Origin of the sequence: Sphingomonas sp. (assembly GCF_017745215.1) — a bacterium.
Classification (GTDB): domain Bacteria; phylum Pseudomonadota; class Alphaproteobacteria; order Sphingomonadales; family Sphingomonadaceae; genus Sphingomonas.
The window spans coordinates 448,012-505,512 of the sequence record NZ_JAGHZV010000001.1 but is presented as its reverse complement, the minus strand read 5'-3'; the positions used below and the strand labels follow the sequence as shown (position 1 = coordinate 505,512).

At 68.0% G+C, this 57,501-nt stretch carries 47 protein-coding genes (2 of these 47 cut by a window edge); 28 read left to right on the top strand and 19 right to left on the bottom strand.

Annotation, left to right across the window (positions count from 1 at the left end; genetic code table 11):
* From J7495_RS02385 to J7495_RS02370, 4 genes are all read left to right on the top strand, one after another.
* Window positions 1-525, top strand: the end of a protein-coding gene (locus tag J7495_RS02385) for a glycosidase (RefSeq protein ID WP_294054463.1). It extends 600 nt beyond the left edge of the window; only the last 525 of its 1,125 coding nucleotides appear in the window; its start codon lies off the left edge, out of view; the stop codon is at window positions 523-525.
* 36 nt (window positions 526-561) lie between these two features.
* The gene (locus tag J7495_RS02380) at window positions 562-1,053 is read left to right on the top strand and encodes a YetF domain-containing protein (protein WP_294054462.1); all 492 of its coding nucleotides are present in this window, start codon (window positions 562-564) and stop codon (window positions 1,051-1,053) included.
* Window positions 1,054-1,178: 125 nt separating this feature from the next.
* Window positions 1,179-3,572, top strand: a complete 2,394-nt coding sequence (locus J7495_RS02375; protein ID WP_294054461.1) for a membrane-bound PQQ-dependent dehydrogenase, glucose/quinate/shikimate family — start codon at window positions 1,179-1,181, stop codon at window positions 3,570-3,572.
* A gap of 14 nt (window positions 3,573-3,586) precedes the next feature.
* Window positions 3,587-3,868, top strand: coding sequence for a DUF3175 domain-containing protein (locus J7495_RS02370; protein ID WP_294054460.1), 282 nt, complete (start codon window positions 3,587-3,589; stop codon window positions 3,866-3,868).
* Between the two features lie 121 nt (window positions 3,869-3,989).
* Here the strand turns inward: J7495_RS02370 and J7495_RS02365 are convergent, their stop codons facing one another.
* Window positions 3,990-4,214, bottom strand: a complete 225-nt coding sequence (locus tag J7495_RS02365; protein ID WP_294054459.1) for a hypothetical protein — start codon at window positions 4,212-4,214, stop codon at window positions 3,990-3,992.
* Between the two features lie 468 nt (window positions 4,215-4,682).
* Between J7495_RS02365 and J7495_RS02360 the strand changes: the two genes are divergently transcribed.
* The 4 genes from J7495_RS02360 to J7495_RS02345 all read left to right on the top strand — a co-directional run bounded on the left by J7495_RS02360 (window position 4,683) and on the right by J7495_RS02345 (window position 9,278).
* Complete coding sequence (locus J7495_RS02360; RefSeq protein ID WP_294054458.1) at window positions 4,683-5,957, top strand: MFS transporter; 1,275 nt, start codon at window positions 4,683-4,685, stop codon at window positions 5,955-5,957.
* Between the two features lie 52 nt (window positions 5,958-6,009).
* The gene (locus J7495_RS02355; RefSeq protein ID WP_294054457.1) at window positions 6,010-7,026 is read left to right on the top strand and encodes a LacI family DNA-binding transcriptional regulator; all 1,017 of its coding nucleotides are present in this window, start codon (window positions 6,010-6,012) and stop codon (window positions 7,024-7,026) included.
* A 186-nt stretch (window positions 7,027-7,212) separates the two neighbouring features.
* On the top strand, window positions 7,213-8,385 hold the full coding sequence (locus J7495_RS02350; protein WP_294054456.1) for a glycoside hydrolase family 68 protein: 1,173 nt from the start codon (window positions 7,213-7,215) through the stop codon (window positions 8,383-8,385).
* Window positions 8,382-9,278 carry an ROK family protein gene (locus J7495_RS02345; protein ID WP_294054455.1) on the top strand — a complete coding sequence of 299 codons (897 nt, stop codon included), beginning with the start codon at window positions 8,382-8,384 and terminating at the stop codon, window positions 9,276-9,278. The genes J7495_RS02350 and J7495_RS02345 overlap by 4 nt, the downstream gene beginning before the upstream one ends.
* Window positions 9,279-9,287: 9 nt before the next feature.
* On the opposite strand, the gene J7495_RS02340 is transcribed toward J7495_RS02345, so the two are convergent.
* Window positions 9,288-10,307 carry an alpha/beta hydrolase gene (locus tag J7495_RS02340; RefSeq protein WP_294054454.1) on the bottom strand — a complete coding sequence of 340 codons (1,020 nt, stop codon included), beginning with the start codon at window positions 10,305-10,307 and terminating at the stop codon, window positions 9,288-9,290.
* A 174-nt stretch (window positions 10,308-10,481) separates the two neighbouring features.
* Here J7495_RS02340 and J7495_RS02335 point away from each other — a divergent pair, with 174 nt between their 5' ends.
* Window positions 10,482-11,453 carry a Gfo/Idh/MocA family oxidoreductase gene (locus tag J7495_RS02335; RefSeq protein ID WP_294054453.1) on the top strand — a complete coding sequence of 324 codons (972 nt, stop codon included), beginning with the start codon at window positions 10,482-10,484 and terminating at the stop codon, window positions 11,451-11,453.
* Here the strand turns inward: J7495_RS02335 and J7495_RS02330 are convergent.
* Together J7495_RS02330 and J7495_RS02325 are read right to left on the bottom strand one after the other, a co-directional pair.
* Window positions 11,416-12,498 carry an alpha/beta hydrolase fold domain-containing protein gene (locus tag J7495_RS02330; protein ID WP_294054452.1) on the bottom strand — a complete coding sequence of 361 codons (1,083 nt, stop codon included), beginning with the start codon at window positions 12,496-12,498 and terminating at the stop codon, window positions 11,416-11,418. The genes J7495_RS02335 and J7495_RS02330 overlap by 38 nt on opposite strands.
* A 70-nt stretch (window positions 12,499-12,568) precedes the next feature.
* A complete protein-coding gene (locus tag J7495_RS02325) occupies window positions 12,569-13,924 on the bottom strand; it encodes a neutral/alkaline non-lysosomal ceramidase N-terminal domain-containing protein (RefSeq protein WP_294054451.1) in 1,356 nt (451 codons plus the stop codon).
* A 647-nt stretch (window positions 13,925-14,571) separates the two neighbouring features.
* On the opposite strand from J7495_RS02325, the gene J7495_RS02320 reads away from it, so the two are divergent.
* Window positions 14,572-16,557, top strand: coding sequence for a TonB-dependent receptor (locus J7495_RS02320; RefSeq protein ID WP_294054450.1), 1,986 nt, complete (start codon window positions 14,572-14,574; stop codon window positions 16,555-16,557).
* Window positions 16,558-16,616: 59 nt separating this feature from the next.
* Here the strand turns inward: J7495_RS02320 and J7495_RS02315 are convergent, their stop codons facing one another.
* A complete protein-coding gene (locus tag J7495_RS02315) occupies window positions 16,617-17,540 on the bottom strand; it encodes a GDSL-type esterase/lipase family protein (protein ID WP_294054449.1) in 924 nt (307 codons plus the stop codon).
* A gap of 344 nt (window positions 17,541-17,884) precedes the next feature.
* On the opposite strand from J7495_RS02315, the gene J7495_RS02310 reads away from it, so the two are divergent.
* A complete protein-coding gene (locus J7495_RS02310) occupies window positions 17,885-18,976 on the top strand; it encodes an SGNH/GDSL hydrolase family protein (protein ID WP_294054448.1) in 1,092 nt (363 codons plus the stop codon).
* Between the two features lie 24 nt (window positions 18,977-19,000).
* On the opposite strand, the gene J7495_RS02305 is transcribed toward J7495_RS02310, so the two are convergent.
* Window positions 19,001-19,981, bottom strand: a complete 981-nt coding sequence (locus tag J7495_RS02305; protein ID WP_294054447.1) for an alpha/beta hydrolase — start codon at window positions 19,979-19,981, stop codon at window positions 19,001-19,003.
* Between the two features lie 103 nt (window positions 19,982-20,084).
* Between J7495_RS02305 and J7495_RS02300 the strand changes: the two genes are divergently transcribed.
* On the top strand, window positions 20,085-22,436 hold the full coding sequence (locus J7495_RS02300) for a glycoside hydrolase family 95 protein (RefSeq protein WP_294054446.1): 2,352 nt from the start codon (window positions 20,085-20,087) through the stop codon (window positions 22,434-22,436).
* 49 nt (window positions 22,437-22,485) lie between these two features.
* On the opposite strand, the gene J7495_RS02295 is transcribed toward J7495_RS02300, so the two are convergent.
* The 3 genes from J7495_RS02295 to J7495_RS02285 all read right to left on the bottom strand — a co-directional run bounded on the left by J7495_RS02295 (window position 22,486) and on the right by J7495_RS02285 (window position 29,731).
* Entirely contained in the window at window positions 22,486-25,140 is a 2,655-nt protein-coding gene (locus J7495_RS02295; RefSeq protein ID WP_294054445.1) for a glycoside hydrolase family 3 C-terminal domain-containing protein, read from the bottom strand.
* Window positions 25,141-25,188: 48 nt separating this feature from the next.
* Complete coding sequence (locus J7495_RS02290) at window positions 25,189-26,733, bottom strand: tryptophan halogenase family protein (protein WP_294054444.1); 1,545 nt, start codon at window positions 26,731-26,733, stop codon at window positions 25,189-25,191.
* A gap of 64 nt (window positions 26,734-26,797) precedes the next feature.
* Window positions 26,798-29,731 carry a TonB-dependent receptor gene (locus J7495_RS02285; RefSeq protein WP_294054443.1) on the bottom strand — a complete coding sequence of 978 codons (2,934 nt, stop codon included), beginning with the start codon at window positions 29,729-29,731 and terminating at the stop codon, window positions 26,798-26,800.
* A gap of 243 nt (window positions 29,732-29,974) precedes the next feature.
* On the opposite strand from J7495_RS02285, the gene J7495_RS02280 reads away from it, so the two are divergent.
* On the top strand, window positions 29,975-30,760 hold the full coding sequence (locus J7495_RS02280) for a SapC family protein (protein ID WP_294054442.1): 786 nt from the start codon (window positions 29,975-29,977) through the stop codon (window positions 30,758-30,760).
* A gap of 1 nt (window position 30,761) precedes the next feature.
* Entirely contained in the window at window positions 30,762-31,760 is a 999-nt protein-coding gene (locus J7495_RS02275; RefSeq protein WP_294054441.1) for a cupin-like domain-containing protein, read from the top strand.
* A gap of 142 nt (window positions 31,761-31,902) precedes the next feature.
* Here the strand turns inward: J7495_RS02275 and J7495_RS02270 are convergent, their stop codons facing one another.
* On the bottom strand, window positions 31,903-33,981 hold the full coding sequence (locus tag J7495_RS02270) for an alpha-L-arabinofuranosidase C-terminal domain-containing protein (RefSeq protein ID WP_294054440.1): 2,079 nt from the start codon (window positions 33,979-33,981) through the stop codon (window positions 31,903-31,905).
* Window positions 33,982-34,265: 284 nt separating this feature from the next.
* Here J7495_RS02270 and J7495_RS02265 point away from each other — a divergent pair, with 284 nt between their 5' ends.
* A complete protein-coding gene (locus J7495_RS02265; protein ID WP_294054507.1) occupies window positions 34,266-35,288 on the top strand; it encodes an alpha/beta fold hydrolase in 1,023 nt (340 codons plus the stop codon).
* Window positions 35,275-37,185 (top strand): NPCBM/NEW2 domain-containing protein, encoded by a 1,911-nt coding sequence (locus tag J7495_RS02260; RefSeq protein ID WP_294054439.1) that lies wholly within the window; start codon window positions 35,275-35,277, stop codon window positions 37,183-37,185. Before J7495_RS02265 ends, J7495_RS02260 begins: the two co-directional genes overlap by 14 nt.
* A 12-nt stretch (window positions 37,186-37,197) precedes the next feature.
* Here the strand turns inward: J7495_RS02260 and J7495_RS02255 are convergent, their stop codons facing one another.
* Window positions 37,198-37,902, bottom strand: a complete 705-nt coding sequence (locus J7495_RS02255; RefSeq protein ID WP_294054506.1) for a FadR/GntR family transcriptional regulator — start codon at window positions 37,900-37,902, stop codon at window positions 37,198-37,200.
* 279 nt (window positions 37,903-38,181) lie between these two features.
* Window positions 38,182-39,762: an alpha-L-arabinofuranosidase C-terminal domain-containing protein gene (locus J7495_RS02250; protein WP_294054438.1), complete on the bottom strand. Its 1,581-nt coding sequence runs from the start codon at window positions 39,760-39,762 to the stop codon at window positions 38,182-38,184.
* Between the two features lie 198 nt (window positions 39,763-39,960).
* Here J7495_RS02250 and J7495_RS02245 point away from each other — a divergent pair, with 198 nt between their 5' ends.
* From J7495_RS02245 to J7495_RS02235, 3 genes are all read left to right on the top strand, one after another.
* Complete coding sequence (locus J7495_RS02245) at window positions 39,961-40,233, top strand: LacI family DNA-binding transcriptional regulator (protein ID WP_294054437.1); 273 nt, start codon at window positions 39,961-39,963, stop codon at window positions 40,231-40,233.
* 17 nt (window positions 40,234-40,250) lie between these two features.
* Complete coding sequence (locus J7495_RS02240) at window positions 40,251-41,174, top strand: hypothetical protein (RefSeq protein ID WP_294054436.1); 924 nt, start codon at window positions 40,251-40,253, stop codon at window positions 41,172-41,174.
* A gap of 158 nt (window positions 41,175-41,332) precedes the next feature.
* Window positions 41,333-41,791, top strand: coding sequence for a MarR family transcriptional regulator (locus tag J7495_RS02235; RefSeq protein WP_294054435.1), 459 nt, complete (start codon window positions 41,333-41,335; stop codon window positions 41,789-41,791).
* A gap of 1 nt (window position 41,792) precedes the next feature.
* Here J7495_RS02235 and J7495_RS02230 read toward each other — a convergent pair whose 3' ends face one another.
* Window positions 41,793-42,218: a MarR family transcriptional regulator gene (locus J7495_RS02230; RefSeq protein ID WP_294054434.1), complete on the bottom strand. Its 426-nt coding sequence runs from the start codon at window positions 42,216-42,218 to the stop codon at window positions 41,793-41,795.
* A gap of 110 nt (window positions 42,219-42,328) precedes the next feature.
* Between J7495_RS02230 and J7495_RS02225 the strand changes: the two genes are divergently transcribed.
* The 3 genes from J7495_RS02225 (at window position 42,329) to J7495_RS02215 (ending at window position 48,144) form a co-directional block, all read left to right on the top strand.
* Complete coding sequence (locus J7495_RS02225; RefSeq protein ID WP_294054433.1) at window positions 42,329-43,441, top strand: 5-methyltetrahydropteroyltriglutamate--homocysteine S-methyltransferase; 1,113 nt, start codon at window positions 42,329-42,331, stop codon at window positions 43,439-43,441.
* Window positions 43,442-43,734: 293 nt separating this feature from the next.
* Window positions 43,735-45,423 (top strand): CocE/NonD family hydrolase, encoded by a 1,689-nt coding sequence (locus tag J7495_RS02220; RefSeq protein WP_294054432.1) that lies wholly within the window; start codon window positions 43,735-43,737, stop codon window positions 45,421-45,423.
* A gap of 33 nt (window positions 45,424-45,456) precedes the next feature.
* Entirely contained in the window at window positions 45,457-48,144 is a 2,688-nt protein-coding gene (locus tag J7495_RS02215) for a TonB-dependent receptor (protein ID WP_294054431.1), read from the top strand.
* An 84-nt stretch (window positions 48,145-48,228) separates the two neighbouring features.
* Here the strand turns inward: J7495_RS02215 and J7495_RS02210 are convergent, their stop codons facing one another.
* Genes J7495_RS02210 through J7495_RS02200 form a run of 3 tightly spaced genes read right to left on the bottom strand, consistent with a single transcriptional unit; the run spans window position 48,229 to window position 51,200 of the window.
* Complete coding sequence (locus J7495_RS02210; protein ID WP_294054430.1) at window positions 48,229-48,564, bottom strand: hypothetical protein; 336 nt, start codon at window positions 48,562-48,564, stop codon at window positions 48,229-48,231.
* A gap of 34 nt (window positions 48,565-48,598) precedes the next feature.
* A complete protein-coding gene (locus J7495_RS02205; protein WP_294054505.1) occupies window positions 48,599-50,584 on the bottom strand; it encodes a glycoside hydrolase family 2 TIM barrel-domain containing protein in 1,986 nt (661 codons plus the stop codon).
* Window positions 50,559-51,200: a sugar-binding domain-containing protein gene (locus J7495_RS02200; protein WP_294054429.1), complete on the bottom strand. Its 642-nt coding sequence runs from the start codon at window positions 51,198-51,200 to the stop codon at window positions 50,559-50,561. The genes J7495_RS02205 and J7495_RS02200 overlap by 26 nt, the downstream gene beginning before the upstream one ends.
* A 214-nt stretch (window positions 51,201-51,414) precedes the next feature.
* Between J7495_RS02200 and J7495_RS02195 the strand changes: the two genes are divergently transcribed.
* From J7495_RS02195 to J7495_RS02185, 3 genes are read left to right on the top strand one after another with little or no spacing between them, the layout of a single operon-like run.
* Window positions 51,415-51,912: a DUF302 domain-containing protein gene (locus J7495_RS02195; RefSeq protein ID WP_294054428.1), complete on the top strand. Its 498-nt coding sequence runs from the start codon at window positions 51,415-51,417 to the stop codon at window positions 51,910-51,912.
* A gap of 3 nt (window positions 51,913-51,915) precedes the next feature.
* On the top strand, window positions 51,916-52,860 hold the full coding sequence (locus J7495_RS02190; RefSeq protein WP_294054427.1) for a YeeE/YedE thiosulfate transporter family protein: 945 nt from the start codon (window positions 51,916-51,918) through the stop codon (window positions 52,858-52,860).
* Entirely contained in the window at window positions 52,857-53,645 is a 789-nt protein-coding gene (locus J7495_RS02185; protein ID WP_294054426.1) for a lysophospholipid acyltransferase family protein, read from the top strand. The genes J7495_RS02190 and J7495_RS02185 overlap by 4 nt, the downstream gene beginning before the upstream one ends.
* Here the strand turns inward: J7495_RS02185 and J7495_RS02180 are convergent.
* Window positions 53,555-54,331, bottom strand: coding sequence for a GNAT family N-acyltransferase (locus tag J7495_RS02180; protein ID WP_294054425.1), 777 nt, complete (start codon window positions 54,329-54,331; stop codon window positions 53,555-53,557). The genes J7495_RS02185 and J7495_RS02180 overlap by 91 nt on opposite strands.
* An 83-nt stretch (window positions 54,332-54,414) precedes the next feature.
* On the opposite strand from J7495_RS02180, the gene J7495_RS02175 reads away from it, so the two are divergent.
* Window positions 54,415-55,350 carry a LysR family transcriptional regulator gene (locus J7495_RS02175; protein WP_294054424.1) on the top strand — a complete coding sequence of 312 codons (936 nt, stop codon included), beginning with the start codon at window positions 54,415-54,417 and terminating at the stop codon, window positions 55,348-55,350.
* Here J7495_RS02175 and J7495_RS02170 read toward each other — a convergent pair.
* Together J7495_RS02170 and J7495_RS02165 are read right to left on the bottom strand one after the other, a co-directional pair.
* Window positions 55,278-55,694 carry a carboxymuconolactone decarboxylase family protein gene (locus tag J7495_RS02170; protein WP_294054423.1) on the bottom strand — a complete coding sequence of 139 codons (417 nt, stop codon included), beginning with the start codon at window positions 55,692-55,694 and terminating at the stop codon, window positions 55,278-55,280. The two genes, J7495_RS02175 and J7495_RS02170, sit on opposite strands and share 73 nt — an antisense overlap.
* A 120-nt stretch (window positions 55,695-55,814) precedes the next feature.
* Window positions 55,815-56,267, bottom strand: a complete 453-nt coding sequence (locus J7495_RS02165; RefSeq protein ID WP_294054422.1) for a cupin domain-containing protein — start codon at window positions 56,265-56,267, stop codon at window positions 55,815-55,817.
* 248 nt (window positions 56,268-56,515) lie between these two features.
* Here J7495_RS02165 and J7495_RS02160 point away from each other — a divergent pair, with 248 nt between their 5' ends.
* Window positions 56,516-57,337 (top strand): 3-hydroxybutyrate dehydrogenase, encoded by an 822-nt coding sequence (locus J7495_RS02160; protein WP_294054421.1) that lies wholly within the window; start codon window positions 56,516-56,518, stop codon window positions 57,335-57,337.
* Between the two features lie 142 nt (window positions 57,338-57,479).
* Window positions 57,480-57,501, top strand: the 5' end (the start) of a protein-coding gene (locus J7495_RS02155; RefSeq protein WP_294054420.1) for an NAD(P)/FAD-dependent oxidoreductase. Its footprint extends 1,217 nt past the window's final position; the window shows 22 of its 1,239 coding nt (coding positions 1-22); its start codon is at window positions 57,480-57,482; its stop codon lies beyond the right edge, outside the window.

Here is a 57,501-nt window from a genome sequence, read left to right as displayed (position 1 = left end):
GAAGGCCTGATCGGCGGCCGCTACTGGGCGCAGACCCGGCCGCTCGGCGACCTTTATTTCACCTATCCGCCCGGCAGCGAATGGCGCGGCGGCCCGTCGATCAACCTCGCCACTTCGCCCGACGCGCTCCACTGGAAACCGCATCGCGATCCCGGCCTCCGTCCGCACGCAGCGACGATCGCCACCGCGCGGATGGGCGGCGGCACCCCGCCGATCCTCACCGACCGCGGCTGGCTGACGCTGTGGCACGGAGTCGAGCCCAAGGAGATCGTCGGCATCTACCGCACCTATTGGTCGATCCTCGACCGCGACGATCCCGCGAAGATAGTCTTCACCCAGCACGAACCACTGCTCGAGGCCGCGCCCGACCTCACCCGTCCGCTCGAGGAGAAGATGTATGTCCGCGACGTGGTCTTCACCACCGGCATCGTCGATGCGGGCGACCATTATGTCGTCGCTTCGGGCGAGGCCGATCTCGCCTGCCGGATCACCCATATCCCCAAGCAGGTCTTCGCGGCCGGCTGAACGGAAACCGCCGGCCGGCCGCTGCGTTGCCCTGGGATGGAGTGGTTCCGCCAGCTGATCGGGCCGGACGACGGCGCCAGCACGGTCCAGCTCTGCGTCCGCGTGCTTCCCCTGCTGGCCTTCGGCATCCTGTGCGTCCGTATCGCCGGTCGGCGCACCTTCGCGCATTATTCACCGCTCGACATCGTCGTCGCGCTGATCGTCGGATCGAACATCAGCCGCGTCATGATGGGCCGCTCGCCCTTCTTCCAGGGGCTGGCGATCACGCTCGCGCTGGTCGTGCTGCACCGGCTGCTGGCCTATGCCTCGATGCGCTGGGGCTGGCTCGCCGTCCTCGTCAAGTCGCGGCCGATCCGCGTGATCGCCGACGGCGTGGTCGATGCCCGCGCGATGCGCCGCGCCAACCTCAGCGAAGAGGATTTGCTCGAGGCGATCCGCAGCGAGCAGCTCGCCGACCCCGCCGATGTCGAGGCCGCCACGCTCGAGGGCAGCGGCAAGTTGAGCGTCGTACCCAAAGGGCGGCACTAGCGCGTTGCCGTCAATCGTCCGGACTGAACGCCAGATCCTTCTTTTCGCGAAAATTTTCGCGTCACGGAACGCGGCGAGCAGCCGGGATTTGAGAGAGGCGACCCTCGCGGTCATGGAGCTCCAAAATGGCCATTCCCCTCGCCGCATCCGGGCGGCGTCCCGTCGCGCCGCTCATCCTCGGCATCGTCATCGCGCTCATCGGCCTGATCCTCGCGGGCGGCGGGGCATGGCTCGCGAGCCTCGGCGGCTCGGCCTATTATCTGGTCACTGGCCTCGCGATGATCGCCTCGGGCGTGCTGCTGGTCCGGCGACGGATCGCCGGCGGCTGGCTCTACGTCGCGATCTTCGCGGCGACCGTGATCTGGGCGCTCGCCGAGGCGGGAACCAACGACTGGGCACTGGTCCCCCGCGTGATCGCGCCGCTGGTGCTGCTCGTGGCGGTCTTCCTCGTCATGCCGACGCTTTCGGCCCGGCCCAATCGCTGGCGGCTCGGCACCGGCGCGAGCGTGGCGGCAGTGGTGATCGTCGCGCTGTTCGGCACGATCTTCGCGCGGATGAACGCCCCGCGGCCGATGGGCGCGCTGCCGCCGCTCGCCGCGGGCATGCCCGACACCGCGCCGATGCAGGCCGGCGACGACTGGCCCGCCTATGGCGGCAGCTTCAGCGCGCGCCGCTATTCGCCGCTCGCGCAGATCACCCCGGCGAACGTCGGCAAGCTCAAGCGCGCCTGGCTGATCCACACCGGCGACCTCCCGTCGTCGGCGCAGGTCCGCAATACCTATGGCGCCGAGGATACGCCGCTCAAGGTCGGCGACACGCTCTACGTCTGCACGCCCAAAAACCTGGTGATCGCGCTCGATCCCGCGACCGGCCACCTGCGCTGGCGCTTCGATCCCAAGGTGCCCGACGACGCCATCCCCTACACCGCCGCCTGCCGCGGGGTGGATTACTACGCGGTGCCCGGCGCGGCCGCAAACCAGCCGTGCGCGGCGCGGATCATCTTCGGCACGCTCGACGCGCGGCTGTTCGCGATCGATGCCCGCAGCGGCGCGCGCTGCGAGGATTTCGGCACGCATGGCGAAGTCGACACCAAGGTCGGCATGGGCAACACGCCGCCGGGCTATGTCTCGATCAACTCGCCGCCCACGATCGTGCGCGGCGTGGTAGTGACCGGGCACCAGGTGCTCGACGGGCAGGACCGCTGGGCGCCCTCGGGCGTGATCCGCGGGTTCGACGCCGTCACCGGCAAGCTCCGCTGGGCGTGGGACATGATGCACCCCGACTGGAACGGCTATCCGCCGGAGGGCCAGAGCTGGACGCGCGGCACGCCCAACATGTGGACGATCGCGAGCGGCGACGAAGCGCTGGGGCTCGTCTATCTCCCGATCGGCAACGCCGCGGCGGACTATTATTCGAGCTTGCGCCGCCCGGAGGAAAACCAATACGCCACGTCGCTCGTCGCGCTCGACGTCACCACCGGCAAGCCGCGCTGGCGCTTCCAGGCGGTGCGCAAGGACGTCTGGGACTATGACTTCGGCGCGCAGGCGACGCTGGTCGACTACAAGGGCACGCCCGCGCTCGTCCTGCCGTCGAAACAGGGCGACATCTACATCCTCGACCGCCGCACCGGCCGCCCGCTGACCCCGGTCGGCGAGATGCGCGCGCCCGCGGGCGGCGTCGAGCCGGGCGAGCGCGCGCCGACCCAGCTCGTCTCGCTATGGCAAAACCTGCGCAAGCCCGACCTCACCGAGCGCGACATGTGGGGCATGTCGCCGATCGACCAGATGATCTGCCGCATCCAGTTCCGCCGCGCGAGCTACAAGGGCTTCTACACCCCGCCCGAAAGCGACCGGCGCTCGATCGAATATCCGGGCTACAATGGCGGCACCGATTGGGGCGGGATCGCAGTCGATCCGCGCCGCGGCGTGATCGTCGCAAACTACAACGACATGCCCAACTATGTCCGTCTCGTCCCCCGCGCCGAGGCCAACAAGCTGGGCTGGGCGCCGCGCGACCAGGCCCGCGGCGCGATCGGCGGGGCCGAGGGCGCCGGCGACCCGCAGGCGAACACGCCCTATGCGATCGACGTCAACGCCGGCTGGCAACTCCCCTGGACCGGGCTGCTGTGCAAGCAGCCCCCCTATGGCGGCATCCGTGCGATCGACATCGCCACCGGCCGCACGCTCTGGGACCGCCCCTTCGGCCAGGCGCGCACCAACGGGCCGTTCGGCATCCCCTCGATGCTGCCGGTCGACATCGGCACGCCCAACAACGGCGGCGCGGTGGTGACCGCCGGCGGGCTGGTCTTCATCGCTGCCTCCACCGACAATCTGATCCGCGCGATCGACCTCGCGACCGGCGAGACGGTGTGGAGCGACGTGCTCCCCGCGGGCGGCCAGGCGACGCCGATGACCTATTCGATGGGCGGCAAGCAATATGTCGTCATCTATGCGGGCGGGCACCACTTCATGAAGACGCCGATCGGCGACGAAGTGATCGCCTACGCCCTGCCTTCCTAGGAGACTGGACCGCCATGGCCGCACACAAATGGTCGCAGAAGGTGACCGAGCACTCCGACGCGCTCGACCTCGACGAAGGCGTGTTCACCAAGGACGATCCCAAGGCGATCGCCGAGTCCCTCAAACGCTCGGCGGAGCACAGCAAGCGCCGCAAGGGGACGCCGTTGCAATCGGCGATGGGGATGCTGACCTTCTACATCAATCGCGCCGGCGACAATCTGCCGAGGGAACGTCGCGACACGCTCGAGAACGCCAAGGACGAACTGCGCGCGCTGTTCGACAAGAAGCGCGACTGAGCCGCGGAAAGGCAAGCCCCTCGGGGGCCGTCGGCCTGAGGCATAAAGGAAAGGGCCGGCTTTGGGGGCCAGCCCTTCCAAGAACGATGCCGCGGGGATGCCGCAGCCGCACGCGAGACGATCAGCGGCTCTGGTCTGCGCCGGTCCCGCCGGCCTGATTGCCCTGGCCGGTCGCGTCGTCCTGGCCCGCCTGGCTGTCGTCATCGTCATCCAGGCCGTTGCCCGCCTGGCTCCCGCTCTGCTGGCGGTTCTGCTGATTCTGCTGGCGCTCGATGCCCTGCTGACCCTGCTGCTGCTGGCCGCCGCCCGGAATCTGGTTTTCGTTCTGGTTCTGGTTTTCAGCCATCGTCATCTCCTGAAGCATGTGGCGAAATCGCCCGCCGATCCGTGGTGACCGGTCCATTCCAGAACGCGCGCCGCCTCGGGCTGATCCATAATTCGAAAATAAAATCAGTATCTTACCCGAAACGTCGCTGCGGAATCGCGCAAATGCCTCGAACCGATGGAATTCTTCCGCCGCATCAATCGAGCGGCCTGCCTATGCCACTAGCCTGGGCGGAAACGAGGGCGGCCCACCTACGTGGGTGCCTGCATCGCTGGTCGAGGTTTCCCGGGCGCCAGCGGCTAAGGGTTAGCTCCCCCGGCGACTTCAACAGCGATTACCTGCACGAAGACGCGCTTCTTCAAAATTGAAGCAGTCGCCGGCGAACCCTACTCTGCGGGATTTCGTAAGTGGAACAGGGTTTACAATCGATTGCATCACATTAGGATGGCGTTGAGAGACTGGCGGACGGCCGGATCCCGGGGAGGAATCATGGCGACGGACGGCCAAAGCGGAATTTCAACGTCACTGCTCAAGGCGCTGATCTTCCTCATGTTCGCCTCGTTCGCGATGACCACCGATTCGGTCGGCACGGTCATTCCCGAGATCATCCGCGAGTTCGGCTTGGGCATGACCGCGGCCGGCTCCTTCCATTATGCCACCATGTCCGGCATCGGCCTTTCGGCGATCGCGCTGGGCTTCCTCGCCGACCGGTTCGGGCGCAAGCGGACCATCCTGCTGGGGTTGGCGCTGTTCTGCGCCACTTCGATGCTGTTCGCGGTGGGACATGACTTCGGCTTCTTCGTCGCGCTGCTGTTCCTGTCGGGCCTGGGGATCGGCATCTTCAAGGCCGGCGCGCTGGCGCTGATCGGCGACGTGTCCAAGTCGACGCGCGAGCATGCCGCGACGATGAACCTCGTCGAAGGGTTCTTTGGCGTCGGCGCGATCATCGGCCCGGCGATCGTGGCCTTCTCGCTGTCGAGCGGCGCGAGCTGGAAGTGGGTCTATCTGATCGCCGGCGGGCTGTGCCTGATCCTGATCGCCGGGACCTTCTTCGCGCCCTTCCCCGCACCCGTGCACGTGTCGAAGGAACGCGCCGATCCGCGCGATTCGATCCGGATGCTCGGCGATCCGGCCGCGCTGTTCTTCTCCGCCGCGCTGATGCTCTATGTCGCGGCGGAGGCCGCGATCTACGTCTGGGCGCCGACCTATTTCGAGGGCTATCAGGGCGCCGGCGCCTGGCTCGCCGCCTATGTCGTCTCGATCTTCTTCATTCTCCGCGCGGTCGGGCGCTTCGTCGGCGCGTGGCTGCTGGCGCGGCTGGAATGGAGCGTCGTGCTGGTGATCTGCAGCTGCGCGATGGCCGCGCTGTTCTGGATCGCGATGGTCGGTGGCCGCAGCGCCGCGGTGTTCGCGCTCCCGGCGACGGGCATCTTCATGTCGGTCCTCTATCCGACACTCAACTCGACGGGTATCTCGTGTTTCGAGCGGGACCGGCACGGATCGATCGCCGGCCTGCTGCTGTTCTTCACCTGCGTGGGCGCGGTGCTGGCGCCATTGTCGATGGCGGCGGTCGGGGACGCGCTGGGCAACACCGACTACAGCATGGCGTTGGGCGGCGGCTTCGCGACGCTGCTCGCGGCGATGTGCCTGTGGAACCTCATCCGCCGCCCGGTCGCGGCGCGGCTCGCGCAGCGCAACCGCGCCGACTATGGTGAGGCGGCCTCGGGCGACGCATCCGAGGCCGGGCTTCCGCTGCACGCCTGAGCCTTCGCCATTGCCCGGCCGCGCGAGCCGCGATACGACCCGAGCATCGAGGATGCAGGGCTTGCCGAAGAAGATCCGCACGATCTACGACCTTGCGGCGCTGGCAGGCGTTTCCGCAGCGACGGTTTCGCGCGCGCTGGCGGGCAAGGAAGTCGTCAGTTCCGAGACGGCCGAGCGTATCCGCAAGCTCGCCGAGGAACATGATTTCCAGCCGAGCTCGCTCGCGCGCAACTTGCGCATCCGCCGCCGGGGGGCGATCGGCGTGGTGATCCCGCTCGGCCACGAGCGCGGCCAGCACATCTCCGATCCCTTCTTCATGACGATGATCGGCTGCCTCGCCGACGAACTGACCGAGCGCGGGTTCGACCTGATGCTCTCGCGCGTCATCCCCGACCGGCCCGACTGGCTGCAGAAGATGATCGAAGCCGACCGCGTGGACGGCTTCCTGATCATCGGCCAGTCGGACCAGTCGCAAGTGCTGGACGCCGCGGCGCGCAATTACCTGCCGATGGTAGCCTGGGGCGGATTCGTCCAGGGACAGACGCATTGCTCGGTGGGCACCGACAATTTCCTGGGCGGCCGGCTCGCCGTCCAACATCTGATCGAGCGCGGCTGCCGTAGCATCGCCTTCTTCGGCAATGTGCAGGCGATCGAGCTCGCGCTTCGCCTCGAAGGCGCGCGCGCTGCCGTCCGCGAGGCCAGCGATCGAGTGAAACTGCTCGAAATCTCGACCCATCTCGAGGCCGAGCTCAGCGGTGCCGAGATCGCCGCCTTCCTCGATACGTGCGCCGAATTGCCCGACGGAATCTTCGCGGCCTCGGATCTAATCGCCGTCGCGGCGATCCAGGTGCTCGCCGGCCGCGGGCGCACGGTGCCCGGCGACGTGAGGGTTGTCGGCTTCGACGACCTGCCCATCGCTCGCCTCAGCGCCCCGCCGCTCACCACCATTCGCCAGGACATCGCGGGCGGCGCGGCACACATGGTCGAGGCCCTGCTGAAGCGGATCGAAGGCAAGCAGACCGGCTCGGTCGTCCTCAATCCCGAACTGGTCGTCCGCGCTTCCACCTGAACGCTCCGCATCCTGTGGCCAGGCTCGGGAAATAGCGCCGAATCGCATTGCAATCGATTGCGTAATTCCTTCGAATTTTCTAGAAGGCTGACTCCAGAGGGGTGGTCAGCACTGCTGTGGGTCCGGCGCGGTCTCGCGCCTCCCGGCAGCGAAGCAGTCGCCTTTCGTCTTGAGGGGATCGTCACGTTGACACAGCCGGCCACCTTGAATCCCGAGCCGTCTTCGGGAGCATATCAGCCTGCGGCCTGGTCGGCGGTGCAGGTGGAAGCGATTGGCAGCCAAACGCCTGCCGGCGCGCCGCTGATCGGCGAAGGTGACTTCAAACGCATCGCGGACGATCTCGATGTCTGGGATGCCTGGCCCGTCCAGCAGCGCGACGGCCATCCCGCGGCGCTGGAGGACGGCACCACGCTCTGGATGGCGCTCGGCGCGCCGCGCTTCCCCGATCCCGACGAGCGCCATGGCCATGCCCGCATCCATCTGCTCGCGCGGCGTGGCGAGGACTGGCGGCATCTCGGCCCGGCGATGCCGGACGGCTTCTCGCCCGGCAGCCGCGAATGGTCGGGCTCGGCAGTGCTTGAACCCGATGGGACAACGCTGACGCTCTACTTCACCGCGACCGGGCGGCGTGGCGAACCTACCCTTACCTTCGAGCAGCGGCTGTACCGCGCCATCGCGACGCTGGATCGGGAATCGGACAAGTCCCCTCGCCTCTGCCACTGGCGCGACCTGCAAGAGATCGTCGTGCGCGATCCTGTGCTCTACATGGCGAGCGACGCGGGCGCCGCCGAAGTGGGGCGGATCAAGGCCTTTCGCGATCCCGCCTATTTCCTCGATCCGGCGTCGGGCGCGCAATATCTCCTCTTCGCGGCATCGCTGGCGGGCTCGTCGTCGGAGTTCAACGGCGTGATCGGCGCTGCCATCGCGGGGGACGTCGAAGGGAAGGAATGGCGCATCCTGCCGCCGCTCGTCAGTGCCGACACGCTCAACAACGAGCTCGAGCGCCCACACATGCTCCAACGCGACGGCCTCTATTATCTTTTCTGGTCGACCCAACGCCACGTCTTCAATCCCGAGGGGCCCATGGGCCCTACGGGCCTCTACGGCATGGTGTCGGAGCGGATCGACCGCGGCTGGCGACCGATCAACGGCACCGGGCTCGTCTTCGCCAACCCGCCCGAAGCACCGAAGCAGGCCTATAGCTGGCTGGTGCTCCCCGATCTCTCGGTGACCAGCTTCGTCGACGAATGGGGCGCCGGTGAAAGCTATTCCGGACCGCGCCGCTTCGGTGCCAGTTTCGCGCCGATGCTGCGCCTGGTGCTGAGCGGGGACGGTGCATGGCTGGATCTGCGGGCGTGACGGCCACCCGGCTCGCGGGCGTCGAGCTTGGTGGAACCAAGTCGATCGCCGTGCTGACGGACGGGACCACGATCGGAGAGCGTTTCGTCGTTCCCACGACCACGCCACAGGAAACGCTGGCTCGGCTCAAGGCGCAACTGCTCGCCTGGCATTCGCACGCCCCCCTGTCGGCGATAGGGATCGCGTCCTTCGGTCCGCTGCAACTCGCACCCGAGCGCCCGGGGTTCGGCAGCATCCTGGCGACTCCCAAGCCGCACTGGAGCGGAGCCGCGGTCGCCCGGGCCCTCACCGATTCCGTCGATTGCCCCTGGCGGATCGACACCGATGTGAATGGTGCCGCACTCGCCGAATATCGCTGGGGCGCCGGCCGGGATTGCGACACGCTCTGCTACGTCACCATCGGTACGGGACTGGGCGGGGGGCTGCTGATCGGCGGCAGGGCGGTCCATGGCGCCATGCATCCGGAAATCGGCCACCTGCGGCTGCGGCGCGCGCCGGGGGACGACTTCGCCGGCGCCTGCCCGTTCCATGGCGACTGCATCGAAGGGCTGATCGCCGGGCCGGCGCTTGCCGCGCGCTTCGGTGCGGACCCGGCGACCGTGCCCGACGACCATCCCGCCTGGCGCCACATCGCCTTCGACCTTGCGGAATTGACCGGCGCGATCCTGCTTGCCGTCTCGGCGGAACGGATCCTGTTCGGCGGCAGCGTCGCGCTGTCACGGAGCTTCCTGCTGCCCGAGGTGCGTCGCCTGACGGTTGCGAGGCTGGGCGCCTATCTGCCGTTCCTCACGGCGGAAACCGCAGCGGAGATCATCCTGTCCGCCGCGTTGGGGCCGGATGCCGGGCCGATGGGCGCCGTGGCGCTCGCGCTCGCCGCGCTCGAGTCGGCCTGAGCGGATGGGTCAGGCGGCGCCGGAAAGTCCGAACGCGCGACGCAGCGCGTCGAGCTTGGCCCGATCGAAGCGGCGGGCGATCGCCGTATCGGGCGCCAGCCGGTCGAACGCGTGGAACGCGCCGGGCACGACCAGCAATTCGGTCGGCACGCCCGCGTCGGTCAGCCGCCGGGCATAATCGATGTCCTCATCGGCGAAGAGATCGAGCCCGCCCACCGCGATATAGGCGGGCGGAAGACCCGCCAGGTCGCGCGTGCGAGCGGGTACTGCGCGGACCGGGACATCAGCGTCTCCGGGCTCCATGCCCAGGAAAGATCGCCAGCCGAGGCGGTTCAGCGCTGCGTCCCAGACGATCGGCGGAAGATGTGATGGCGCCGCGCGGGTGCTGCCGGTCCGGTCGTCGAGCATTGGATAAAGGAGGAGCTGGAGTGCCACGGGCACTTCGCCCCGGTCGCGCGCCGCGATCGCGAGCAGCGCCGCATGGCCGCCGCCGGCACTTTCGCCCAGCAGCGCGATGCGGGCAGGATCACCGCCCAGTTCCGGCGCATGGGCGTGGAGCCATTTCAGCCCGGCATAATTGTCTTCGATCGAGCCGGCATAGCGTGTCTCGGGCGCCAGCCGGTATTCGACCGACAGGATCACGCAGTCGAGCGCAGCGGCGATGTCCTGGAGATAGCGGAGTTCCCATTTCGCGGCACCGAGGATGAACCCGCCGCCGTGGGTGTGGAGGATCGCGGGGCGTTTCTCGACGGGCCGTGCGTTGACGATGTGTACGGTGACCTCCGGATTCTCGGGCATCCCGGGAATGACACGTGTCTCGACTGGGATATCGGCGCGCAGGGGAGCCGCATAGGCGGCGCCTCCGGGCCGCGCCTGCGCGAGCGTTGCCGCGGTAAGTGGCGGCGCACTGCGTGCCGCCTCGAGCAGCCGGCGCGCGACGGGGCGTAGTTCGGGATCGAGCCCGGCCAGCGGGTCGGGAGACGACTCGCGCGCGAATGCCCGTCCCGGTCGCGCTCCGAGCAACGTCATCGCGGCGCCCAACACGACGAAGTCCCGACGGCCTATGTCGCGCATCCTCTCGCTCCTCTCGCATTCGTTCCGCCGGTTCGTAGCCTGCAACGCCCGTGCTAGCCACGCCCGGATAAATCTGCAATCGATTGCGTCGCGCAGGACGACGGGAGGACGGCGACGTTACGGATCGGATTGATCGGGGCATCGCGGATCGCAGTCTCCGCGATCCTCGAGCCTGCCCGCGCCCTGCCGGGGATCGACGTTCGGGCCATCGCGGCGCGCGATCCCGCACGGGCGGGAGCGTTCGCGCGGAAGCACGCGATCGAGAATGTCCACGCGAGCTATGACGCGCTGATCGATGATCCCCAGGTAGATCTCGTCTATATTGCCACGCCGCCCAGCCATCATGCGGAGGTCGCGATCCGGGCGCTTCGCGCGGGCAAATCGGTGCTCGTCGAAAAGCCCTTTGCGATGTCGGCCGGAGAGGCATGCGCGATCCTCGCCGCGGCCGCGGCTTCGAGAACCCAGGCGTTCGAAGCGATGCACTCGCTGCACCATCCCCTGTTCCGCCGCCTCGGCGAAATGCTGGCGGAATGGGAGTTGGGCGAGGTCCGTCACGTGCGCGCGACGTTCGCCACGCCGATCGCCGAGGACCCGGCCGATTTCCGTTGGCATCGCGCGCTGGGCGGCGGCGCGCTGATGGATCTCGGCATCTATCCGCTTGCCTGGTGCCGGCGAATGTTCGGCGAAGCGTTCACTGTCACTCGAGCATCGGCGACATGGCGGGCAGGCGTGGATATCGCCTTCGCCGCCTCGCTGAGGTTCGCGGCGGGCGCCGAAGCCGAGATCCGAAGCTCGATGGTCACCCCCCAGCACCGCGCTTCGCTGGAGATCGACTGCGAGCATGGGCGCGTCGCGATCGACAATCCGCTCGTGCCCCATCTCGGCCATCGAGTGACTTGCCTTGCTCGCGGTGGACGAAGCGAGATCGTCGTCCCTGGTCCGACCACCTATGCCGCCCAGCTCGCCGCGATCAGGGCAACGATCGTCGACGGCGCCCCCTTCCCACTCGCGGCGGATGATCCGCTATGCTCGATGCAGGCGATCGACCGCGTCCGGGCGGCGATCATTTCGCCATGTGCGCGTCGAAGAATTTCGCCATGATGTCATAGGCTTCGCGCGATTCCGGCATTTCGGAATTGTAGAAGAAGCCGTGGAACATCCCGTCCCAGCCATGAAACTGGCTCTCGACGCCCGCCTTGGCCAGTTGGTTGTGCGAGTTGAGCGCCGCGCTGAACTCGAAGGCGCGGGTGCCGGTGATGAACAGCGTCGGCGGGAATTTGGCGAGGACCGCCGGCGAGACCAGCGGATAGGCGAGTGGATTGTCGTCGGCGACACCGCCCAGATAGGAAGGGCCGCGCGGTGGCGGCGGCGGAGCGGCCTTCGCCGGTGCTGGGCGCCCGGGCGCGCCGAGCAGCCGCATCGCCAGCGCAGCGGAATCGCCCGCCGCGAGCTTGCCGAGCGACGCGCAGAAGACGCCGATCGCGGCGGGGTTGGGCAGGCCGTGCGCCTGGAACCAGGCGATCGATTCCGCCGTCAGCATGCCGCCGGCCGAGCATCCGTAGAGCACGACATGCGACGGGGCGTAGGTCTTCAGCACTTCGCGATAGACTGCTGCGACATCCTCGCTGGCAGCGGGAAACTGATATTCCGGGCCCATCCGATAGTCGATCGAGATGACCTTGATCCCCATCACCGCCGCCAGCGGCACCGATTCGACGAGCGATGCGCTGCGCGCGCCGGTCACGAAGCCGCCGCCATGGACGTTGATGAGCACGCGGTTGCGGTTCTCCGGTGCGATGCCGCCCGCGGGAATCACGACATCGGTCACGATCCCGCCGATCCGCTCCTCGGTGATCTTGACCGGATAGCGCTTGAGCATGGGATCGAGGAACACGTGCATGATCTTGTCCTGCCGTGCGCGCTCGGCCTTGATGTCGGCGAGCGGCGGCCCCTCGCCGAAGGGCTTGTCGACGATCAGGTGGCGCAGATAAGCCGCGCCTTCCGGGCTCAGCAGGTTGGAGACCGGCACTTCGGCATCGGACACAACCACCGTGCCGTCCTCCCTCGGCGATTGCACCTGCGCGAATGCAGGCGCCGCCATCGACAGCGTCAGGGCGGCGACGCCTCCCGACAAGCACAAACGCATCCGGCTTCCCCGCTTGATCCGCCGCATCGCCGCTCTCCTTCTCTTTGACTGACTCGGTCGCCGTTGCGGTTCAGTTCGCCGATGCCGGCACTTCCGTCTTCGTGATCAGGTCGAGGAACCCATTGACGATTGCCGTCTCTGCGCAACCCGGCTTGAGTCGCGACGACACCACTTCGAACGTGTTGAACCCATAGGCCGCGTCGTTGGGGATATAGCCCGAGCCCGCGACGCCGTTGGTGAGTGTCACCATCATCGTGTGCTTGAGCGGAGACTCGCGCTTGAAGCGCTGCGCGATCATCGTGAAGATCTCGGCGTCGACGCCGCCGATCACCGTGTCGCCGATCCGGAGCAGGCTGAGCTTGAGGCCGATGGGGTCGGCATCCTCATAAGTGCCGGGATAGCCGGCGCGACCCTGGTCGAGCCGCTTGCGGCCCGGGCACATCACCGTTTCCTGCACGCCGCGGATGTCGGCGGACGAGACCGGCCGCTCAAGCCCCGACCGCGTGACGTGGAGCACTTCCTCGCCGAGCATCTGCCCCATCGTCAGCGTCATCTGCTTCTGCTGGTTCAGCAGCTTGACCACCTGGGGATTGTTGCGATCCAGCCCCTGCCCGCCCGGCGGCATGGCATTGCTGATGTCCTCGCCGCGGGCAGCATAATCCTTGATGCGGATCGCGCGCAGGTCATAGGTCTGCTGGAAGAAGATCGGGTTCTGGTCGCCCGCCGCGCCGTTCGAATAGACCGCGACCGCGTTTCCGCCCAGCGAGTCCTCGATGTAGTTGGAAGCGGCGCCGGGGATATCGGCGCTAATCATGTCGAGCGTGCCGGTCAGCACCCCGTGCACGCCGTAGTTGTAATAGACCGCGATCGGCGCGCCGGCGAGCGTCTCGAACTCGACAACCGCGACCGTCTTGTCCGAAGGTCCGTCGTAATTGGGCCCTTCCCACCAGCGATGCGTCTCCGGATCGATGATGTTGCGGTTCACGTTGATGTACGACACGCCGGTGCCATAGGCCATGCGCGCAGGCTGGAGCGCTGCGGCAGCCTTGCGAACGGCGTCGAAGATCTGGTCCTCATAGGCTTGGTCGCGAACGAAGGGCGCGCTGTGCGTGTGCGTCGCGGTGAGCAGGAACTGGTCGACGGGGATCTTGAGCTCGCGTGCCGCACGCGCGCTCACGCGCTGCCAGATCGGCGTCGGGATGGCGCCCGCATCCACCGTGACCATCGCGGCGCGGCTGCCGCCGCTCTCGACCACGATCGCCCGCGCGTGAAGCGGGTCGAGCACGCCGTGCATCGTCTTGGGCATCTTGTCGGCGCTGGGTGTGACGTCGACCTTGGCCGCGCCGACCCTGAGCTGACCCTGAGCCGTCGCCGGCGAAAGCGCGGGCACGATGAGTGCGGCAAGCAGGGCGATGCTCCGTGCCACGAATCGCACTCGGCGATTCGCCTGCAGGATCGTACCGCGGCGCGCGGCAGCCCATCCAAAGTACCGAATCGCGCCCGACAACGCCTGTGCCGGCGAGGACATTTCAGACATCCGCTCTCCCTCCGATTTCGTCCGATTATGCAATCGATTGCTCAGCCCTATAGAATTCCCGCTTTTCCGATGCAACTCGGGACTTCGCCATGCATCGTCGGCCGCCTTTGTTTCCCTCGCATGTGCTCCGCCCGGCAAGGCCCCGGGAGGGGGATGGATTCACGGCGTTCGATTCAAGATTTTGATAATAAATGACAATTTCAAAATAACGACGCCTCTTGAACCGAGCATGGCTCGGGTGTGGGTCCTGATCCGCGCCGCAAAGCACAGAATCGCCATCGTCGCGTCGTCGCGGGCCAGCGGTGAACACGCCGCTTGGATTCTGTTGCGCACTGGTGTACGCAATCGATTGCGAAACCCGAACGGGGAGCGAAAAGGAGGGGAGAATGCTACGTTTTCAATCCGCTGTGGCCGTCTTTGCGATTGCGGCGAGCCTGGCAGCCATTGACGCAAGGGCGCAGTCGGCGCCCGAAGAACAGACCGGAGAATCGTCCCAGCCGAAGGACGAGGCTGCGCCGGCGAACGGCGAGATCGTCGTGACCGCGCAGAAGTCCGGCTCGCAGGCGCTGCAGTCGGTCCCGCTCGCCATCCAGGCGTTCGGCGGCGAGGATCTCAAGGAACGCAACATCAGCACGGTCGACGACCTCGTCTCGGCCATTCCCGGCGCGTTCGAGGGTCAGCGCCAGTCGGTCGCGTCGCGCTCGTACAATCTGCGCGGCGCGGGCGGCAGCAACGCCAACGGCGATTCGCCGATCGGCTATTACGTCGACGACGTCCCGTTCATCGTCACCAACTTCGGCATCGCGCCGCCGATCCGGTTCCAGGATCTCGAGCGCGTCGAAGTGCTGCGCGGGCCGCAGGGCACGCTGTACGGCCAAGGCTCGTCGGGCGGCGTCTTCATCTTCCACACGCGCGACCCGGACCTTCAGGACTTCCAATTCTCCGGCGAAGCCTCGGTCGGCCACACGCGCGGTGCCGACAACGTCAACACCGAGTTCGCGGGCGCGGTCTCGATTCCGATCGTCAAGGACAAACTCGCCATCCGCGTGAGCGGTGGCCACGGTTACAACCCGGGCTGGGCCGACGTCTATTACGGCCCCTACGACGGCACGCCCGATCGCCATGGCGCGAACATCGTCCGCAACGACGACATCCGCATCGTCGGCCTGTTCAAGCCGACCGACAATCTCTCGATCCGCGCGCAATATTGGCATTTCCGGCCGCGCCAGGAGTTTCTCGGCACGATGGCGTCGGTCGATCCGCCCTATTATCAGAACACCGCCGGCCAGCCGAGCTTCGGCAATGGCGATTTCAAGCTCTACAGCCTCTCGGCCGCGCTGGATCTCGATTCCTTCTCGATCACCAGCGCGACGAGCTATCTGAAGGGCAATTTCGGCATCTACATCCCGTTGTCGCCCTCGGGCTTCTTCTCGAGCCAATTCTATCCGAAGATGTTCGCGCAGGAAGTCCGCGCGAACTCGACCGGCGCCGGCCCCTTCCACTGGGTCGTCGGCGCGCAGTACCAGGACGGCGAGGGACCGCAGAAGAACCAGCTGCTCAACCCGTCGGTTTCGGTCAATGCCGACAACAACACCATCACCAAGAACTGGGCGGTGTTCGGCGAGCTGAGCTACGACCTGCTCGACGGCAAGCTCGTGCCCCTCGTCGGCCTGCGCTATTATCACGACAAGCGCACCTTCGAGGATTCGACGAGCTCGCTGCCCTCGACCAAGGGCGTGACGACCTGGCGCGTCAACCTGTCGTATCTGCCGACCGACAATCTGACGATGTTCATCACCGCGGCGACGGGCTTCCGCGCCGGCATCGTCCAGTCGCAGGCGCAGGTTCTCTCGCTGCAGGCGGCCGGCGTGCCGGCGAGCACCCAGCTCGAGCCGGAGACCTCGACGAACTATGAGATCGGGCTCAAGTGGCGCACGCCGGACCGCAACGTCTCCGTCGGGCTGAACGGCTACATCACCAAGTTCAAGGACATGCAGACCAACACGCCGGGCGGCATCTCGGGCGTGAACGGCTTCTCGAACTTCGGCGACGCGACCACAAAGGGCATCGATTTCGAGTTCCACTGGCGCACGCCGCTCACCGGCCTGAGCCTGAATGCGGTCGGCAACGTCAACGACGGCAAGTACGACCGCGTCAATGCCGCCGTGCAAGCCGCCCTCCCGCTATTCCGCCCGGGCTCGCGGATCGTAAACTCGATCGAATACAACTACCGGCTCGATGCCTCGTACAACGGGCACGTCAGCGAGGACGTCTCGGTGTTCGGCAACCTCGCCTGGAGCCGCAACGGCAATCGCCTGCAATCGACCGGCATCATCGCCGATCCCTACAGCCAGATCAGCGCCACGCTGGGGGTGCGCTACAAGGCCTATGAGCTGGCCCTGATCGGCGACAATCTGGGCGACGAGCGCGGGCCGACGATCGTGGGCACCAACGGGCCGCTGTCGGGCTCGGGCCCGACGCCGCGGACGATTGGCATGCGCTTCCGCGTCGACTTCCAATAACTTCCAAGCCCTCCGGCGGCGCCGTTTTCACCCGAACGGCGCCGCCGGTTTTTTTCCGATTACCGCAAGCGGCGCCTCGGTCGCCATTCGCCGACCGCGCGCTCGAGCGCCTTTTCCGCCAGCGGCTCCATCACCGAATAGCCCGCGCGCGTCGGATGAACCCCATCGTTGGCGAAGTGCGGGTCGAACGCGCCCGATGCGTCCACCAGCGGCGTGTAATAGTCGACATAGGTCACGCCCCGCGCGGCCGCGAGCGCTCGAAGCCGGCGGTTGAGCTGCACGACGACCGGCCGGACGTCGAACTCGGGCCGCGGCAGCAGCCGGGACATCGGCGGAATGCTCGCCAGCACCACTTCGATCCCATTGGCCTTCGCCAGGTCGATCATCGCGCTGACATTGCCGACGAACTCGTCCTCGGTGATCGGGCCGGTCGCGCCGCCGATGTCGTTGGTTCCCGTCATGATATGGACCACGCGTGGCCGGAGCGCGATCACGTCGGCCTGGAAGCGCGCCACCATCTGGCTGCTGCTCTGGCCGCTGATCCCGCGATCGACATAGCCGTGGCGCGCGAAGAAGTCCGGATGGGCACCGATCCAGCCCTCGGTGATCGAATCGCCCATGAACACCACGGAGACCGGCTTCCCGCTCTCCTTCAGCGCGGCATTCGCTTCGCGATAGCGGCAGAGGAAGGGCCAGTCGGTGGCTCGCTGTTCTTCCTGGCGCTTGCGGAACGGCGCGCCGGCGGGGTTGGTCGGGTCCATGAAGGCCTTGGCCATCTTCGACATCTCGTCGAGGTCGCGCGGGCGGGTCTCGAACTGCGCGGCGCGCTGCTCGGCGCTCTGCACCGGCGGCGGCGGACATCGGAGCGTCGTACCGTTGACCGCGGCGAGCGGCCGGCCCGGCTGCGCCTCGGCGGCGGGATCGGGAACCGTCTGCGCCCGGGCCTGGGTGCACAACACCAGGCCCGTCGCCAACATTGCCATCGTGGTTCGCGTCGTCATCACCCTCTCCCGCTATGCATGGTTCAGCGCACTCTAGGCATGGACCTCGCATCTCACAATCGATTGCAAAGCAATCGCTCGCCGCTATCCTGCGCCGATTGCCTCAAGAGGGGACCGACATGTTGAGAGGATTGGCGGCGGCCATCGCATTGGGCGTGGCCGCCTTGGGCGGCTCGGCGCAGGCGCAGACGCAGACGACAAGCGGCGCCCGTTGGATCGAGAGCTGGGGGACCGCCCAACCGCTCTCCCCTCCCCTGCGCCGCCCGCCGAGCGCCGGTCCCGCGCCGGCGAACGCCCCCGCACCGCGGCCGCCCTTGCCCTCGCCGATGGTCCCCTACCCCGAGACTCTTTCCGATCAGACCGTGAGGATGGTGGTGCGGACGTCGGTCGGCGGGCCGCGCTTCCGGCTCGAGTTCAGCAATGCCGCAGGCGGGCCAGCCGTCACCTTCGGCGCGGTGCATGCGGCGCTCAGGGGAAAGGAGTCGGCGATCGTCACCGGCACGGATCGTGTCGTCACCTTCGGCGGACGGCGCGACCTGACGCTCTTCCCCGGCGCCAAAGCCGTGAGCGATCCGATCGACATGCCGGTCCCAGCGCTGGCCGAGGTCGCGGTGTCGATCTACCTGCCGCAGTCGACCCCGGTGAACACGGTGCACTCGCTCGGCCTCAACCCCGCCTATATCGCTGCCGGAAACGTCGCCGGTGCCGATCAACTCGACGCTCCGCAGCTCGCGAGATCCTATTTCTGGCTTGCCGGGGTGAGCGTCGCCACCTCGCGCCGAGACGGAGGAACGATCGTGGCGTTCGGCGACTCGATCACCGACGGCTACGCCACGACCCCGGGCGCGCACGCCTCATGGCCGGACCTGCTGGCGGCACGCCTCCAGGCAAACCCGCGGACCCGCGGCTGGAGCGTGGTCAACACCGGCATCTCGGGCAATCGCATCCTCAAGGCGGGCGCCGGCGACGCCGCCGTCGCACGGTTCGACGAGGACGTGCTCGCGCGGCCCGGCGTCCGCTGGGTCCTGCTGCTCGAAGGCATCAACGATATCAACATGTCGATCATCCCGGGCGTGCCCGATAGCGAGGACGTCACCGCGGACCAGATCATTGCCGGCCTCGAGCAGATCGTCGAACGCGCTCATCTGCATGGCATAAAGGTCGCCGGCGGCACGATCATGGCCACCAAGGGCCTGCCCTTCTACAGCGCGGAGGGTGAGGCGATGCGCCAGGCAATCAATCGCTGGATCCGCACGAGCGGACGGTTCGACGCCGTGATCGACTTCGATGCCGCGACGCGCGATCCAGCCGATCCGCTCCGTCTTCGTCCCGACTTCGATCCCGGCGACCATGTCCATCCCAACGATGCCGCCAACCGCGCGATGGCCGATGCGATCGACCTCGGCATGTTCAAATGACGGCCGGAGGACGCCGGGGTACGCCTAATGCCCCGCCGGCTTCAGCATCCCGTGCATCCCCAGCCAGGCAACGAAGGCAACGAACCAGCCGGTGCTCGTGGTTTCCTTCGGATACATGCCGAAGCCGTGCCCGCCCTGCTCGTAGAGGTGGAACTCGACCGGCCGCTTGGCTGCCTTCCAGCTTTCGATCAGTCCGAAACCGGCACTGCCGAAGAAGGGATCGTCCGCGGCAAGCGCAATGAACAGTGGCGGCGCGTCGGCCGGTACGGTCACCGACGCGAGCGGGCCGTAGATGTTGCCGATGAACGCCGGCTTGGCGTCCTCGCCACCGAGCGTGGTGGCCATGGTGAGCATCGCGCCTGCCGAGAAGCCGACCATGCCGATCCGATCGGGATCGATATGCCATTCCGCGGCGCGGCGGCGGATCAGCGCGAAGGCGGCCCGCGCATCGGCGATCTGCGGCGCAATGCCTGCCAGCGCCTGCTCGGGCGACATCCGCGGTGCCTTGGCGACGCCCGAGAACATCTCGCGCATCGAGCGCTCGAACCCTTCCATGTCCGGGGGCGTCTGCACGAGCCGGTATTTGAGCACGAACGCCGCGACGCCCCGCTTCGCAAGCGCGCGAGCGACGTTCCAGCCTTCGTTCTCCATCGACAGCGTGCGGAACCCGCCGCCCGGCGCGACCACTACCGCCGCCCCCGTCGCCTTCGCGGGATCGGGCAGGAAGGGCGTGAGCGTGGCGACCGTGACGTTGCGGGCGAACACGCTCCCATATTGGCTATGCCATACTTCCGGATTGGTGGCGCCGGGGAGCGGCCCCGTCCCCAGCTCGACCGCGCCCGGCTGCGCGGGAATGGCGATCGGCGTCATCTTGTCGTTCTGGGCGTGGGCGGGTGCCGCGAGGCAAACGGCGGCAAGTCCGGCCGCGAAGGCGCCGACGCGAACCCGTCGCGTGATCGACGCAAAATAGCCTGTCAATTTCGCATAGCCAAGCGAACGCATCATCTCGCCTCTCCCCTCGTATCCGTCGCCAATTGACGTTCCCTTGGCGCTTAAATACTCCGACTAGAAACGGAAGGGCAACTGCCTTTTGTCGAGCGGAGGGGATATGGATCGCAAGATCGGACTGAGCCGGCGCGCGCTGATCGAGCGCTCGGCCGCGCTTGCCGCGGTTTCCGCTTCGCCGGCGGTTGCGCGGGACGGGAAAGCGGCCGCGCCGTCCGGCCGGAGGCTCTGGTACCGCCAGCCCGCGCGCGAATGGACCGAGGCGCTGCCGGTCGGCAACGGCCGCATCGGCGCGATGGTGTTCGGCGGGACGGCGCACGAGCGGCTGCAGCTCAACGAGGACACGCTCTGGTCGGGCGGGCCCTATGACCCGGTGAACCCGGATTCCAGGGCCGCGCTCGCCGAGGTGCGCCGCCTGGTCTTCGAAGAGCGCTACACCGAGGCGCAGAAGCTTGCCGACGCCCGGCTGATGGCGCGCCCGCTGCGGCAGATGGCCTATCAGACGCTGGGCGAGTTGCTGATCGACATGCCGAGCCTCGCTGGGCCGTCCGGCGACTATCTCCGCGAACTCGATCTCGACGCCGCCCGCGCCACCACGCGGTTCGAGATCGGCGGAACGCGCTACCTGCGCCAAGTCGTCGCCTCGCCCCGGCACCAGGTCATCGCCGTCCGCATCGCGGCGAAGGGCCCGGGCGCACTCGACTGCGATATCGCACTCCGCACCCCGCATGCCGCCCGCCTCGCCGTCGAGGACGACACACTGGTCCTCGCGGGGCACAACGGCGCGGGGGAAGACATCGCCGGCGCGCTCGCCTTCGAGGCCCGGACGCGCGTTCTTCTCGAAGGCGGTCGGATCGCGCCCGCTGCCGAAGCGCTGAGCGTCCGCGGCGCCCGGTCGCTGACGATCCTGGTCGCGATGGCGACGAGCTACCGTCGTTTCGACGACACGAGCGGCGATCCCTCAGCCGCGACGCGCGACACGATCGCCGCCGCGAGCAAGCTGCGCTTCGACCGGATCGCCGCCGAGACCGCGACCGAGCACCAACGGCTCTTCCGCGGAGTCCGGCTCGATCTGGGCAGCACCCCCGCGGCCGACCTCCCCACCGACGAGCGCATCCGCCGCAGCGAAGCCGGCGACGACCCGGCGCTCGCCGCGCTCTATTTCGATTATGCCCGGTACCTGCTGATCAGTTCCTCGCGCCCCGGCAGCCAGCCCGCAAACCTCCAGGGGATCTGGAACGACAAGACCGATCCGCCTTGGGGCTCCAAATACACGATCAACATCAATACCGAGATGAACTATTGGCCCGCCGAGCCGTGCGGGCTGGCCGAATGCGCCGTGCCGCTGGTGGCGATGGTCCGCGACCTCGCCGAGACGGGCGCGCGGACGGCGCGCGAGATGTACGGCGCGCGCGGCTGGGTGGCGCACCACAACACCGACCTCTGGCGCGCGACCGCGCCGATCGACGGCGCGCAATGGGGCCTGTGGCCTACTGGCGGGGCGTGGCTCTGCACGCACCTCTGGGCGCGATACGACTATGGGCGCGACAAGGCCTATCTCGCGAGCGTCTATCCGCTGATGCGCGGCGCGGCGCAATTCTTCCTCGACGTGCTCCAGCCCGATCCGATCACCGGCGCGCTCGTCACCAATCCCTCGCTTTCGCCCGAGAACGTCCATCCGCGCGGCGCTTCGATCTGCGCGGGGCCGGCGATGGACATGCAGATCCTGCGCGACCTCTTCGCGCAGACCGCCGAAGCGGCTTCGGTCCTCGGGCTCGACGCGCCGTTCGCCGCCGAGCTGCGGGTCGCGCGCGCCAGGCTCGCGCCCGACAAGATCGGAGCGCAAGGCCAGTTGCAGGAATGGCAGGCGGACTGGGACGCCCAGGCGCCCGAGCCCCAGCACCGCCATGTCTCGCACCTCTATGGCCTCTATCCGAGCCACCAGATCGATCTCGACGAAACGCCCGCGCTTGCCGCCGCGGCGCGCCGCTCGCTCGAGCTCAGGGGCGACAAGGCGACCGGCTGGGCAACGGCGTGGCGGATCGCGCTCTGGGCGCGGCTGCGCGAAGGTGACCGCGCGCATTCGATCCTGCAGTTCCTGCTCGGCCCCGAGCGCACCTATCCCAATCTCTTCGACGCGCACCCGCCGTTCCAGATCGACGGCAATTTCGGCGGTGCGGCCGCGATCGTCGAGATGCTGCTCCAGGCGCGCGGCGATGCGCTCCACCTGCTCCCCGCCCTTCCCTCCGCCTGGCCGACGGGCTCGGTGCGGGGATTGCGGGCGCCAGGCGCCTGCACCGTCGATCTCGCCTGGCGCGCGGGCACGCTGACAAGCGCGACGCTCATCGGGGCGATCCCCGACGAGCGGGTGGTGCGGCTCGGCGAACAGCGCGTGACCGTCCGGCTCGCGCCCGGCCGGACGGTACGGCTCCGGGGACCGGCGCTCGGGACCTAGAGCGGGACATATTGGATCGAACCATCACCAAATTGAAGTTGTCTCTCTACTATTTGGGAAGCGCCACCGGCTTCTCCACCGAGAAGCTCGCCGACTGGGTCGGCACCCCCTCGCCCGGTTGCCCCGAGCCGACCGTCACGCGATAGTCCCCCGCGAGCACCTTGCGCTCACCTTCCACCGTCACCGCACTCAGGTCGCGCGGCGACAGATCGAAGGTCACGGTCCGCGTCTCCCCCGGCTTGAGCGACACCCGCGCGAAGCCGCGCAGCGCGATCCTGGGCGCACCGGGATCGTTCGGGAAGTCGAGGTAGAGCTGGGCAATTTCGTCGCCCGCGCGCGCGCCGCTGTTGCGGACTTCCGTCGAGACGCGCAGGCCCTCGCCCGCGCCGCCCGCCGCGGGGATCAGCCGCAGCGCCGAATAGGTGAAGCTCGTGTAGCTCAGCCCGTCGCCGAAGCGATACACCGGCGTGCCTTCGAAATAGCGATAGGTGCGCCCCTTCATCCCATAGTCGCCGAACGGCGGCAGCTGGTCGACGCTGCGATAGAAGGTGAGCGGCAGGCGCCCCGACGGATTGGTCTTGCCCGACAGGACGTTGCCCACCGCGAGCCCGCCCGACTGGCCCGGATACCAGGCCTCGAGGATCGCGGACGCATTGTCCTTGGCCCAGGCGAAGTTGATCGGGCTGCCGTTCATCGCGACCAGCACCACGGGCTTGCCGGTCGCCTTGGCGGCTTCGAGCAGCGCGCGCTGGTCGGCGGGCAGGTCCAGCGTCGTCTTGTCGCCGCCTTCGAAGCCCGCGATCTTCACCGGCGATTCCTCGGCCTCGAGATCGGAGGTGAGCCCGACGACCGCCACGATCACGTCGGCCTTCGCCGCGGCCGCCTTGAGGTCGCCCTGCCAGTCGGCCGAGACGCGCTTCCAGGTGATGCCGACGCCGGCGCCGCCATGGGCGTCCGCGCTGATCTCGATCGGATAGCGCTTGCCCTTGAGCAGCTTCACCGTCTTGAGCTGCGGCAGGCTGCCCCAGGGCGCATCCTTCAGGCTCGCGAAGGGCTTGCCGTCGAAGAGCATCGTGCCGCTCTGCCAGCCCGACAGGCCGAGGCGATAGCTCCCCGTCTCGGGCGCGACGAGATAGCCGGTCCAGACCACGCGGTGATCGGGCTGGACCTGGGCAAGGTCCATGTTGTTCCCGCCGACGCCGCCCTCGACGCGAGTGACCACCGGCTGGTCGGCCACCTTCATCGGCTTGCCGTCCTTGCCCAGCGCATCGGGCAGCGCGTTGTAGTAGCGCGCCTGGAGGCCCGGCTTGCCGTCGGGCGAGCGAAGCGCCGAGGCGGGCACGGGATCGCCGTCGGTGATCGTCTCGGCGAAGGGCGCGTACGTCACTTGCGAGGACGGCATCGCCCTGCGCAGCCCGTCGAGCACCGAGATCGGCGGCGCCGAAGCCGGCGAGGAATAATTGCCGCGCAGCACGCGCGTCGCGTCGCCGAGCGGGCCGATCACTGCGATCTTCACGCCCTGGCGGAAGGGCAGGATGCCGTCGTTCTTGAGCAGCACGAGGCTTTCCTCGGCCGCCTTGAGCGCCAGCGCGCCCTTCTCCGGCGTGCCGATCGCCGCGACGGGCACCGGCGGGTCGCTGCGGACGCCCGGCAGGTCGCCATTCTGGTAGCGCGCGGTGAACAGGCGGACGAGCGCGCGGTCGAGGTCCGCTTCGGTGACGAGGCCCCTGCTCACTGCCTCGCGATAGCGTTCGCCGAGCGGCGGCGGGTTCGGGCCGAGCGTCGCCGTGTTGCACTCATTGTCGACGCCCGCCCGGATCGCCGCGGCGACCGCGGCGGCGGCGTCAGGCGCATAGTGATGGTTGTCGGCGATGTCCTTCACGGCGTCGCAGTCCGAGACGACATAGCCCTGGAAGTTCCAGGCGCCGCGCAGATGCTCCTTGAGCAGTTCGTCGCTCGCGCAGGCGGGCTGCCCGTCGATACGGTTGTAGGCGCACATCACCGATTGCGCCTTCCCCTCCACCAGTGCCGCGCGGAAGGCGGGGAGGTAGGTGTCCTCGAGGTCGTGGCGCGAAATGAAGACGTTGGCGCTGTGGCGCGTCGATTCGGGCCCGCTGTGCACCGCGAAATGCTTGGGCGTGGCGATCACGCGCGGCAGGTCGGGATCCGAGCCCTGCATGCCGGTGACGAAGGCGACGCCCATGCGCGCGGTGAGATAGGGGTCCTCGCCATAGGTTTCCTGGCCGCGGCCCCAGCGCGGATCGCGGAAGATGTTGATGTTGGGCGACCAGGTGTCGAGCCCCGTGCCGATCTTGCCGAGCCGGCCGGTCTGGCGGCCGAGCGTGTGGAGCGCGCGCACTTCGATGCTGATCGTGCCGGCGACGTCGTTCACCAGCGGCGCGTCGAAGGTGGCGGCGAGGCCGATCGGCTCAGGGAAATTCGTCGTCGGCACCCCGCCGATCGCGCCGTGGAGCGACTCCGTCCACCAGTTGTAGGCCGGGATATCGAGGCGCGGGATGGCCGGCGCGGTGTTGAGCAATTGCTCGAGCTTCTCGTCGAGCGTGAGCTTGGCGACGAGGGCCGTCGCCAGCCGCTCCGCCTCGGCGCGCTCGGGCGACGACTGCGACGCCGGTGCGGACTGCGCCAGCGCGGGCAGCGGCGCCAGGGCGATCCCGGCCAGCAGCAGGGCGCGAAATGCGGACATGGTCGATCCTCTCGTTGCTTCAGTGTCGATGATGCGGCCGGTGGTCGGTCAGACCGGTTGCAGGCCGTGTTCGTGGATCTTGCGGATCAGATCGCGGTGGCGCGGGAGGCCGGCGCGCAGGCGCTCGGTCTGCACCGCATTCTCGCGTAGCACGCGCTCCGCCATCCGCGCGTCGGCCGCCACCGCCTCGGCCTCGACTTCGGTCCGGAAGCCCATGCCGTAGAGGACATATTGGTAGCTCGCCGCGGGGAAGACCTCCTCGACCCGGTCGAACTCGTCGTGGAACCAGGGCGACTGGTATTTCCACAGCGTCAGCAATTCCTGCAGCCGCTCGGGGATGGTCTCGGGCAGGAGGTTGTCGCGCCAGAAGGCACTGTCGGTGCGCTTGGTCAGCACATAGTGGAGCTTGAGGAAGTCGATGATCCGGCCCCAGCGATAATGAGTGGTCGCGTTGAAGCGTGAGGCGATCACGTCCATCACTTCGCGGCAGACCGGCATCTGCTCGGCGATCAGCTTCGCCGAAAGCTCGATCAGCACGATCGCCGAGGCCTCGAGCGGCTCGAGGAAGCCGGCGGCGAGACCGACCGCGACGCAATTGCGCTTCCAGAAAGTCTCGCGGTGCCCCGATCGGATACGGATCTTGCGCACCGGCAGGTTCGCGCCCGCGTCGCCGAGATAGGATCGCAGCTCGCGCTCGGCCTCGTCGTCCGAGATATGGCGGCTCGAGAAGACGTGCCCCACCCCGCGCCGGGTCGGCAGGCCGATGTCCCAGATCCATCCCGCCGACTGGGCAGTCGAGATGGTGTGCGAGGCGATCGGACTGCTCTCGCTTTCATAGGGGACCTGGATCGCCAGTGCGGTGTCGCAGAAGAGGACGTCGCTGCAATCCCTGAACGGCACGCCCAGCGCCTCGCCGAGCAGCAGCGACCGGAAGCCGGTGCAGTCGACGAACAGGTCGCCTTCGATCTCGCCGGCCTGTTCGGTGGCGATCGCGGCGATGTCGCCGTCCTCGGCGAGCTTCACCTCGCGGACATCGGCAAGCACATGGCGGACGCCCAGCTTCTCGGTGCAGTGCTTCTGCAGGAAGGGAGCGAACTTGCCCGCGTCGAGATGATAGGCGTAGTTGGCGAGTCCCTGATATTCGGGCGTGGTGATCGTCTTCGGCGCGAGGCCGTCGTCGCAGATCCGCCCCTGCGGGCAGACCGCGTCACAGAAGCTCTGGCCCTCATGCCGCGCGAGCCAATGCGGCACGAGATTGAGGTCGGCGAAGCCCTGCGGCAGCATCAGCGGGTGATAATAGGCGTCGTCGCCCGCGCCGGTCGTCCAGCGGGCGAAGCAGGCGCCTTGCTTGAAGGCGGCATCGCACTCGCGGAAGAAGTCGGTCTCGGAGACGCCGATCTTCTTCAGCGTCGACCGCAGCGTGGGCCAGGTGCCCTCGCCCACGCCGATGATCGGCGTGTTCGGCGATTCGACCAGCGTCACGGCAAAGCTGCCCGGCATGCGGCTACGATGTTTGGCGGCGATCACGGCCGCCGTGAGCCATCCGGCGGTGCCTCCGCCGACGACCACGATCTTCCTGACGGGGCGTACCATTGCCGGATCACATCAAAAAAGCGCCGGGGATGTCAACGCGTGACATCCCCGGCTGGAGGGGACATCAGAAGCGGAGGCGGACGCCCGCAGTGAACCGCCGTCCATAGGACCAGACGTCGAGCACCTGGTTGCTGTAGCGACCATGGGTGCTGTAGGTGGAGTTGTTCAGGTTGGTGCCTTCGATGAACACCGTCCCCCAGCTCGTCACGTCATAGCTCGCCGAAGCGTCGACCTGCAGCTGCTTGTCGACCACCACCGGCTCGGCGCCGAACGTGCCGCCCTGCCCCTGGCCGAACTGGACGATATATTCATCGCGCCAGTTCACTGCGCCGCGGATCTGGAAGCCGTGCTTGTCGTAGAAGCCGACGAAGTTGGCCGACTTGGCAAGCCCGGTGATCGCGAAGCCCGCGGTCGACGTGTCGGTCGCGTCGTACTTGCGGTTGGTCGACGGGAAGGTGGCGTTGGCCTGGAAGCCGAAGCCGCTGTCGCCGAACACGTGCTGCAGCGCGAGCTCGAGGCCCTTCACCGTCGCACTCGGTCCGTTGACCGGGCTGCTGACGTTGAAGTGAGCGACAGCGCCGGTGCTCGGGTCCTGAACGTTGTCGATCGTTTGCGAAGACACGCCGCCGACGATGAAGTTGGTGATGCGCTTCAGGTAGAAATTGGCGGCGAAATAGGAATTCCGCTGATAATACCATTCCAAGCCGGCATCGAAATTGTTCGAGAGATAGGGCTTGAGGTCCGAATTGCCGCCGCTCGCCGAGAGGCTGCCCACGCGCAGCGTCCCGACGTTGACCGTGGGCTTCAGGTTCGCGAGGCCCGGCCGCGTCAAGGTGCGCGACCCGTCGAGGCGCAGGACGAGGTTGGGCGTGACCTCGAGCTTCAGGTCCAGGCTGGGCAGCAGATAATTATAGCTCGACTTCTTCGTGATCGTGGTCGTCGCCGAATAGCCGTCGTGGAGCGGTCCCAGCGCGGGATTGGGCTGGATCAGCGTCGGGTCGCCCGCGGGAATCGACAGGCCGAGCAGGTGTCGGCCGATCGCCGAGGAGCTCAGGCGCGTCCCTTCGCGGCGCAGTCCCACCGAGATATGGAACGGCATGTCGCCAAATTCGGTATCGTAGCTGGCCTTGAGGAAGACGGCATAGGTCTTCTCCTTGATCTCGAAGATGCTCCCCGGATCGAGCGACGGCGCCACCGAGCCGCCGGTCGATTCCAGCAGCTTGTAGACCTGGTACGGGTCGTAGGCGATGATCGCGGGGGCGAGACTGCCGCTGTAGCCCGGGATCCAGTTCGCCGTGCTGATCGTCCCGAGATACACGCTCGCCGGGAGCGGCGCGATGCCGCCGCCAGCGGAGGGGCCGGGGCGACCCGAGGGCGTGCCATAGCCCGAGCGGCTGGCGAACACGCCGTTGGTGAAGGTGCTGTCGTTGCGGCCGTACAGCCGATCTTCCAGATACTGGCCGCCGAGCTTCACCTTGAGCCCGCCCTTGTCCCAGCCCAGCGAGCCGCGAACCTGCCTCACCGTGTCGGTATTGTACGGAGCGCCGCGCACGATCACGTGCGAGCCGATGACGTTCCTGTCGGTGAAGCGGCTGATGTCGCCGCCCGGACCCACGTCATGGATCTGGGGCAGGAACTCGCTGCTCGGGCCGAGGATCTTGACGCCGGTATTGGCGCCCAGCACCGTCGTATGGTTGGCATTGGTGCCGCCATAGCCGATGTCCATGCTGTCGTTGTAGCCGTCGGCGCCCGGATTTCGGGTGCTGCGGGCGATCGACCCGTCGAGATCGAGACGCAGGCCGTCGACGATGTCCCACTTCAGGTTCGCGCCGAGCTGGTTGGTCTCGATGATCGTGCGCGTGGCGTTCGCGTTGAAGTCCATCGGCGTGCCGAACTGGCTGAAGTCCACCACCGTGCCGTTGGAATCATATTTCACGTTGCGCAGATCGCTGCCGTTGAACCAGGCGGCGTAGCTGTACGAGCCGCTGTGCAGCGTCTGGCGACCGAAATTGTCGTCGATCGTGAGGAGCACGCCATCGGTAGGCTGCCACTGGAGCGCGACGCGGCCGTCGATGCGCTCGTCCTTGTTGTAGGTCTGCTCGGTGCCCTGCTGCTGCGGGAACCAGGTGAGCTTGGTCTGGCGGTTGTTCGGATCGGCCCAGGCCGGATTGTTCGTGTCGGTGGGGTCGACCGGCGTGCAGCTCGACACGTCGGGGCCCGCCTGGCACGGCGCGAAGTGCGCGCCGATCCAGCCCGGGATGAACACGTGGTTCGAAGTCGTGTCGTGCCGCGTGTAGGAAAGGTCGGCGAGGATGCCGATCGTGTCGCCCGCGAACGTATCCGAAACCAGCACGCCAGCCGTCGGCGTGACGCCCTTGTCGCGCGACTGGTATGAGCCCGACGCGGTGATCGCCGCGTGGAAGCCCGGCCGGTCGAACGGCTTGGGCATCTGGACGTTGACGGTGCCGCCGATCGCGCTCGTCGAAAGTTCGACATCCGGCGTCTTGAGGACGCTCAGCTGCCCGACGAAATCGGCACCGATCGTCGTGAAGTCGACGCCGCGGTTGCCCGTCGCGGTCGAGATGTGCCGGCCGTCGTAGAGCGTATCGACGAAGTCCCCGCCGAAGCCGCGGATGCTGACGCCGTTCGCTTCGCCGCGCGCGCCGACGCGCTGGATCGACACGCCGGGAAGGCGCTGGAGCGCCGACGCCACGTTCGAGTCGGGGAATTTGCCGATGCCTTCGGCCGAAATGACGTCGACGACGCCCGACGAGACCCGCTTGGTGTCGAGGTCGCGCTGAAGCGCCTGGCGGATGCCGGTGACGACGATTTCGGCGTCGTCCGCTTCGGCCGACTGGGGGGCCGGCGCGTCCTGTGCCATGGCGGGCGACGCCATCGCGAGCGCGAGCGCGCCGGATGCGGCCGTCAGCAGCAGCGTGCGCGCGTCGATGCGCAGCGCCCGGCGCGAGCCCGATGAATTTACCAGACTATTGATCATACCCCTCCCTCCAATTCGCTTTCGTCCGGGGGTGAGGGCTCGGATCGAGCCTTTATCCTCGGGCAGCCATCGAGTGTTGACCGCGCACGAATTCTGGAGGCGCCGCAGCCTCTTAGGGGCAACGGGCGGCGCACAACATCCCTCCTGAACCCGAAATCTCTGCCTCGGTCCACACAGGGGCTATCAAAGAAAGTTAGCGCTATCAATAATTATTTGTCGGGTTACTTCTGACAACGCAATCTGTTGCGCTTAGTACACACTCTCCACCATTTTCCCTGGGAAATAGCCCCTTGCGCGGGGCTTGCGGCAGCCTCGCAAGACGCGCATGAAGCGCGGGGGAGAGGTGATGTGGTCACACAATTGGAAACGCTGAACCGCGTCGATCATGCGGATCTGCGCATGCGGACCGGCCTCGAGGGATCCTATCCGCACTTCGTGCCGATCGTGGTCGGCGAGTTTCCCGCGGCGGCAAGCTGCTGCCCGATCTTCTTCGCCAAGGACGCTTCGACCGGGCAATTCTATGCCGCTGCGCTGTTCGGATTCGAGCCGGGCGAGCTGCTCGTCGAGGGGGCCGAGCGGGGCGACGCCGTGTTCCGGCCGCTCGAGCTCCAGCGCCAGGGCTTCCACCTGTCCGATGATAATATCTCCATAGATATTAATCATTTACGCTTCAACGGGGGGACCGCGGCGCTGTTCGAAGCGGGGGAACCGAGCGATACGCTGCGGCGAATCCAGCGCGTTCTGGGCGAACTGCACGCGGGTTTCGAGGCGACGCGCGCCTTCGTCCGCGAGCTGCTCGCATTGAAGCTGGTCGAGCCGGTCGACATCACGCTCAGCTTCGACGACGGCAGCAGCCTGACCCTCGACGGACTCTATACCGTCAGCCGGGATGCGCTCGCGGAGCTCGATGATAGCGCTATCACCGCTCTCTTCCGCAACGGCCACTTGCAGGCGGCGCTTTGCATGAGCTTTTCGCTGAACCAGGTCGCCGTGCTCGCCTCGAAGCGGAATCGGCGATTGGCCGAATAGCATGACTAATGCCGCTCCTCGCGAATCGGGGCCGGAGGTCGATCTGCCGTCGATTGCGGAGCAGGCGGAGCCCGTCGTCATCCGCGGCGCCTGCCGCGACTGGCCGGCGACCGCCGCAGCGGTGCGGTCGACCGAAGCGCTGTTCGACTATCTGCGTCGTTTCGATGGCGGGCAGCGCGCCGAGGCCTTTGTGGGCGAACCGGGGATCGCCGGGCGCTATTATTACGACGAGGCGCTCGACGGCTTCAATTTCACTCGCGAGACGATGACCTTCGCCGATGCGCTCGCCCGGATCGCAGCGGGCGCCGCGGCGGCCGACGCGCCCTCGGTCTATATGGGCTCGGTCTCCGCCGATCGGATGCTGCCGGGGTTCAGCGCGGAGAACCGGCTCGAGATGCTCGATCCCCGGATCGAAGCGGGCCTGTGGATCGGCAATGCGTCGCACGTCTCCTGCCATTACGACGCGCTCGACAATCTGGCCTGCGTGGTCGCGGGGCGGCGGCGCTTCACGCTGTTTCCGCCCGACGCGGTCGGCGACCTCTATGTAGGCCCGATCGACCATACGATGGCCGGCCAGCCGGTGGGGCTGGCGGTCGGCTCGCCGCCGGGCGATCCGCGCTATCCGCGCTTCGAGGCCGTGCGCGACCGCGCGCTGGTCGCGGAGCTCGGCCCCGGCGACGCGCTCTACCTCCCGAAGCTATGGTGGCACCGGGTCGAGGCGCTCGAGCCGGTCAACATGCTCGTCAATTACTGGTGGGACGGCTTCAGCGCGGGGCCGGACGCGCCGCTCACCACGATGATGCTGGCGATGATCGCCATCGCCGAGCGGCCCGAGCGCGAGCGACTCGCCTGGCGCGCCTTCTTCGACCATTATGTCTTCCGGCCCGACGGACATCCGCTGGCCCATCTGCCGTCCGAGAAGCACGGGATCCTTGGGCCGCTCCGCAGCAACTACGGCCGGATCCGGGCGATCGTGATGCAACGGCTGCGCGGCGGATGAGGCCGGGCGGTATCCATTCCGCAGCCTGACCATCCCTTTTGAACCTACTCCGTCATCCCGGCGAAAGCCGGGACCCAGGGCCACGAGCGACGTCCTCTGCAACCCTGGGTCCCGGCTTTCGCCGGGATGACGTTTTTCCACCTCACCTCGCGAGAGGAAACTCGTAGACCGCCGCCGAAGTGGCAGGGACGATGAGCGCCTTGCCGAGCGCGGGCGCCTTCTGCTGCACGATCGTCACGCCTGGCGCCGCGCCGACCTTGTTGGCAGCGTCGAGCGTCGCGCCGCTCAGCACCCAGGCCGTCCCCGCGCCGCGCGTCCGCAGGCCCTTGAGGTCGAGCATCAGCGGCTGCGGCGCGAAGGTGGCGTTAACCACTGCCAGCCGCAGGTGCTTGCCGTCCGGGCTGATGCCGGCGATCACGTCGAGCGGCCAGGTCGGGCTGCCGGCGTTGACCTTGGGATGATCATAGCCGACCGGGTATTTGGGATCGGGCTGCGGCGAATTGCCGTCCACCGCCAGCGGCACCGTGTCCACGCCGAAATGCTCGCCGTAGAGGCGGAACACTAGGCCGGTGGTGTTGATCGTCGAGGCGGTGGGCGTGATGTCCATCGTCGAAGCGCCGGTGGTGAAAGCGCTCATCTTCAGGAAATCGGTGTGGCGCAGCATCTCCTGCATCACCATCGCATAGGCGAGCGCATTCTTGAGCGTCGGCGCGCCGAAATAGGCATATTCGTCGATCGACAGGAAGACGCCCTTGTCCCTGATCGCCGGGAAGCGCTGCTCGTAAAGCTTCCACTCCTCCGCCTTCATCCGCACCTGGTTCGACGGCGCTCGGGCATATTCGAGCAGCTCGGCATCCCTGGGCGCGTCGGGGCGCTGCTCGGGCCGGTCGTACCAATGTTCGCTGATGCCCTCGAAGCTCCCCATCGCCTTTTCGAAGAAGCCGCCCGTCCAGTCCTGCTCGGTGCCGAACTTGGGGGCGATGCTCTCGAGCGAGGCATTTTCCTTGGCCTCGCGCGGATGGAGCTGGTCGGGCATCGCGCCCGAAGCGATGAGGACGATGCCCGGGTCCGCCGCGCGCATCCGCTCGGCGAACTCGCGGTGCTTGATCATGTAATAGTCGAGGCTGGTCTTGCCGATCTGCCACCAGCCATAGGGCTCGTTGCCGATGTTCCAATATTTGACGCCATACGGCTCGGGATGGCCGCCCGCGGCGCGCCTGGCGCCCCACTCGCTCGTCGCCGGGCCGTTGAGATATTCGACTTCCTCCGCGGCCGAATTGGCGTCGCCGAGCCCGGCGTTAACGGTAACATAGGGCTCGACGCCGAGGATGCGGGTGAGATCCATCCATTCGTCCATGCCCAGGTCGTTGGGCTGCATCGCGCTCCAGGCGTGGTCGAACATCGGCGCGCGCCGGTCGCGCGCGCCGATGGCGCCGTGCCAATCCCAGTTCGACAGGAAATTGCCGCCGGGCAGGCGCCAGAAGCCCGAATTGAGCGAGCGCGCGATCGCCATGGTGTCGGCGCGCCAGCCGCGGATATTGTCGGCGGGCATCAGCGAGATGGCGGCAATGCGGAAGCTGCCGGTGCCGGTGCCGGTCACTTCGATCCGCGCATTGGCGCTGGCCGCGGCGGGGGTGAAGCTGAAGGACGCGCGCGCCCAGCCCGCGCCGGGCGCCGGCAGCGCGACCGTCTGGCGATCCGCCGCGCCCTCGCCCCAGACGAGGCTCACCCGAACCCTGGCGCCCGCGTCGCCGCTGAGCCAGAGATAGCCGTCGTGGCGCTTGCCCGCCGCGACGCCGATCCCCGATTGCGAGAGGCCGCGCGGTGCCTCACCCGATACCCTCACGCGCGGGCTCTGCGCGCCGACGAAGGGATCGCGGGGGTCCATCGTCACGACGTCGTCTCCGCCGATCGGGCGCCATTTGCGATAGGCGACGCCCGGCCGTCCCTCGGCATTGGCCGGCGGCGGCGCATCCCGGCCCTCGGCGACGACCGGATAATAGAATTTCCGGTCGTCGAGCATCTCCGCCCAGAGTGTCCGCGCGACGAGACCGCCGATCGGCTCGATGAACATGCCATATTGGTATCGCGTGACCGGCGCCGAGCGGCGGCCGGCGTCGATCGTCGCCGTCACGCGCTGCGCCTGCGCCTGCGCGACGCCGAGCGCCTGGCTCGCGAGCGTGACCGCGAGCATGATCCTGGTGGCCGTGAGCCGCTTCATCCGATCCTCTCCCGACTTATTACTCCGCGCTAATCTAGCGAACGGCACGCGTTCGTGCCACTGGCGTCATGGACCGAATTAGATCGGATTAAGTATATATAATATATAAACTTTATTTCGATTGCTCTTCATAATGATAGCGCTAACCTGAGCCCCTCACCGAACGAATCGACCGGCGAATAACCAGACAAATACGAAGCTCCACGCCAGGGGCGGAGCACGACCAGGGGAGCGGGATGCGCGAAAGACTTCACGCGGTGGCCATCGCCTTGCTGTCGCTCACGATGGCGGGCGGCGCACAGGCCCAGGTCGCCACGCACGTGCCCGACGTCGTCGCGGGTGCGAAGCCGGCGACGGTGCAGCACATCAAGGTCCATTCGCCCGCGATCGAAGGCAACCTGGAGGGCGAGAGCGCCGATCGCGACGTGATCGTGGTGCTGCCGCCCAGCTATGCCTCGAACCCGCGCCGGCGCTATCCCGTCGTCTACGCGCTCCACGGCTATTCGATCGGCGCCGCGCAATGGATCCAGGAGATCCACGTCCCCCAGACGATCGAAGGCGCCTTCGCCAGAGGCACGCGCGAGATGATCGTCGTGCTGCCCGACAGCAAGACGGTGCACAACGGCTCGATGTATTCGAGCTCGGCAACGACCGGCGACTTCGAGACCTTCGTGTCGCGCGACCTCGTCGCCTATGTCGACGCGCATTACCGCACCATCGCCGATCGGCGGAGCCGCGGGCTCGTCGGCCATTCGATGGGCGGCTATGGCGCGAGCCGCATCGGGATGAAGCACCCCGACGTCTTCGGCGCGCTCTACCTGATGAGCCCCTGCTGTCTGTCGCCGCGCGATCCCTCGCAGATGCCAGCCGAGCTGGCGGCGAAGCTCGCCGCGGTGAAGTCGATCGCCGAGGCGCAGCAGCTCGGCTGGGGCGAGCGCGCGATGCTGGCGAGCGCCGCGGCCTGGTCGCCCAACCCGGGCAATCCCCCGCTCTACCTCGACCTGCCGGTGAAGGACGGCAAGGTGCAGCCCGACGTCGCCGCCAAATGGGCCGCGAACGCGCCGCTCGCCTTCGTCGACCAATATATCGGCAATCTGAAGCGCTACGCCGCGATCTCGATCGACGTCGGCGACCAGGACGGCCTCCGGTTCGACGCGCAGAAGCTCCACGAGGTGCTCGACCGCTATGGCATCGCCAACGCCTTCGAACTCTATTCGGGAACGCACACCAGCGAAGTCGCCGTCCGCGTCCAGGAGCACGTCCTGCCCTTCTTCAGCCGGACCCTGAGGTTCGATGCCAAGCCTTAAGCGCAAGCTCGCCGCGAGCGCCTTCATCGCCGCCCTGCTGCTCGGCAGCGCCGCGCCGGCCGCGGCCCAGGCCGATCCGCTCGCCCCCACTGGCCGGTGGAGCGCCTACACCCGCGGCGCGGCAGAGCGGCCGCCGATGGGCTGGAACAGCTGGAATGCGTTCGGCAGCAACATCGACGAAGCCAAGCTGATGGGCTCGGCGCGCGTGATCGTCGACAGCGGACTCGCCGCGAAAGGCTATCGCTACGTCGACCTCGACGACGGCTGGTGGCTCAAGCGCGACCTCGCCACCGGCCGGATCGTGATCCGCACCGCCACCTTCCCCTCCGCGGCGATGCCCGACGGCAGCACCAGCTTCCGCCCGCTCACCGACCGGCTGCACGCGATGGGGCTGAAAGCGGGCATTTATTCGGATATCGGCCGCAACAGCTGCGCGCAGATGTACAGCACCGACGGGCTGAACCAGCCCGAGGGCACGCTCGAGGAGCGCGAGGTCGGCCTCTACGGCCATATCGACCAGGACATCGGCCTCTATTTCGCCGACTGGGGGTTCGACCTGATCAAGGTCGATGCCTGCGGCATCCGCGGGCTCACACCGCAAAGCCCCTGGGTGAGCGCGGGGAAGATGCGCGCGCTCGGGCCGTTCATCGACAGCGAGTCGCTCGGCCGCACCGATCTGGCCACGGTGCGCCGCCTCTACGAGCAGGTCCGCCAGGCGCTCGAGAAGCACAATCCCGACGGCGATTTCGTCTATTCGCTCTGCCTCTGGGGCGCGGCGAACGTACGCGCCTGGGCGAAGGACATCGGCAACCTGTCGCGCACCAGCGACGACATCGCGCCGAGCTGGGGCCGGATGGTCCACAGCTTCGACAGCGCCGTGCGCCGGCCGCTCTACGCGCATCCGGGCTCGTGGAACGACCCCGACATGCTCTACATCGGCGCGGGCGATTTCGACGCCGACCATCTGGTCGCCGCACGATCGCATTTCGCGCTCTGGGCGATGCTCAGCGCGCCGCTGATGATCGGCTACGACCTGCGCCAGGCGCCGCAATCGTTGCTCGACGTGTTCGGCAACGCCGCGATCATCGCGGTCGACCAGGATCCCGCGGGCAACCAGGCGGTGCTCGCCTATGATTCCGACGATGTGCAATTCCTCGTCAAGACGCTCGCCAGCGGCGACAAGGCCGTGGCGATCTTCAACCGCAGCTCGGCGCCGATCGAGGCGAGCCTCACCGCCGAGCAGCTGAAGCTGCTGCCCGGGGAGGACGTGACGCTCACCGACCTCTGGGACGGCAAGCAGTTGCGCTTCCGCGGCGAACAGTCGTTCAAGCTCGCGCCGCGCGAGACGTTGATCTTCACGGCGCATGGGACTCGGCGGCTCGCGAACGGCATCTTCCTCTCGGAACAGCCGGGCAGCGTGAACCCGGCGGTCGACGGCGTGGTGGTGCCGCAGACCGAGCCCTTCGTCTATCGCCCCGTCTTCTGGGCCGGCACGCACGGCACGGGCGAGCATCCGCGCTACGGCGGCTGGGGCGGCGCGCAGGCCGACCAGACGCCCTATGGCGAGCGGATCGCGATCGGCGGTCGGCGGTTCGACACCGGCATCGGCATCCTCGCCAACTCGCGCCTCGAGGTGCGCAACGCCGGCTATGCCCGGTTCAGCGCCGAAGTCGGCGTCGACGACACCGCGCGCGACCGGACGCTGCCGGTGACCTTCCTCGTCTATGGCGACGGCAGGCTGCTGGCGCAGTCGAAACCGATGCGGTTCGGCGAGGCACCGGCGTCGCTGTCGGCCGACGTGCGCGGCGTGAAGCTGGTCGAGCTCGTCGCGCGGACCGCGGCGCCGGCTCGCTTCCCCGATCCGGTGGCCTGGGGCGATGCGGCGCTCACGCGATAGGCGGCCGGGCGATCACATCGAGTGGCGCGTGTCGTCGTGCGCGAGATCGATCAGCGAGCGCATGGCCGTGCTGGCAGCCTCGGCGTCGCCCGCGGCGATCGCGTCGAACACGCGGACATGGTCGGGGACCGGATCGCGCGGCAAGGCGCGAAGCCGCTGCTTGTAGCGCGTCGTCCAGCTCACGGCGGCGCCGATGCTTGCGCTGAGCGCGATCAACGCCTCGTTGCGCGTCGAGCGCAGCAGCGCATCGTGGAAGTCGCGGTCGGCGGCGCGGCCCTCCTCGGTGGCGAGCGTGTGGCGGCGCATGCGCGCCAGCGCGTCGCGCATCGCCTTGATATCGGCCTTGTCGCGGCGCTCGGCCGCAAGCCGGGCGGCGGCGGGCTCGACGATCGCGCGAAGCTCGAAGATGTCGCGCACGAGGTCGGCGTCGGGCTCGCCCGAGAAGGCCCAGGCGAGCACGGCCGGATCGAGCAGGTTCCAGCGGCTGCGCGGCAGCACGCGCGTCCCCGCCTTGGGCCGGCTCTCGACCAGTCCCTTGGCGGTGAGCACCTGGACTGCCTCGCGATAGGCGCTCCGCGAGACGTCGAGCGCTTCGGAATTGGCGACTTCGCCGGTCAGCCGCTCGCCCGGCGCGATCCGGCCCGAGACGATCGCGGTGCCGAGATAATGCACCACTGCGCCGCGCAGCCGCCGCCCCGATGCCCTGGGCGTCTTCAGCGCCTCGGGCCTGTCGTCGGCCGCGACCGCCGGAACTTGCTTTTTCGACGGAACGACCACGGCCTTTCTCCTCTACGCGAACTTCATAGGCGTAGTGTGTTATCGCAACAAGTCACCGATCCCGGCTTCAACGGCAAATATGTCCGAGTAATTTGATTCGGGGCTTGGCCGCAACCTCCTTCTGCCGTCGAGACGAACGCAAACGGGTTCGGCCGCCGCCACGGCCGAACCCGTTAAAGGATGTCGCGCGAGGATGCGAGCGCGGCGGACGCGCGTCGATTATTCCTCGATCTGAACCACGGCGACGGCCTTGGCCGGCAGGTCGAGTGCAAGCGCGCCGCCGCTCGCCTTGCCGGCGAAGGGTTTGGGCGCCACCGCATCCGGTGCGTCGAAGCTGTTGACGCTGTCGACCTTGGGCGCGGTCAGCAGCAGGCCCTTGGCGCCGCGGACCTTGAGCGCGCCAAAGCCCGCCTTCACCTGCACCGGCCGCCGCGGATCGAGGTTGGTCACCGCGAGCCACAACTTGCCGCTGGTGTCGCGCGCCGCGATCGCATCGACGCGCGGCAGGGTGATGTCGCCCTGGACGTAGGTCCCTGCGTCGAAGCTCACCGGCACGAAGGTCGCGTCCTGGAAGGGCAAGTAGAGCCTGTAGACGTGGTAGGTGGGGGTGAGCACCATCTTCGGGCCGTCGGTCAGGATCATCGCCTGGAGGACGTTGATCATCTGCGCGATGTTGGTCATCCGGACGCGATCGGCGTGGCGCGCGAAGATGTTGAGGTTGAGCGCCGCCAGGATCGCGTCGCGCATCGAATTCTGCTGCTGGAGGAAGCCCTCGCGCGAGCCGGGCGTCTTGGCGAGCCACGCGCCCCATTCGTCGACGACCAGCGCGACCTTCTTGTCGGGATCATATTTGTCCATGATCGCCGAATGCTGCGCGATCGTCGCATCCATCGCGAGCGTCGCCTTCAGCAGCTTGGCATAGCCCGTCTCGTCGAAGCCCGTGCTCGGATAGGAAGGTGGCCAGCCGCCGGTGGTATAGGCATGGAGCGAGAGGCCCTCGATGTTCCAGGCCCAGTCATGCTCCTTCCACGCCTTCATTACCGTGTCGGTGTAGGCGCCGTCGACGTCGTTCGGGCCGACCGCGATCCGCTGCATCGATTCCGCGCCGGTCTGCGCGGGGTTGTAGTTGCGCACGAAGCGCGAGAAGGGCTTCATCACGTCGACATAATGCTGCGGCGTCATCGATCCGCCGCAACCCCAGCTTTCGTTGCCGAGGCCGAGGTACTTGACCTTGTAGGGCGCCGGATGGCCGTTGGCGGCACGCGCCTTGCCTGCGGTGGTGGCGGGGTCGGCGGTCATATAAGCGAGCCAGTCGGCCGCCTCCTCGACCGTCCCCGAGCCGAGGTTGACCGAGACATAGGCCTCGGCGCCGATCTGGTCGGCGAAGTCCATGAACTCGTCGGTGCCGAAGGCGTTGTCCTCGACCGCGCCGCCCCAGTTGGAGTTGATCGTGACGGTGCGCTTGTCGGGCGCGCCCACGCCGCCGCGCCAGTGATATTCGTCGGCGAAGCAGCCGCCCGGCCAGCGGACGTTGGGTACCCTGATCGCCTTCAGTGCCGCGACGACGTCGCTGCGGATCCCGCGGACGTTGGGAATGGGCGAATCCTTGCCAACCCAGACCCCACCGTAGATGCCGGTGCCGAGGTGCTCGGCGAACTGGCCGAAGATGTTGCGATCGATCTTCGCGCCGGGCTTTCCGGCGTCGACGGTGAGCGTGACGGGCGCGTCCTGCGCCTGCACCCCAACCGGTACGGCGGATGCGAGCAGCGCGGCTGCGATGAAGGTACGAATCAACGGCATTCCAGCCTCTCCCCGGTATTATTTTGTCGGGATAATAGCTGGACGGACATCCGGTCAAGGCAGTGGAACCCAGCATGGCCTCCATGCGGGAATGGCAAGAATCGGTCGCAAACCGGCCCAAATAGCTGCGTGCTCCCAGGGGGGCAGTCATAGCGCCGGCCTTTTCTACTCTTACTAAAATATGATATGCGACATAGCATGGAGCAGCCGGGGTCCTCTTCCGCGGAAATCCCTCTCAAACGGTCCGACCGGGCGACCATGCGCGATGTCGCGCTCGTCGCGGGCGTGTCGATGATGACGGTCTCTCGCGTGTTGAACCGCGGCATGGTCTCGCCCGAGACCCGCGCTCGAGTGGAGGCCGTGATCCGGCGGCTCGACTATCGACCCAACGACAAGGCACAATCGATGGCCCGGGCGCCGCGGCTCCGGCCGGCACCGGCGCACGACGATCACGAACAAACCGACGAATAACGACAAGGGGGAGGTCGATGAGGATCGCATGGCTCGCGCTGGGCATGCTTGCAGCAATCATGAATGGTCCGGCCACGAGCGAGGCGCGAGGGACCGGGCCGGACAGCTCGATCGAGGAAGGCACCGGGCAATTCCCCGCGGTCTTCGAGGAAGATCCGACCCTGCCGGCTCATGTCGTCTATCGTCCGCGCGACCTGCACGCGCTCGGAAGCGAGAAGCTGCCCGTCTATGTCTGGGGCAATGGCGGGTGCAGCGCCGACGGGACAAGCTCGCGCAACCATCTGCTCGAGATCGCCTCGCACGGCTATCTTGTCATCGCCGCGGGAAGCATCCCTGCCGACAAGCCGGCACCCGCCGCGCCGCCGCAACAGCCGCGCCAATTGTCCGCCGCGACGCCCACCTCTGCCCTTTTGGAAGCGGTCGACTGGGCGATCCGAGAAAACCAGCGCCCGGGAAGCCACTATGCCGGCAGAATCGCGGTCGACCGTATCGCGGTGTCGGGCTGGAGCTGCGGGGGCCTCCAGGCGCTCAACGTCGCGGGCGACCCGCGCGTCAAGACTGCGGTCATCATGAACAGCGGCTTCTTTCCCGCCAATTCGAGCCCGATCGCCGGCGTCGAGAGCGACAAGGCGACGCTCGCCAAGCTGCACACCCCCGTTCTCTACATCCTCGGCGGCGCCACCGACATCGCCTACCAGAACGGCATGGACGACTATCGCCGCATCGCCGGCGTACCCGCGGCAGTCATCAACATCGCCGTGGGCCACGGCGGCACCTATTCGGAGCCGCATGGCGGGCTGGCCGCGCAGATCGTGGTGAACTGGCTCGACTGGCAGCTCAAGGGCGTTGGCGCGGCCGGGCTTCGCTTCGCGGGCCCCGGATGCGGCTATTGCGGCGACCCGCGCGTCACGATCGAACGGAAGGGGCTCGACAAGCCATGAAGGCGATCCTCTGCCCCCAGCCCTTCCAGCTCGAGCTCGTCGATCGGCCCGAGCGGATCGCGGCGCTGGCGACGGATTCCGCCAGGGTGCTCAAGGCGATCCTTCGCTTCTGAGGCCGGCGTTGCGCCTGCGGTGCTTCTGCGATAGCGCCGGTGCCGATGGCAAAGCCCCGCACCATATCCCTGGGCCGTCTGGGGGACGCCCTCGGGTTCCGGCTGCGGCGCGTCCAGAACAAGCTCTCGCGCGATTTCGAGCGGCGCTCCGCCGGCTGGGATTTGCGCCAGGGCATGTTCAGCGCGCTGGAGATCATCCGCGCCAATCCCGGCATCTCGCAGACCGACGTCGCGCGCGAGATCGGCATGGACAAGTCGCTGGCGGTGACGCTGATCACCGATCTGGAACGGCGCGAATGGGCCGTGCGCGAGCGCTCGAGCACCGATCGACGCCAGTACCGGCTGACGGTGACGGCGAAGGGCGAGTCGGTGCTCGAGGCGCTCGTGTCCAATCTGCTGCACGTCGAGGAACTGGGCCTCGCCGCGCTGGGCGAGAGGGAGCGCGAGGTGCTGATGCAGGCGCTCGACAAGGTCTATCGCGCCTATGTGAGGCCGCGCGCCTAGCTCAGCCGTGGATGCGCTTCAGGAACGAGAGCAGCGCCGCGAGTTCCGCCTCGGTGAAGCGTGACTTGAGCCAATCCTCGTGCCGGCCGATCGCGAGCTTCGCACGGGCAAGCGCGGCTGAGCCCTGATCGGTCGCGAACCAGGCGACGCGGCGGCGATCCGTCGCGCTCGGCCGCCGCTCGATCAGTCCCTTCGCTTCGATCGCATGGACGATCGCCATCGTGGTCGCCCGGTCCATCTGCAGCCGCACGGCGAGGTCGGTCTGGGCGATGCCCGGATTGTCCGCCGTGAGCCAGAGCACCGAGACCTGCTTCTGGGTGAGCCCCAGCTCGGCGAAATGCTCCGAAAAGTGACGGAGCACCGCACCGTGCGCGAGGCGCAGGTGGAAGCCCACCACTTCGTCGATCCCGCCCAGTTCTCCGCGCATCGGCTCTCCTTACGGGCACGCCCAACCCCTGCCCACGCTCTGGCAGGCCGGTTGACGGCGAGCAAATTTCGTAAGTAACACATACAAAATTCCGGATGGGAGAGAAGGCCATGTCGAAAGCACCGTTTCGCGCCGATCACGTCGGCAGCTTCCTTCGGCCCAAGGCGCTGCTCGACGCGAGGGCGCGCTTCAAGGAAGGGACGATCGACGCGGCCGCGCTCCGCGAGGCGGAGGACGAGGCGATCCGCGGCGTCGTCCGGATGCAGGAGGAGCTGGGGCTCCAGGGCATCACCGACGGCGAGTTCCGGCGCAGCTATTTCCACACCGATTTCCTGCTCCAGCTCGACGGCGTCGAGGAGGCGGGCGGCACCCAGGTCAAGTTCCACCAGCACGGCGGCAAGGAACTCGAATACGCGCCTCCGGTGATGAAGGTCACCGGAAAGGTGCGCCACGCGCGCTCGATCCAGCGCCGCGACTATGAATTCCTCGCGTCCTGCACCACGCGCCTCGCCAAGGTCACCATCCCCTCGCCGACGATGCTCCATTTCCGCGGCGGCCGCGACGCGATCGACGAGGCGGCCTACCCCGAGCTCGAGCAATTCTACGACGACGTCGCGGCCGCCTATCGCGCCGAGATCGCCGATCTCGCCGAGGCCGGGTGCCGCTATCTGCAGCTCGACGACACCAACCTCGCCTATCTCTGCGACGAGACGCAGCGCGCCAACGCGCGCGCCCGCGGCATGGACCCCGACGCGCTGCCCAGGCTCTATGCCCGGATCATCAACGATTCGATCCGCGATCGGCCGGCGGACATGGTGGCGTGCGTCCATCTGTGCCGCGGCAACTTCCGCTCGTCCTGGGCAGCGGAGGGCGGCTATGAGCCCGTCGCCGAAGTGCTGTTCAACGAGCTCGCGGTGGACGGCTATTTCCTCGAATATGACGATCCGCGCTCGGGCGACTTCGCGCCGCTGCGCCATGTGCCCGAAGGCAAGCGCGTGGTGCTGGGCCTCGTCACCACCAAGCTGGGCCAGCTCGAGACGGCCGAGCATATCAAGGAGCGGATCGACGAGGCCGCGCGGCACCTGTCGCTCGACCAGATGGCGCTGAGCCCGCAGTGCGGCTTCTCCTCCACCGTCCACGGCAACGACGTGAGCTTTGCGCAGCAGGAGGCCAAGCTGCGGCTCGTCGTCGAGGTGGCGCGCGACGTCTGGGGCGAGCTCTGATCCGGCACATGGACTGAACGACGCGGCGGACGAGTCCGCCGCACCGACCGAGGGAAGCGGGCGTCGCCGATGGGCGGCGCCCGCTTCCTTGTCTCCGCGCGGCTCGCTTCGAAAAAATAGTCCGACATAACTGTTGAGTTCCTCCACTAAATGTGATTTGTTATGTGAGACAGCAGTTACAGCCCCCCGAAGAGGGGCGTGGGCGGAGGGAGAGGATGGGCGCGACTCGCAGATCGGCGGGCTCGAGTGTCGCATTTGCGGCAGCGCTGCTCGCATGCGCGGCGTCGGCGTGCATGCCGGCCATGGCCCGGGACACGCCGGAGGTGGCGCGCACCTCGCTCTATGTGCCGGTGCGCGACGGCACGCGGCTCGCGGTCAACATCTACCGGCCGGTGGTCGACGGGAAGCCCGACATCGCGAAGCTGCCGGTCGTCTTCGCCTTCACGCCTTATCGCGCGCGCTATTTCGACAAGGACCACCGGATCGTCGAGCTTGTCGACTCGCCGATCTTCGGGCTGCGCAATCTCGTGAAGGCCGGCTATGTCGTCGCCACTGCCGACATCCGCGGCAAGGGCGCTTCGTTCGGCGCGCGGCGCGGCTTCCTCGACCAGACCGAGGCACGCGACGGCTACGACCTGATCCAATGGCTCGCCGCCCAGCCCTGGTCGAACGGCAAGGCGGGGATTGTCGGCTGTTCCTATCTCGGCGGCACATCGATGCTCGTCGCCTCGGCGCGGCCCCCTGCCCTGGTCGCTGCCTTCGCCGCGGCGACCGACATCGACAAGTACAGCTTCGTGCGCAACGGCGGGATCACCGCCCAGTTCAACACCCGGCCCGACGAGCCGCTCTCGGTCGATCTCGCGAGCGTGCCGGTCGACGCCGACACCGATGGGTCGATGCTCAAGGCCGCGGTTGCCGAGCATGCCGGCAACACCCCGATGGCGAAGCTCTGGGAAACGATGCCCTTCCGCGACAGCGTCTCGCCGCTCACCGGCAATCGCTTCTGGGAGGAAGTCGGCCCCTATACCCGGCTCGACCGGATGCGCGCGCCGGGGCTCGCCTGGCTGTTCTGGAGCAATTGGGAGGATGAACCGACCGAGCAGATGATCCTGAACGCGGTCAACATCCCGTCGACGATGATCATCGGCCCGGGCAGCCATTGCGAAGGCCCCAAGGCGTTCGACATCGCCGATATCGAGCGGCGCTTCCTCGACTTCCATCTGAAGGGGATCGACAACGGCTTCGGCCGGCAGCCGCGCTTCTGGTGGTATGACGAGAAGGCCGACGGCAGCGGTGCGATGCGCGCGTCGGAGACTGCGCCGGGCACGGGCATCGCCCGCACGCCGCTCTACCTGTCGGCAGCGGCCAACGACGCGCCGGCCCCGGTCGACAACGGCAGCGTCGCCGAGGCGCGGCCCCGCGTCACCACGGCCAGGTTCACCGTGGACTATGATCTCGGCACCGGCGACTATTTCGCCTTCTGGCCCGCGCCGCTCGACGGCAAGGGGCTGACCTATACCAGCCGCCCGCTCGCCGCCGACGCGACGATACAGGGCTATCCGATCGCGCGCGTGACGGCGGCGATCGACCGGGCCGACGCCAACCTCTTCGTCTATCTCGAGGACGTCGATCCGGCGGGCAAGGCGCGGATGATCTCGTTCGGCCGCCTCGCCGCGTCGCACCGCAAGGTCTCCAGGCCGCCCTACGATCGGCTCGACCTCCCCTACCACTCGGGGCTGGCCGCCGACGTCGCGCCGATGGTGCCGGGCGAGCCGGCGCTGCTCGAAGTCTCGATGGGACCGCGCGCCTACACCTTCGCCGCGGGACATCGCCTCCGCGTGACGCTCACCGGCGCCGATCCGCGCCAGCGCAACCTCGCGGCGATCCGCCAGGAGCCGCCGCCGGTCTTCACCATCACGAGCGGCGGCGCCGCCGCTTCGCATGTCGACATTCCGTTCATCGAAAAGCCGGCGTTCCGCTGATCGAGCGAGCGCCGAACAAGGGGAGGTCTAACGATGAAGCTCAAAAGGACTCGCATCGGCGTCCGTTCCGGCGTCGCCATCTTCGCGCTTGCCTGGGCTGCCGCCGCACACGCGCAGGAGGCGCCAGCCCCCGCCGAGGAAACCTCGGCCGAACAGCGCGAGGAAGCCGGGATCATCGTCACCGGCAGCCGCCTGCGCGGCGTGGCGCCCGTCGGCTCGACCGTCACGGCGCTCGGCCGCGACGAGATCGTCGATTCGGGCGCCGTCACCACCGATCGCGTGGTCAAGCAGATCCCGCAGGTCTTCGACCTGGGCGTGAGCGAGAACAGCCGCGGCCAGTCGGGCGGTGCCGGAAACATCACCTATGGCAACAGCGTGAACCTGCGAGGGATCGGGCCCTATGCCACGCTGATCCTCGTCGACGGCCACCGCGCGGTGAACAACAGCCGCGCGTTCGATCCTTCGGTGATCCCAACGCTGGGGCTCGAGCGCGTCGAAGTCGTCGCCGACGGCGCGTCCGCCATCTACGGCTCGGACGCGGTCGCGGGCGTGGTCAACCTCATTCCGCGCCGCACGCTGAACGGGGTCGAAGCCGTCGCGCGCTACGGCTGGGCCGACGATTATTACGAATATCAGGTCGGCGCCGCGGTCGGGCACGTGTGGGACACGGGGCAGATCATGTTCGCGTTCGAACACGTCAAGAAATCGTCGCTCAACGGCGACGACCGCGCCTTCTTCACGTCGGACCAGCGCGCCTTCGGCGGCAAGGACTATCGCGTCACGCGCTGCAACCCGGGCACGATCACTGCGGGCGGCACGAATTATGCCATCCCCTCCGGCGGGGTGACCCAGGCGACCGCGGGATCGCTCGTCGCGGGGACGACCAATCTCTGCAACGACCTGATCGGCCAGGACCTGATCCCCGAGCAGCAGTATGACTCGTTCAACGGCACCTTCACCCAGGAGCTCACGCCCTGGCTGACGGTCTTCGCCGACGGCTTCTTCTCGCACCGCGAGTTCCTGCGCCAGCCCGCGCAGCAGAGCGCGACGCTCACCGTGCCGCAGACCAACGCCTTCTTCGTCCGCCCCGCCGGCTTCACGGGCACAAGCTACACGATCGCCTATAATTTCTACAAGGACCTGCCCTTCAACACCAATCCCGGCATGGCCGAGAATTGGGAGATCACCCCCGGCGTCCGCGTCAAGCTGCCCGGCGACTTCCAGTTCGAAGGCATCTTCACCTACGGCAAGGGCGACGACGAGGCCGACCAATGGCGCGGCATCAACAACACCGCGCTCAACGCCGCGCTGGCGAGCAGCAACCCGGCGACCGCCTTCGATCCCTACGGCCTCGGCCGCACCTCGGCGGCGACGCTGGCGGCGATCAGCAACTTCATCTCGCGCTCCCCCACGCTCAACACCTTCCGCGGCTATGAGGCGCGGCTCAACGGCACGCTGATCGAGCTGCCGGGCGGCGGCGTGAAGGTCGCGGCGGGCTATGAGGGCCAGGAGATCGCCACCCACCTGGGCAGCGCGCGCGGCCCGGTGGGGACTCCGGTGGTGATGCGCAACTTCACGCGACGGGTGGACTCGGCCTATGCCGAGCTGCTCGTGCCCGTGTTCGGCCCGGGCAATGCGATGCCCGGCTTCGAGCGGCTCGAGATCGACGCGGCGGTGCGCTACGACAAGTACAGCGACGTCGGCTCGACGACCAATCCCAAGTTCGGGGTGAACTGGTCGCCGCTCGGCGGGCTCACCTTCCGCGGCAGCTACGGCACGTCGTTCCGCGCGCCGCTGATCTCGCAGATCTACGGCAATTCGAACAATCTCTTCGTCCAGACCTACCAGAACCCCGCGGGCTCGCCGATCGTCGGCGTCGCGCTGTCGGGCCCCAACCTCGGCCTCAAGCCCGAGGAAGCCACCACCTGGTCGGTCGGCGGCGACTGGGAAGTGACCGATACGCTGAAATTCGGCGCCACCTATTTCAACGTCGAGTACGTCAACCAGGTCGACGCCTATCTGTCCGACCTCGCGATCCTCTCGCGCGAGGCGCAGTTCGCCGGCACCGGCATCATCCTGCGCGACACTGCGGCGCGCGACCGCGTGCTGGCGCTGCTCGCCTCGGGCATCACGCTGGCCAGCGGCTCCTTCCCCGGCGGCAGCGCCAACAACGTCACGCTGTTCGTCGACGGCCGCAACAACAACCTCGGCCGCTCGAACACCGAAGGCATCGATTTCACCGCGAACTTCCGCTTCGACGCCGGCAGCGCGGGCCTGTTCCGCCTCGACGCCTCGGGCACCTACCTGCTCAAGTACAAGGCGGCGATCACCGCGAGCGGCACGCCGATCGACCGGCGCAACACGATCTTCTTCCCGCTGAAGTTCAAGGCACGCGCGATGCTGACCTGGGACCTCGACCCGGTCCGCGCGCAGGTCACGGTCACGCACGTCGGCGGCTATCTGAACAACGCCGTGACCCCCAGCCAGAACGTCGATAGCTACACGCCGGTCGACCTGAGCATCGCGTGGAACGTCGGCGGCGAGAACGGCCACGGCCTGCTGCGCGGCCTCACGCTTTCGGCCGAGGTCCGCAACCTGTTCGACGTCGCGCCACCCTATGTGAACCTGGCCCCATCCGGAAACGGCAGCGGCGGCTATGACGCGACGGCGGCAAACCCGATCGGGCGGCTGTTCGCCGTGTCGCTGCGCGCCAAATATTGAGCTGATTTCAAAAGGGGGCGAGGGCGCGGCTTCGAAACGGAGCCGCGCCCTCGATCGTTTGGCCGTTCCCCTATGGACAGTCGTTCAGCTGCAACCCGCCGGACGATCGAGATGAAAGCGGACCCGTACGCTCGTCTCGCCGCCGTCCCGGCTCAGCACGATCGACAGATATCGGGGCTGGCTGATGAAGACGAGCGTCCGATAATTTTTGGACCCGGCCCCGGTGTCCGCCACGAGCGGCGTGTGCGCCGCCGAGGCTTCGGCGGCATAGAAGCCCGCGACCCGATCCAGGGAATCCGCTGTCTTCAGCCGGTAGCTGGTCATGCACTTCTGACGATCCGCGGCGCCCAGCATCGCCGCGCCCGGATAGGGAGCGCCCAGAGGCATCGTAACCGAAAGCGCAAAGCCTGCCAGGAACATGGTTCTTCTCCCAAATTGTCCGCAACTCCGTCGTTTAATCGGTCCGGAGCGTCCCGGTGATCCTCAACTCGGACAATCCTGCGACCGCACCGGCAGGCACCCGCAGCCGAATGCGGACCTTGCGGCCGACGCCGGCGTCGGTCGCGAGCGAACGGGTTCGCGCGGAGTCCTGCCCCTGGACCTGCTCCACCCGCTTCCGCCAGACGCCCTGCCCATCCTGCACCTCCGCGACGAAGCCGTAAGGCGCGACCTGCGGGAAGCCGAGCTGCAGGCGGTGGATCTCGACCACGCGCTCCAGGTCCACGGTGACGCTCATCGCCGCGTCGCCGGCCGCAGGTGCCCAGTAACTGTCGGCATTGCCGTCGTTCACCAGCCGCGAACTGTGATCGGGCGCGCTTGAGCTTGCGAAGCTGGGGTTGTTGAGCCCGAACGCCTCGTCGCCGGGCCGATCCTGCACGGCGTCCTGGAACGGCGCATAGGGGCGATCGGCGACGAGGGGCGTCCTGCCCGGCCGGAAGGGAGGACCTTGCAGCGTTCGCACTTCGATGACGGCGTCCTTCAGGCCGGGCGAGGTCGCCCGAAGCCGCGTCGTCCCCGACTGCCAGCTGCGCATCGCGATCGCCGCCTCGCCGTCGCGGATCTCGATGTCGCTGTCGGGCGCGAAGTCGATCGACCGGCCGGTCGGCAGCTCGCCCGGGCCGGACTCGATCACGAGACGCACGGGCGGGCTGTTGCTCAACCGTTTGCCGGCCGCGTCGACCACGCTGACGATCAGCTGCACGTCGTCGGTGCCGTCGGCACGCGCGATCGTCGGCGAACTCGCCGTGAGCCGCAACGCCGCCGGCGTGCCCGCGACCGGCCAGGCCGGCGGGGCGACGTGCGCATAGGCGTTGCGGTACCAATAATATTGCCGCTTCGGCAGGCGGAAATAGTCGATCATGCCCATGCCGCCGAACCGTTTGCCGGCGATCGAGCCATGGTCGAACCCCGCCCAGATCACTTCGCCCGATCGCCACGGTAGCCGCCACGAGCCTTCCCTGCCCTTGTCGGCGCCCGGCGTGTTGGGCAGGTCGTCCCAGCCGGGCGCATAGTCGCCGGGGCGATCGCTGATCGTGCTGCCATATTCGGCGACGAAATTGGGGATGCCCGGGTTGGGGAAGAGGCTGGCGCCGTCGCCGTTATAGCCGACGATGTCGCCCAGCTTGTCGATCTCGCCGCGCTGGGCGCCGTCGACCGAAGCCGGGCGCGTCGGATCGAGCTGGCGTGAGAGCGCGGCCTCCTCGCGCAGCAGCCGGCGCACCTCGGGCATCGTCTCCTTCGGCGAGAAGAACACCTCATTGTCCAGGCCCCAGGCGATCACCGAGGGATGGTTGCGATTGATGCGGATGAGCTCGGCGAGCTGCTGCTTCACATTGGCGTCGAAGGCCGCGCGATCGGCCGGGTCGGTCGGATAGGCAGAGGCGCCCCATGGGTTCTTGAAGCCCGCCGTGCCCCAGAACGGCACCTCGGGCAGGAAGAGCATCCCCAGCCGATCGGTCGCCTCGGCGAAGTGCGGGTCGTGCGGATAGTGCGAGCCGCGGATGAGGTCGAAGCCCGCATCCTTGATCAGGCGCACGTCGCGCTCGATCGCGCCGTTGGTGACGGCGTCGCCCCAGCCGGCCTGGTCCTGGTGGACATTGGCGCCGCGGAAATAGCGGTGCCGGCCGTTGAGGGAGAAGCCCCGGTCCGCGGTCCATTCGATCCAGCGGAAGCCGAACCCGGTCTCGAAGCGATCGCGCGGGCGGCCGCCGACCAGCAGCGTCGTCACGGCGCGATAGAGCGTCGGCGTCTCGGGGCTCCACAGGCGCGGGCGCACGATCGGCGCGGAGGTCTGCCGGGCGATGACGGTCTCACCGGCTGCCACGGCGATCTGCCGGTCCGGCAGCGCGGCGACCGCCTTGCCGGCCACGTCAACGATCACCGTCCGCACCGTGACCGCTGCTGCGGCGGCGCCGTCATTGCGCACCTCGGTTTCGACCATGGCCTTGCCCGATGCCGCCGACAGGTCGGGCGTCGTCACGCGCGTGCCTGTCCAGGGCACATGGACCGCGTCGGTGGCGACCAGCCAGACGTCGCGATAGAGGCCGCCGCTGAACACGTGCTCGCCTGCGCGCGGCGCGATCGTCGGCTGCCATTCGTTGTTGACCTTGACCGCCACCACGTTGCGGCCGGACCGCACGGCGCGTGTAGCCGCCGCGATGACGCGCGAGTTCGATGCCGTTCACGAAGACCCTCGCGTCCTGGAACGCGCCCTCGAATTCGAGCGATAGCCATCGGCCGGGGGACAGCGCCGGCAGGGTGAATGTCTTTCGATACCAGCCGTCCCCCGTGTAGAAGGCCGACGACCGGAAATAGGGCAGACTGAAGCTGTGCGGCAGGCCGACGCGCGCCCAGCCACGATCGTCGAAGGCCGACGCTTCGGCCCCTTCGCTCTTGCCGAGCTTGAAGCGCCAGTCTGCGTTGAAGTTCGTTCTGCTGCGGCCCGCGGCGACGACGCCGGTGTCCAGTCCGGTACGGCTTTGAGCGATGAGCGGGTCGGCGAGAACCGCGAGCGCGACGGCGAAGATCCCGGCGCACACGATGCGTCTTATGTCCAAGGCTCTCTCCGTCCGAATCGCCGTTGTGCAGGTTCGGCCGTCATCCTGATCAAGGACGCAGCGACGGCAAGTGCTTTGCCTTCGAGACGACAGCCGCCCCGTGCGTGACAGCATAGCCTGAGCGCATCGTCTCGATAGGGCCTTGCGATTTCAGTCGCGGCGCTCGCCGGCGCACAGCCTCCGCATCGGCCATCCGGCCAGGAGGAGAATTTTCATGATCAAGCGCCTTGCCCTGATCGCGCCGCTGGCCCTGCTGGCGAGCGCCCCCATCGTCGCCCAGCCCGCGCCCGTGGCCGCGGAAATCGCGCTCGCAGACGCGCCCGCCAAGGGCGTGATCCGCATCCGCAGCCACAAGGGCTTCGATGCCACGATCGAGGGCATCAAGGCCGATGTCGCGGCCAAGGGCGTCAAGTTCTTCGGCACGATCGACCAGGCCGCGCTCGGCGCCGGCGTCGATCTCAGGATCCGCCGGTCGACCCTCGTGCTGTTCGGCAATCCGCCGCTGGGCGTGCAGTTCCTCCAGTCGAATCCCTATGCCGGGCTCGACTGGCCGGTGCGGATGCTGGTGATCGAGGATGCCGACGGCAGCGTCTGGATCGCCTGGAGCGACTTCGCCTTCATCGCCGACCGCTATGCGATCACGGACCGTGCCGCCCAGTTGAAGATGGCGAGCGAAGTCGCCGCGTCGATCGCCGACGCCGCCGCGCGCTGAGCCATGGCAGTCGTCATCGCCAGCGCGGGCTTCGCGCTCGCGCTGCTGTGCGCGGTCACGATGGGCTATGGCGTCCAGCGCGGCGCGACCTGCGCGGTCTCGGCGGTCGACGAGATCGTCAACCGCCGCCGCGCCGCCAAGCTCGCGGCGATCGCCGAGGCCGCATTGTGGGTGGCAGGGCTGCTCCTGCTGCTGCGTGCGCTCGGCGTCACCATGGCCGCGCCCAAGGGCTATGCGCTGGGCGCGTGGACGATCCTGGGCGGGATGCTGCTCGGGTTCGGCGCCTGGGTGAACCGCGCCTGTGTGTTCGGCACGGTCGCGCGCGTCGGCTCGGGCGAGTGGGTGTATCTGCTCACGCCGCTTGGCTTCATCGCCGGCTGTTTCGCGATGGCACCGGTCGTGCACTGGATCGCCCCCGCGCGCGCGCCGGTCGCGCCGCCGCTCCTCGCGGCGCCCGAGCTCCTGCTGCTCCCCTTCGCCGCGCTGATGCTGTGGCGACTGTGGGAGGCGGGACATGCGATGCGGCGGCGCGACTTCGCCCGCCACATCTGGTCGCCGCACCGCGCGACGGTCGTGATCGGCATCGCCTTCGTCGCGATGCTGCTGACCGTAGGCGCCTGGGCCTATACCGACGCGCTGGCCGAGCTCGTGCTGGGCGGCATGGGCGCGACCGCGGTCCGGCTGATCCTGCTGGCCGGGCTGTTCGGCGGATCGATCCTCGCCGGCCAGACGAACGGCGCCGGCATGACCCGGCCGACGATGCGCGGCGCGATACGCTGCTTCGCCGGCGGGATGCTGCTCGGTGCGGGCGGCGTGCTGGTGCCGGGGAGCAACGACGGGCTGCTGCTGCTCGGCATGCCGCTGCTCCAGCCCTATGCCTGGGCCGCCTTCGCCGCGATGACCGCGACGATCGGCGCAGCGCTGCTCGTCTCGCGGCGGCTGGCGTGATCGGCGCGGCGCTCGGCGTGGCGAAGCTTGGCGCCCGGATTCCGGGCTCGCTTGGCAGCCCACCCGATTCCGTCGCCGCCAGCCGGATCCAGCGCCTCGCCCTCGCCGACCTGGCTCGGGGCTTCGGCATTGCGATCGAGCACCACGGACAGCCCGCCGGCCCCGGCACACTGTTCGTCGCCAACCACGTGAGCTGGGCGGACGTCGCCGTGCTCGGCAGCGTGATCGATACCTGTTTCGTGTCGCGCGCCGATGTGGCCGGCTGGCCGCTCGTCGGCCCGCTCGCCCGGCGCGCCGGCACGATCTTCGTCGCGCGCGAACGCCGTGCGTCCACGGCCGACCAGGCCGATGCGATCCGCGCGCGCCTGCGCTCGGGGCGATCGGTCCTGCTATTCGCCGAGGGGACGACCTCGGACGGCGCCGATGTCCTGCCCTTCCGCTCGAGCCTGCTTGCCGCGGCCGATGCCGCGGAGGCCGTGCAGCCCGTGATGCTACGCTATCTCGCCCCCGACGGCAGCGCCCTGCCGCCTCGACGCGCCCGCGAGGTCGCCTGGATCGGCGACGACCGGCTGCTGCCGAACCTGCGGGCGCTGCTCCGCTCGCCGGTGCTGGCGCGCGTCGAGCTGCTCGCACCGATCGCCTCGCCAGACCGCAAAGCGCTTGCCGTCCAGGCCCGCGCCGCGATCCGCGCCGCTCACGCCGCGGCGCCGAACCGCTCGCGATATCGCGCCGAGATCGCGTCGACCGGCACGACCAGGAACACATCGACGGTGTTGAACTGGTGATCGATCACCGCCCCGTCCCCCACCATCGCGCCGACGCGCAGATAGCCCTTGATGAGCGGCGGCAGCAGCCGCATCGCGCGGCGCGGATCGTAGGTCCCCACCGGCAGCCGGTTCATCTCGACATGCCGGCCGGCGAGCGCGCGCGGGCGCATGGCTGCCGGCGCGAGGTGATGGTGGTGGAGATAGGAGAGCGCTTCGGCATGCGCCGACGGATCGGTGCCGGGCAGGCTCGCGCAGCCGAACATCCGGCTGATCCCCTCGCGCTCCAGATAGTCGGCGATCCCGCGCCAGAGCAGCTGGATCGTCCCCGCATCGCGATAGGCCGGCGCGACGCAGCTGCGGCCGAGCTCGAGCAGCTCGCCTTCGCCGCCGAGCAAGGGATCGAGCGCATATTCGCCGGCGCTGTAGAAGCCGCCATGCGCCTCGGCGACGCGCTGGCGGAGCAGGCGATAGGTGCCCACGACCTGCGCGCTGCCGGTCGCGAGATCCTCGACGAGGAGATGGTCGCAGACGGCGTCATACTCGTCGACGTCGAGCCCGCCGCGCTGGGTGGGGCCTGCCCGTGCGCCCATGTCGCGGTAGAAGACCTGCCAGCGCAGCCGCTGCGCCGCGATCACGTCGGCGCGGGTTTCGGCGAGGCGAACGCGGAGCGCGCGCGCGGGTCCGTTCGAGGCGATCGAGATCATCGGGTCACTCCATCGGCACTTGGCGCGAACCTGCGCCCGTGCGAAGATATCTGACGGCGAAAGGGAGCTTGGGGGCCCCATTCATGGAAATGCAGCAGGTCCGCTATTTCGTGGCGCTCGCGAAGACGCTGAACTTCACGCGCGCCGCCGAGCAGTGCAACGTCAGCCAGCCGGCCCTGACCCGCGCCATCCAGCAGCTCGAGCATGAGCTGGGGGGCCCGCTGTTCAACCGCGAGCGCAACAACACCCATCTCTCCGAGCTCGGCCGGATGATGCTCCCCTATCTCGAGAGCGTCGAAGCCTCGACCCGCGCCGCGAAGGAGGCGGCCAAATCGGCCAAGAAGCTCGAGCAGGTCACGCTGACGCTGGGCGCCATGTGCACGATCGGCCCGCAGCTCGTCTCGGACCTGATCGTCCGCTTCCAGGCGAGCAATCCCGGCGTCGAGGTGCGGATCATCGATTCCGCGCCCGACCTCATGGTCGAGCGGCTGGAGAAGGGCGAGCTCGAGATCGGCATCATCGGTATCCCCGAGGAGCTGCCGCCGACGCTCCACCAGCTGCCCGTCTTCCAGGAGCGGTTCGTGGTCGTGCTGCCGCAGAACCATCACCTCGTCGCGCGCAATCCCGTGCGCGTCGCCGACCTGCACGACGAGCCCTATGTCGCGCGGTCGAACTGCGAGGTGTTCGATGTCGTCCATGCCGACTTCACCCGTCGCGGCATCCAGACGCGGAAGGTCTTCTCCAGCCCGCGCGACGACTGGGTGCAGGGGATGATCCAGGCCGGGCTCGGCTTCGGCTTCTTCCCCGAATATTGCGTGACCAACCCGGAGGTCGTCGTGCGCCCGCTGGTCGATCCCGGCTATGCGCGGACGATCTATCTCGCGACCGTGCGCGGCCGGCCGCATTCGCCGGCGGTCGGCGCCTTCGTGCGCGAGGCTCGGCGGCATCAATGGCCGTCTCCCAATCCGGAGCTCTGGGCCGGGCTGGAGCAGCCCGCCGAGCTCGAGAGCATGTCGTGACACGCTGAGATCGCGTTGATCGCGGCGGGGAAGCCGGCGAATATCGCGACCTGCATCAGCGCTTCGACCAGCGCCTCGCGGCTCCAGCCGATGCGGAGCGCGGCGGCGACATGGACGCGCAGCTGGGGGATCGCATCGCCACGGGCGGCGAGCGCGGAAACCGCGGCGAGTTCGCGGCTGGCGAGATCGAGCCGCGGCCGGGCGAACACTTCGCCATAGGGGAAGGCGATTGCCATCCGCGCGAAATCGGGCGCGACTTCGGCGACGCGGTTCGCCGTGGTCTCGGCCGTCGCGAGGCCGAGCTGGGCGAGCACATCGACACCGCGGCGGTATTCGTCGCTCATGAGCCGGCACCTCTGGGGGTGGCGCGGCACCGTTCCGCATCCTCGAAGAACGGCGCCGCGCCGGGGACGCATCGGCGGTCAGGGAAGAGGCCCGCCGACGCTTGGGGGTTCGCTTTGCGCTCAGTCGCGCTTCTTGACGTCGGCCGAGAGCAGCACCGCGGGCTCGGTGCCTTCGTTGCGCCACCAGTGGCTGATCCCGTCGGCCTCGCGCGCGACGTCGCCGGCGGGATGGACGATGCCGGTGGAGCAAGTGCTGCGATATTCGGTGACCTGGCCCGAGACGGTGATGATCAGCGCCGGGCGGCCCTTGTGGCTGTGCAACGGCACGATCCCGCCGGGCTGAACCACCAGCCGGCGCAGGCGCAGGTCGCGGTCGGCGATGCCGAGCTCCTTGGTCAGGTCGATCGAGCCGATCACGTCGTCGGTGACGTTGAGCGGCGCGGTCGGCGCACCCGCCAGCGGGTTCGCCGCCATCTGGCCGGCGGGGCATTCGCCGGCGAAGGCGGGCGCTGCGAAGGCGAAGGGAGCGGCTGCGGCAATCATCGCCACGGCCAGACGGGTCTTGGTCATCATTGCCATGTCCTTTGTCTGAAACGGAGTTCGTCACGGGACACGGGCCCTGATCCGGACCTGGCGTTCGGGGGGTCTGGCGGTCCGTTCAGCCGGCCCGGGTCCCGTGACGCCGATCCAATTACGCCCCGCCCGCCGGCCGCTCCATTCGAGAGAGCGCATGGATTCGATGCGCGATGCGCATTTCCGCCGAACCCCCGATCGCCGGCATCCTTGAGGGGCAATTTCGAGAATCCCCCAAGGAGCAGGACATGGAAACCGAAGTCATGGAGCGCGTCGAGACCGCGAAGCCGCTCGCCGGCAAAGCGGCGATCGTCACCGGATCGACCAGCGGCATCGGCCTGGGCATCGCTCGCGCGCTCGCCGCCGCGGGCGCCGACGTAGTCATCAACGGCCTCGGCGCGCCGCGCGACATCGAGGTCACGTGCAGCGAGCTGGAATGCAGCTGCGGCACCCGAGTCGCCTATAATGGCGCGAACCTGATGGACCCGGCCGGCGCCGTCCGCCTCGTCGAGGAGACCGAGGCGCTCTACGGCAAGGTCGACATCCTGGTGAACAACGCGGGCATCCAGCACGTCAGCCCGATCGAGGACTTCCCCGCCGAGAAATGGGACGCGATCCTCGCGCTCAACCTGTCGGCCGCCTTCCACACCAGCCGCACTGCCTTCGCCGCGATGAAGGCACGCCGCTGGGGGCGGATCATCAACGTCGCCTCTGCGCATGCGCTCGTCGCCTCGCCCTACAAGAGCGCCTACACCGCCGCCAAGCACGGCGTGCTGGGGCTCACCAAGGTGCTCGCGCTCGAAGGCGCGCGCTTCGGCGTGACCGCCAATGCGATCTGCCCGGGCTATGTCTGGACCCCGCTGGTCGAGAACCAGATCGACGACACCGCCCGGGCCCGCGGCCTCACGCGCGAGCAGGTCATCAACGACGTCCTCCTCGCCGCGCAGCCGAGCAAGCGCTTCGCCGAAGTCGAGGAGCTCGGCGCGCTCGCGGCATTCCTCTGCACCGAATGGGGCCGCTCGATCACGGGCGCGGCGCTGCCGGTCGACGGCGGGTGGACCGCGCAATGAGCCGCCCGCGCTTCCACGGGCTCAGGCCCGAGCTCGCCGCCTGTTTCGCCATTCCGCGGCCGGCCCCCTCGCCGCGGCACGCTCGCAGGACTCCGCCCACGGGCGGAGTCCTGATCGAGCTCGAGCAATATCGGAGGGACGGATGCGGCCACGCGTCGTGATCG

Bases quoted from the DNA above. Each gene is read 5' to 3' on its own strand.
- J7495_RS02300 (WP_294054446.1), top strand. From the start codon at position 20,085: ATGGATCGCAAGATCGGACTGAGCCGGCGCGCGCTGATCGAGCGCTCG.
- J7495_RS02230 (WP_294054434.1), bottom strand. From the start codon at position 42,218: ATGCGCGGAGAACTGGGCGGGATCGACGAAGTGGTGGGCTTCCACCTG.
- J7495_RS02220 (WP_294054432.1), top strand. From the start codon at position 43,735: ATGCCGGCCATGGCCCGGGACACGCCGGAGGTGGCGCGCACCTCGCTC.
- J7495_RS02265 (WP_294054507.1), top strand. From the start codon at position 34,266: ATGGCGGGCGGCGCACAGGCCCAGGTCGCCACGCACGTGCCCGACGTC.
- J7495_RS02195 (WP_294054428.1), top strand. From the start codon at position 51,415: ATGATCAAGCGCCTTGCCCTGATCGCGCCGCTGGCCCTGCTGGCGAGC.
- J7495_RS02380 (WP_294054462.1), top strand. From the start codon at position 562: ATGGAGTGGTTCCGCCAGCTGATCGGGCCGGACGACGGCGCCAGCACG.
- J7495_RS02365 (WP_294054459.1), bottom strand. From the start codon at position 4,214: ATGGCTGAAAACCAGAACCAGAACGAAAACCAGATTCCGGGCGGCGGC.
- J7495_RS02180 (WP_294054425.1), bottom strand. From the start codon at position 54,331: ATGATCTCGATCGCCTCGAACGGACCCGCGCGCGCGCTCCGCGTTCGC.
- J7495_RS02170 (WP_294054423.1), bottom strand. From the start codon at position 55,694: ATGAGCGACGAATACCGCCGCGGTGTCGATGTGCTCGCCCAGCTCGGC.
- J7495_RS02330 (WP_294054452.1), bottom strand. From the start codon at position 12,498: ATGCGTTTGTGCTTGTCGGGAGGCGTCGCCGCCCTGACGCTGTCGATG.
- J7495_RS02270 (WP_294054440.1), bottom strand. From the start codon at position 33,981: ATGAAGCGGCTCACGGCCACCAGGATCATGCTCGCGGTCACGCTCGCG.
- J7495_RS02305 (WP_294054447.1), bottom strand. From the start codon at position 19,981: ATGATGCGTTCGCTTGGCTATGCGAAATTGACAGGCTATTTTGCGTCG.
- J7495_RS02275 (WP_294054441.1), top strand. From the start codon at position 30,762: ATGACTAATGCCGCTCCTCGCGAATCGGGGCCGGAGGTCGATCTGCCG.
- J7495_RS02295 (WP_294054445.1), bottom strand. From the start codon at position 25,140: ATGTCCGCATTTCGCGCCCTGCTGCTGGCCGGGATCGCCCTGGCGCCG.
- J7495_RS02245 (WP_294054437.1), top strand. From the start codon at position 39,961: ATGGAGCAGCCGGGGTCCTCTTCCGCGGAAATCCCTCTCAAACGGTCC.
- J7495_RS02340 (WP_294054454.1), bottom strand. From the start codon at position 10,307: ATGACGTTGCTCGGAGCGCGACCGGGACGGGCATTCGCGCGCGAGTCG.
- J7495_RS02315 (WP_294054449.1), bottom strand. From the start codon at position 17,540: ATGGCAATGTTGGCGACGGGCCTGGTGTTGTGCACCCAGGCCCGGGCG.
- J7495_RS02205 (WP_294054505.1), bottom strand. From the start codon at position 50,584: ATGGTCGAAACCGAGGTGCGCAATGACGGCGCCGCCGCAGCAGCGGTC.
- J7495_RS02240 (WP_294054436.1), top strand. From the start codon at position 40,251: ATGAGGATCGCATGGCTCGCGCTGGGCATGCTTGCAGCAATCATGAAT.
- J7495_RS02370 (WP_294054460.1), top strand. From the start codon at position 3,587: ATGGCCGCACACAAATGGTCGCAGAAGGTGACCGAGCACTCCGACGCG.
- J7495_RS02215 (WP_294054431.1), top strand. From the start codon at position 45,457: ATGAAGCTCAAAAGGACTCGCATCGGCGTCCGTTCCGGCGTCGCCATC.
- J7495_RS02310 (WP_294054448.1), top strand. From the start codon at position 17,885: ATGGTCCCCTACCCCGAGACTCTTTCCGATCAGACCGTGAGGATGGTG.
- J7495_RS02190 (WP_294054427.1), top strand. From the start codon at position 51,916: ATGGCAGTCGTCATCGCCAGCGCGGGCTTCGCGCTCGCGCTGCTGTGC.
- J7495_RS02355 (WP_294054457.1), top strand. From the start codon at position 6,010: ATGCAGGGCTTGCCGAAGAAGATCCGCACGATCTACGACCTTGCGGCG.
- J7495_RS02360 (WP_294054458.1), top strand. From the start codon at position 4,683: ATGGCGACGGACGGCCAAAGCGGAATTTCAACGTCACTGCTCAAGGCG.
- J7495_RS02165 (WP_294054422.1), bottom strand. From the start codon at position 56,267: ATGATGACCAAGACCCGTCTGGCCGTGGCGATGATTGCCGCAGCCGCT.
- J7495_RS02175 (WP_294054424.1), top strand. From the start codon at position 54,415: ATGGAAATGCAGCAGGTCCGCTATTTCGTGGCGCTCGCGAAGACGCTG.
- J7495_RS02375 (WP_294054461.1), top strand. From the start codon at position 1,179: ATGGCCATTCCCCTCGCCGCATCCGGGCGGCGTCCCGTCGCGCCGCTC.
- J7495_RS02290 (WP_294054444.1), bottom strand. From the start codon at position 26,733: ATGGTACGCCCCGTCAGGAAGATCGTGGTCGTCGGCGGAGGCACCGCC.
- J7495_RS02160 (WP_294054421.1), top strand. From the start codon at position 56,516: ATGGAAACCGAAGTCATGGAGCGCGTCGAGACCGCGAAGCCGCTCGCC.
- J7495_RS02235 (WP_294054435.1), top strand. From the start codon at position 41,333: ATGGCAAAGCCCCGCACCATATCCCTGGGCCGTCTGGGGGACGCCCTC.
- J7495_RS02285 (WP_294054443.1), bottom strand. From the start codon at position 29,731: ATGATCAATAGTCTGGTAAATTCATCGGGCTCGCGCCGGGCGCTGCGC.
- J7495_RS02260 (WP_294054439.1), top strand. From the start codon at position 35,275: ATGCCAAGCCTTAAGCGCAAGCTCGCCGCGAGCGCCTTCATCGCCGCC.
- J7495_RS02225 (WP_294054433.1), top strand. From the start codon at position 42,329: ATGTCGAAAGCACCGTTTCGCGCCGATCACGTCGGCAGCTTCCTTCGG.
- J7495_RS02210 (WP_294054430.1), bottom strand. From the start codon at position 48,564: ATGTTCCTGGCAGGCTTTGCGCTTTCGGTTACGATGCCTCTGGGCGCT.
- J7495_RS02250 (WP_294054438.1), bottom strand. From the start codon at position 39,762: ATGCCGTTGATTCGTACCTTCATCGCAGCCGCGCTGCTCGCATCCGCC.